Source organism: Candidatus Falkowbacteria bacterium (assembly GCA_016699775.1).
Taxonomy (GTDB): Bacteria; Patescibacteriota; Patescibacteriia; order Patescibacteriales; family Patescibacteriaceae; genus Patescibacterium; species Patescibacterium danicum.
The window spans coordinates 115,344-173,014 of sequence record CP065010.1; the positions used below are offsets into that span (position 1 = coordinate 115,344).

Here is a 57,671-nt window from a genome sequence, read left to right on the forward strand (position 1 = left end):
AGGAAAGATTTAAAACCAGACCATGTAAAATTATGTGGGTTTAGTTTTGAGTAATTAATCTTATGTTTGAATATTTCAAAATGTAGAATTTTTTTCAAAATGTCGGACATAAAAGTATATTATATTTTATTTCTCAAAGCTTTTTCTAGCGTTCCAGTATGCACACCAGTCACACTGTTTTCCTGTTTTTGGTATCACAGAACTCTCTAAGCATTTCTTTATTTCAAACAATGTTTTTTCTACCCAAGAGTCATCACCTGTATGTTCTATCAAGTTAACATCGAAGTCAATTCTCTTGTCAAAAGCTTGTCGGTCCATTCTCCCAGTACAATATACAAAATACCCAATATCAGAAACTTTTAAACCATTCTGTCTTAATAACCATTGATAAACCTCCATCTGTCGTTTATAGCCGTCTTGCCACTCTTTATCTAAGGCTGTAACAGCCTCATCCTTGGCGGTAGCTTTATAATCAACAACAATATATTCATCTTTACCATTAATCCATAAATCATCAATTGCCCCAGTTACTAACAATCCCGTTGGTTGATGTAAATGTTTAATACCACCAAAATTTCTTCGCCATTCATCAAGTTCGTCATGAGACATTGGCCTTGCATCTATACCATATTCTTCCTGTATTGGATGTTGTTTATTTTGGACACGAAAAGAATCAAACTCTTGTTTAAGAAGATGGTCTACAGCACTATTGATAGAGAAGGGGAATCCTGGAACTCGTTTTACTCCAAGTTTATTATCTATATAGAAACATCGGGGACATTCCTTAAATAAATCAATCTTAGAGCGACTAAGCTTCCAGTCCTTTCCTCCATAATTCCATGAGTCTTTTCTATTTGGATTGTAATATTCAGACATGGCTTTTATTTCAAAATTAGGTTTTTTTAAACCAATTTTCCGATAAAATTATTAATACTTTCAGCTATTTTTTCTCTTCGCCAGACTAGAAAATCCTTATAGTTATCAATTTCCCATAAACTTTTATCTAGTGGAATAAGTTGGGAAGTTAATGTATCCTCACCTTGTTTTTCTAATACTTCTTTTTCTAAATATTCAATCGGTTGTTTATTCGTGATGTAACGATTTGTTTTTCCACCAATAAAAGCCATATTTGCCATTTCGTTAATTTCCTTTTTATCATAATTGGCATCGCGTAAAAGTGATTTAGGAAAAATATGATGATACTGTATAGAGTGAGCCGAGCCTGTATGTTTGTCTGAAAGACTCAATCCAGTAGTCCAATCTTTAGCACCTTCTTGCTTAAGAACAAAATATAGCATTGAAAAAAATGGGCTTCTAATTCCACGATTTATTAAATCATCGCTACTAACAACTATTCTTTTAACATGTTGTTCAAGTACAGCTAAAAGTTCATTTAAACTACTTGAGCGATACATTACTGATACATCGGCATCTAAGATTGATTCTGATGAACCCATACTATAGTGTCCTCTCATGTGTGCTAGATAAAACCACCTAAGTAATGCGTTGGTTTCCGAGGGAGAAATTTGACCATTCTTAAGATTAAAATATACAGCTATAGGGATTAATAGAAAAGGTGATGAAAGAAATTCGAGATTATCTATACCTGCATTGCTACGTAAAAAATTAATAGCAAAACGTAATGCTTCTTTTGCTTTATCCCAGTTATTTTTTAGTTCTTCTAAGCTAATTTTACCAACAGTTTTAAATTTACTTTGTTTAGTTGCAAATACAACAAGCGCTCTAACTGGAATATTTGATTCAATAATATATTGTGCATCGTCATTAAATTCATCTGAAAAATCCTCAATAAGCTTCATAAAACCTGGCCAACGCGAAGTTATTTGAGCTAAGGCAAGATCTGAGCCACGTAATTTAACGCCTAAGGAATTTACCCTAACAAATATCTCAGTGACTTCTTCATAAGACATAGACTTTTCCAGCACCTGCATTACATAAGGGTAGTTCGCGATCTGACGAACTTTTTGCAAACGCTCAGAATACTTATCCCATCTTTCATCATCGGAATTAATACCAATAGGTTTTAGGATATCTCTATCTGTTTTTACAAAAATATCTGAAACAGGTACCCAAAGAGGGTTATTTTGTAACATTCTGCTTGTCACTACAAAAGTTTTCTTTTTAAACTCTTCTTGTATGTCACGTTCAACCGCCTCCTCGTCCTCATCTTCAATATCATGATTAATATCATTTTCATCTACTTCAATAACCTCAGTAAGAACTCCTTCTGGATGATCTAAATTAAATAATATATCTATTGGTTTTGATTTATTTCTAATATGGACCTTTTCCCCACTTAAGATGGCAGACAAGGATGTTATGCGTTGTTGGCCATCGAGCAGTAAAAGTTTTTGAGTAGTGGTCGGTGCAGCGGTTGCTCTCACTGCCATTTCATGCGTTTCAATGTTTTCGTCTGTTTCCCAGGTTAAAATAACTCCGGAAGGATATCCACGATACAGTGAATCTAGTAAATCGCGAACGCGAGTAGCGGGCCATACATAACGACGTTGCATTTCCGGCAAAGTTAATTCTCCTCTGCGTACTTTATCTACGAGTTCTCGAACGGTTATATCGGTTTTTTGCATATTATTTATTAGATTTATTAATTTTGGAGAATTCATTAAACTTAGCTAACATGATTGGATTCCCGCATGTTAATTTTTTGTAAATATATCTACAAATCTCACAGCTTTATTATTACTCCAATCCATAATTTTGACATATTTGCCATTGTGTTTATGGGGCAGATCGTACCTACAACCTTCACACTCGTATATCTTGACTATGTCCGGCGTCTTTTCGAAAAGTGTCCATTCGCCACGAATCACTTTATTTTCATGATGACAACTCATAGGTATAGTATACTTGAGTCCATCCATTTGAAAGATATTCCAACTTATAATTTCGGCAACTTCTTCTTGTGTTTTAAGGGTCGGTGGTCGCTTAAATTTAGCCTTATAATAATCTATAAATGTATACAGTAAATTCTCGCGCGCCAGCAACACATTGTCCCCCTGCCACTCATACCCGTAGCTTGCCTTGAATGCTTCTTTTGCCCAAAATATCCATTCATTTTTATTTTGGCAATACTTCGATACTATTTTTAATTTTTTATCCAAAAAACCAACACGCTTATTTAAACTAATAAGTTTGCGAGTATGTGCAGTTGGATTATAACGACTCACAATAAAAGGGGCTTCACCACAGGTAATCTCTAGCTTTATCTCACTAATATATTCTTGCCAATTGTTTTTATTGGGTGGTTGATTTTCAACTGCTTTATTAATATGATCAACAATCTTCAGCGGGGTGAAAACTTCAGCCTTGTCTTTGGTCCGTTTTCTCTGTTCTTCTAAGCTCTTGGCTGCGCGGGGCTGTATAAGCAGACCAAATTTACCAGACACTAATACTGGTGCAATACACAATTTAGGCGAAAACTCCTTACCGTATTTTTCATATGAATCAGTTGCCCAGATAATATTTTTTTTTGATGTGCGATCTAACAAAAGAACGTCTAGTAAATTACCAGTACGACGAAGTGTATTTTCAAGTATATCAATATTACGCGTCAACACATTGATAATTTATGCCATGGGCTTAACACGAGTTTCAATGAAGGTTACTTCTTTTTTATCCAACCCATATTTCGCATACAGCTGTTTATCTATTTCAGGGATAGATTTCGACCAATCAATATCGGATGTGTTTTTGAAATTTTGTATAGGTATATTTGCCCAGACCTTACTTGGATTGTGCTGAGTTGTCTTTAATGTACCCAACAATGCCCGGAAAAATTTAGTTTTAATATAATTTAAACAGTTTTGTGCCTCTTTTTTACTATCAAAGGGCCCAATTTGTAAGAAAGTATACGTACAGCCAACTTGGGGTCCAACTAACATAGGATTACTTAGGATTTCACCGAATAAACCACTACCGTTTGATTCGGGTATAAGTATTTTCCAGTTATCAAGTTTAGAATCAAAAATAATGTCATTTTTTACAAAACGAGACGTTCGCTTATTTCCCTTTTCGAGACCTATAATTTCAACATCATTTTGTCTAACCCTTTTACTTAAAAAAACATCGGGGAATCTTTCGAAATAGTTAGATGCAATACGCTGCTCATCAGGATATTTGGGATCAAGGCTGATTCTTAATTTTGTATCTCCCTTAATACCCACAAGTTTATTAAAACTACCGCTACCTACCCTATCTATTATCATTCCTAGTTCATCGTGTGCTACAAATGAACCCCCAAGTCCACCACCCGAATTGTTTTTGTTCCAAAGCGTAACACATATGCCTCCTTTTATATCAACACCAGAGAATATCTTTTGTGAATTTGGTTCATATAGCGGTACGCTGAGGTGCGAATCATTGAGCATTTGCTTATTCCATTCTTTGGGTGTGGCACCGGCATTAAACAAAAACCGTGCAGGCTGAATCAGACTTATGTAGTCTGGATTTAAATTCTTAGCTGCCTCAAAGAACAGGTGATATACGGGTGTAGCAAAATTGGTATCAGTTGTTACTTGATAAGGCGGGTTTCCTACGACTGCTGTAAATTTCATATTTTTGTTTGTTAAATTAAATTTTTCTAATAACTCGACTTTTAAATTGTAATCTTTATAATTTTCTTTCTGTTGGAGTTTCTTAATTAAATCTTCAATATAAATAATATTTGTCTTTACCCCTTTGTTATATCCAGCTAACGTTCTAAATGTAATACTCTTAGCCATTGGACTTTTGCAAAGCACATAAATATTGTTCGCTAACACCTTATTCCATATTTGTCGAGATAATTTTTCTTCCGAATTCTTTCCTTTTTCTTTTTTGAGTTTTCTTGAATATATATTATAAGTTGCGAGTAATGGATATAATCCAGATTTTGAGTTTATCTCAAGTATCTTTGTATCGTCTTGTGTCCATATACTTGTATCGACATCATAACTTTTCCATTCAGGTTTCTCTCTAGTCTTGTCAGTTCCGCCACTGGTAAAATCATGGCCTCCAAAAGCTTTGGTTATATGTATATTTACAACATTCCATGGCGTAAGCACTGTTTCTTTGTCGGGATTCTTGAAGGTTTTAAATATTTCAGCAATCGCTTGTATTCGCTCTGTTGGCAAAAGATCATCACAATCAAAGGCTTTGGCACGTATGCTGTGAGCGACTCCTTTAAATACATCTTCATCATAATATTTTGTAAACTCCTTAAATTTCTCTTTTGATAATCCAGCTGGCATAAATTCTTGCCAAGAATCTTCGTCCACCAGGTTAATGAACTTTTGTAAGGTTATATCTTCTCGTACCGACACATCGGCACCATACACTAGCATAGGCATACGTACACTTACTGCACGTAATATATTAATAGCATTTTTCTTTTGCTCACGGGCTTCTTTCAGTTTTTTTAAGGCTTCCTTTTCTTCTTGTGATAACTCTATCTTTTGCTTTTTCTTAAGCTCAGCTTCTGCCGCTTTCTGTGTTTTTAGATCATCCATACCAAGTTCATTAATCTTAATCTCATTCACCCGATCACTTGATGATGTCCCAATAATAGCTTTGAGTTCATTGAATTTAGACACATCCATTTCATTAAGTTTTAACAATTCATCATTATAAAGCTTAGGGTCATCGAAACCGTTTCGACTAACACGTTCGATAATTGCCTTTTTAAGCTGACCTAACATGGCTTCCACATCGTATGGTTTCATTGCTCCACCCTTTGCAGCGAGAATTGGGCAGAAGTTTAAAAACTCTCTCATTGCATCTTTTTGTTCAGGCGAGTTTGTTTTTCCTGATTTGTGATTGAGTTCTATTGCTTCAGCAACGAGTTTAAGTGTACGATCAGGGGCAAAATCAAATACGTATCCCTGCGTTTTAAATTTTCCATCAATTCTAGCTGGCGTCTGACATCGAAAGGCAGTCTGTAAATAAGTTGTTGCGGAGTTTGTATCTGACATCATAAAGACTGCTGTCCATTCGGGGATAGAAGCTCCAGTTGTGAGGCGTTGACCTGTTAATGTAATTGTATAGTCGTGATTTTTAATAGCTTTAGTAACACGTTCCTTGGCATCTTTATCCTCTTCATCATCGCGACTATCCCCAGAAATGTTTACAATACCGAAATTTCCAGATCCAAATACCGAATGTATTTTAAGTAACTTCTCCATGGCTTCTATAACTTTGACACGATTAGGTAATAGCCAAAGAGAGTGTTTGTTGTAGTTACGATATTCTTCCGTAACGTATGGAAACTTCGTATCTAAGGTATTGTCAACTAGTAAATCTAGAAATTTTTTAACCATCACCACATGTACAAATTCAGCTGTATCGTTACCTTCATCATCTTTGTGCACTCGGAAAAACTCATGGAATTTAAAAGCTCCATCTAATTCATCTTTAAAATTTTTATCAAAACTACCTATATTATTTTCAAACGTATCTATATCATAAGTAAATATACTGAGCGCTGGTAGCTCTGCATAAGGATTTGGTACTCCAGGATTTTGTTCATCCCAATTAAGCTTTGCTTCTTGCTCCATTACGTAATCCCACGTGTATATATCTTCTTCTTCACGCTTATCTAAAATATTAAAGGGTGTACCGGAAAGTAAAAGTGTAAAATTAGCCGGTATTTTTGAAAAAGTGGCATCACCAAGGATACTTTGTGTTCCCTCATGAGCCTCGTCAACGATCAGCATATCCCACATAGTGTCAAAAACTTCATCATTTTTAGTGAAACCACCAGCATGAGAACCGGAAGACTCATCATCTACCACTCTTTTTGATAGCCGTAAATCTTGTAGTGATGCAAAGTAAACGAACGCCTTGTCCCCATTAATGAGTGTATTGATATTCTCTCCTTTTGTTTTCGAAGAATATTCATAATTTGCGCTTGCTAATACCTTGTTGAAGTCATCATACCAATCAATACTAACGCTGGGGCGATGGGTAACAATGAGAACCTTCTTCATTTTATTTTCTTTGGCCACTTGCATAGCGGCAGATGTTTTACCAAAACGCATTTTTGCGTTCCAAAGAAAATGTTTACGATTTCTCTTTATGGCTTTGGTAGTTTTGTCAATTGCCTCAAGCTGGTTTGGACGAAACGGAAATTCAGAAATTTTGATAGACACCCTCTCTTTAGTTGATAATGCTGTTCTGCCTTCTTTCGTAGCTTGAATTGCATTTTTGGCTACTTCTAAACTAAGCTCAAACCATTCCGAATGTGGATTTTTAACACTTTCAGCTTTACGTTCGTAGCCAGAGCGTTTGAGGACTTCATGGACATCATAGTCAGAAAAATATTTGCCATCATTGGTTACTGCAAGCTCTGCATGCTCAAGAAGATAAGGAATATCAGCTGTTTTTGTTTGCTGTTTTATACGATCGTGAGCAGCTGAATCGATATTTTCTTGTGTTGGATTGGAGGAAATTATCGTTGCACTACCAATTTTTAAGCGACCAGTATGTTTTTTGTCTGGAATAGAATAAATATAGATTATTCCGTATGAAAAAGTTTCATTTATATTACTTCCTTTTTCGCTTTTTTTGAGGTTTTTGGACATAATTTTATCTTATCAAATCATCAACCTCAACATTCAAAGCTTTTGCAATCTTCTGCAAGGTTTCAATTGTTGGGTTTGGCCTATCATTTAACTCTATTTTAGCCACAGTATTTGAAGAAATATCGGCTAATTTAGAGAGTCTATCTTGGGATATGCCCTCTTTTTCTCTAAGTTTTTTTATGTTTCTACCTATATTGACCATAATTTTATACTTGATTGTAATATATTGATTATATTATATCCATTCGTGATGACTTATGTAAATATACCTATTAATTAGTTGACAGATGCGACTAAAAAGGCCAGGATTTAATTATCTATTATTAATATGAAAATGTATAAATATGAAGGATGAGTCTACGGGTTATTATAGGTATTTGGGTTATTTTCTTTATTTTAGTTGGCTTTTTTCAAGAATTCTTCAACGTGAGATGGAGTCCAAAAAATATTGGAAAAGGATATTAAAAGGTAATGAGGTAGGTGAATTAGAAATAAAAGAATATAAAGAAAAAGAAGATCGGCATGTAGGGTTTGATTTTGAATTTTCTTTTCTTCCCGATCACATGATTGATTCTGAAAAGGAATATAATACAAGAGTTTTGAAGCCCAGTGAAATTGTTCAAATGTTTTCTAAAATAGAAGAGCCGAAATTTGACGATGAATGGTTTGAAGAGAAAATACATTTTCTTTATGACTTTGGAGATTGGTACACCGTAGAAGATGAAGAAGTAGCACAAGATATATACGATAGTACAGACTTTGAAAAAATTAAAGAAACGGAACTTAAAAAGACTCCTAGGGATTTCTTTTTTTATACTGAGTTAAAGAAAAATAACTTTGACGACAACTTAATTCAGGAAATTTCAGACTACTGTTTGATGGGAAAAAGCAAATATGGGGAAATATTACTTTCCTGTATTAGTTTTAAGTTAGACTCAGAAAGACGATATGAGTATAGAAAAAAGGATATAAAAGAAAGCTTGAAAGCTTTTAAATCCGATCGTCTTGAAAGCCGTCACCCAAAAAATCTTTATACTTATAAAATTCAAAAAGAAAATACTTTAAAGATACTCACAGCAAAATATAATTTTTTTGGAAAACGCTTCATACTTTCATTCTCAGAAATTCCATCATTAGAATATTACAATATATACGAAATATTATTTTGCCTTGAGAGTGATCAAGTCATCAAAATAAACTTCTTTAAAAGAACAGATGGTGACTCAATAGATGTTTATCTTGAATTTGATCCCCAAAAAATTGGAAGGGAAGAACTAAATATTTTAGGAATAAGTAAAGAAGAAAATAATATTAAAAAAATTTACCTCTATAAACAATCCCTACTGAAATATAAGTTAATAGTAGTAGGGAGTATTAGTAGTAAACTGATTAATCCAAAAAGTTCTACAAATCCCAATAGTTGGGTTGAGGGACTGTATGAGATTTCAGAAAAAGGTAAATGTATCTTTTCTGATAGTATCCAAGGAATAAATAACAATACAAGCTTACAGTTATACGGTAAGGGTACTTTTTCTAAAACTAAAATAGTAAAAATAGTTGGTAACACTGTAAGAAAAGAAAGAGAGATAGAAATTGTAAAAGTAAAAGATGAAGAAGAATTTAGAGAATTACAAAGAAAGTACAAAGTTTAGACTCTAACTTTGTTAATAACTTTTTTCCTTCAGAAACACCAATAAAAATGGTGTTTTTTTGTATTACTTTAGACACTAAAGTCAGTGTCTTATTCAATAATATAAGAGATAATAATAAAAATAATACATAATAATATGAAAAATATCTATCAAAATTTCTATACGACCAAAGATTTTGAACTAGCTAGTATTTTATATGCTAGTAAGCAGGTATTAGACTCCTCATATTGGGAGAATAATACATGCTTTTTCGTTTTTGAGAATATTGAAGCCTGTGAGGCCATTATTGCTGATTACTTTAAGGATAGCCTTATTATGAGCGCTAAATCGCTTATGGAGGCCATCAAAACTATTAAAAGCATATTATTTGCTAGATAGGTCCAACAAAGATGTATATGGAATCTATAGGAGACGTTTTAAATGAAAAGGTCCAAGAAAATAAAGCTATTAAAGGCAAAGTATTAGGTTTCGTTCAGATTCCACGGTGGTTAGTATTTAGTACAGAATTTTCCTGTTATGAAAAATGTGTCTTCAGTATTCTGGTCGCTTTCCAGATGAAAAAGGATAAATGTTGGCCGAGCCAAGAAACAATTGCTCATAAAGTTCCTTGTAGTATCTCAACTGTAAAGAAAACACTTGGTTCTCTTATCGCTAAAGGCTGGGTGGCAAAGACTCATGAAAAAGGGAAGAAAAGTAATGTTTATTATGTAAAGAAATTAGTGGTTGCTAAAAAGCCAGCATACTAGGTATCAGATGCCTCTCATGTGGGTGTGAGAAAGCTACTAAGTATATAAAGGAATAATAATAAATGAATAATATAGATTTAAATTTAAATGCTTCTATCTCTAATTATTTCGGTTAGAGGAAGAATTCAATTATATGACTAAAATTCTTGCTGAAGACTGCAAAAAACTAAGCATCTACAAACTTTGTAGTTGGAAGTATTTGAAACAGGGTAATTGCGCCGTTGGAAATTTCTATTGGACATCGAGTTGGAAAGAAAATCAAGACAAGATGGGATTCCTCCTAGATCTACGTGATCCCAATAATATGTATATGGACTTGGATTACACGATTCGTAATGGAGGAGATGATGAATGGCGTCCTATTAAGAATCGTTATCCAATTGTATCAACAACTTGTAACTACGGGGGAAAGAGATACTGGTTTAAATGCTCAATCTACACTAATGGCTGGTATTGTGGTCGACGAGTAGCTACCCTCTATCTAGGCGGAGGGAGTGATTATATGGCTTGTAGACACTGTTATAACCTCACTTATAGCTCTAGAAACCAGGGATATTCCTTTGTTAATCCAGATGTTGAAGAGTATGCAAGAAAGATTAAAAAATGGTACTACCAGGGCAAACTAACGAGAAAACATAGGCGATATTTAAAAATGGAATCTGCCGTTAATAACACAATGATGAGGTTTTTAGCATATTTAGATAAGAGGAAATAAAAGGGTATAATATAAGGGACCACATAGCCTCGGCTATGCCCTATATTGCCCCTTAACAATCAAATGGATACCGGTTTCAGTACAGAGAACATAATACACAAACCCTTTCTTACGCCTGACGATATGGCAACTCTTTTTAGCATTTCTAGAAAGACAGTCTATAGGTTGGTAGATAGAAGACTAGTGCCTTTCCATAAGATCGGTGGTGTATTGAGGTTTAGAAAAAAGGATATAGAAGAATACTTAAACAGTACTCGTATTGATCCAGTGTCCTAAATAAATGTAGATGTATATGACAATATATAAAAAGAATAATTCCTACTGGGTTAATATTCGTTTTAATAGGAAACGTTATCGTAAACCTAGCCCTCAAAATACTTTAGCTGGAGCAAAAGCTTATGAGTCTCTGCTTCGTCAAAAATTAGCTCGTGGTGAACCCATAGTTGATGAACCTGAAGAAGTAATAGCAGAGAAAACATTATTCAGTGCGTTTGCCTTTGATTGGTTTAATACCTATGTCAAGAATAACAATAAACTATCAGAGGTTAATAATAAAAGAAGTCACTTAGACTCATCTATTATTCCTTACTTCGGTAAGAAGTATATAGATGAAATAACGAGCTATGATATTGAGAAATATAAAACGTATTTGTCGGTAGTAAAAGAGATGTCTCCTAAAACGATAAATAATCGTTTATGCATTATTAGTAAATGCCTAAAGACTGCTGTTGAATGGGGAACTCTAGAATACATACCAAGAATTAAGTTACTAAAAGTCCCTCCTCAGCGATTTGATTATTTAACAGTTCAAGAAAGTGAATTGTTACTTCGAACTGCTAAGGGTCAATGGAGAGATATGATTCTCTTGGGATTACGAACAGGATTACGATTCGGAGAGATAGTTGGATTGAAATGGGAGAATATTGATTTTACGAAAAACGTTTTACAAGTTATGCAAACAGTCGTGAGGAATGTAGAGTCTAGTCCAAAGAGTAATAAGATAAGAACCGTTCCTCTTACGAAAGAGGTTACTGAAATGTTAAAAGATAGAAGCAAAGATGGAAAGTATATATTTCAAAATCCTAACGGCTCTTCATTACAAGGATATTTTTGTTTAAGAAGGTTACATGAGATATGTAGAGAAGCTAGCTTACGAAATGTTGGTTGGCATACATTACGTCACACCTTCGCTTCTCGTTTAGCAGAAAATAACATCTCAATTTTAGCGGTGAAAGAATTACTTGGACATTCTGACATTAAAACTACAATGAGATATTCTCATATTAATTTGTCAGTCTTACAAGATTCAATCAAATCATTAGAGGTAGAAATATAAAAATGGTCACCATATGGTCACCCGAAGTTATAATCAGATAAATTATTAACAGAAATAATCTGTTTAAACTGAAAAAATACCCCAACATTAGGGATATTTTTAGATGGGTGGCTAGAGGGAATCGAACCCTCGCCAACGGGACCACAACCCGCTGTTCTACCATTAAACTATAGTCACCATATAAGAAGTTGAAAGTGGAAAGTTTATAAAGTTATAACGTCATGTAGAAATAACTTTATAACTTTATAAACTTTATAACTTTTAACTTTCTTTGTGTCCTCGGTAGGAATCGAACCTACATTAAGAGATTAGAAGTCTCTCGTTCTATCCATTGAACTACAAGGACAATAAAATGAAGTCTCTCGTTCCCTACCTGTCGGCAGGCTAGTATTCATTGAACTGCAAAGACGTAGTTATTTTCCGTGAACACTTGTTTACCCCGTCATAGCTCTAAAAGAGCGTCGACGGGAAGAACGTAGACTGGACTAAAAATAGCACCAAAGCCTCTATTTGTCAATCATTGTAACTCTATCTTTTTCGTCTTTGTCGTCCATGAAATGCCTGATATACATCTCGTAACTGATTGTCTGTAATATGAGTATAAACTTGAGTTGTGGTAATTGAGGAATGACCAAGCATGGCTTGTACTGAACGTATATCAGCTCCGTTTAAGAGCAGATCAGTAGCATAACTATGTCGTAAAGTATGTGGAGTTACTTTTTTCATAATACCTGCTAAACGGGCGTAGCGTCCAACCAGTCGTTCAATAGATCGTGAAGTAAGTGGTTTGTCACTTCCCTCATTTATTTTACTTTGCCCCACAAAAAGATGTGGGTTCGTATCATGACGAGAATCAAGATATTTTTTTATCCAATGCCTGGCCGTTTCTGACAAAAATACTAAACGTACTTTGCTACCTTTCCCCCGAACCGTGAATTCTGGTTTTCCTAGATTAATATCATCAATTTTTAATTTAGCGAGTTCACTAACACGAAGTCCTGTTGAAAAAAGAGTTTCCAGTAATGCTTTATCACGTAAGCCTTGTTTTGAATCAATTGTTTCTTGAAGTGGTGCTTCTAATATTTTTTCAAGATCATTGCCTTCTAAAAATTCAACTTGGCGTGGCATTTGTTTTGCTAACTCAATTTTATCAGGTTCCAAGGTTTTGACATCATTCTTAATTAAATATTTTAGAAAAGTCCGCAGGGCAATTAAATGATAATTTTGAGTATTTTTTTTTATATTATCAGTACCACGGGACGGCAAACGATTTAGATGTAATCGATATTGATGAACCAGTAGTTTTGAAATTGCTTCTGGTTTATTAACTCCACGTTCTCGAGCAAAATTGGCAAATCTTCGTAAAAAGAAGCCATAATTACGAAGAGTCATTTTTGATAGACCACGATCAACCTCAAGATATTCAAGAAAATCTATAACTGCCCGTTCCAAGGGAGACATTTTTGAGGTGTTTATTTGAGGCATTCTAATATTATACGACGTCTTGATTTTTATTTCAATTTATAGTACTATAGGGGAGTTAAAGGTCATAAAGTTAAATGTTATAAGGTAATTTACTTTATAACTTTATAACTTTTTAACCTTACAACTTATTAACTATCTCCTTACCTCTTTCTTGGAATAAGCGTTTGTCGCACTTTTTCTCAGATAGTGGTGGACAATTACTATGTTAGACAAAAAAGCTAAGCAGCGGCTTATTAACCGCTTTAAGGTTCATGAAACTGATACCGGTTCGCCTCAGGTTCAGATTGCAATTCTATCTGAAGAAATCACCCAGTTAACTGATCACTTAAAAATGCATAAACAGGATCACTCTTCTCGTCGTGGACTATTACGAAAAGTTGGTGAACGTCGTCGTTTACTGCGATACCTCCAACGTGAAGATGAAAAGGCCTTCATGGATATTGCCGTTAAGCTCAAATTACGTATTGCAAAAAAAATGATTGCTGAAGAAGAAGAACGCAAACGGATTGAAGCTGAAATCATGGGCGATCAATTGCCTGAGGAAGACGCAGAAGTAGTAGTAGAAGAAAAATAATAACCGGAAAGCGGACTTCTTGTCCGCTTTTCTTATCTATATGATGAAACACAAAGATCAACGAGTAGGCGTTTTAATCGACGTCTCAAATATGTACCACTCGGCAAAAAATTTATATAAACGTCGAGTGAATTTCAAGGAAGTATTGAAAGAAGCTGTAGCAGGTAGAAAATTAATTCGTGCTACTGCCTATGTTATTCGTGCGGAAAATGATGAAGAGAATAATTTTTTTGAAGCCTTAAGTCAACAAGGTTTTCAAGTTATTATTAAAGATTTACAGGTCTTTACGGGTGGTGCCAAAAAAGGTGATTGGGATGTTGGAATTGCCGTTGATTCAATTAAGCTAGCTGAGAAACTTGATGTCTTGGTCTTGGTTACTGGTGATGGTGATTATTTGCCCCTCGTTACCTATCTACAAAACACTCAAGGCTGCTTAGTTGAAATTATGGCTTTTCGACAAACAACTTCCAGTCGTTTAATTGAAGAAGCTGATGATTTTATCAACTTGAGTGATAGTAGAAAGTTTTTGATTGGAAAGTGATCTTTAGATCATCTGGTCCCGGATCAAGTCCGGGATTCCGGGATCTCGTCTAATTATTAATAATTAATTAACAAGCTGGCCGTTAAACAGATAGCACTGTGGAATAACCATAGTCCTGTAGTTTAATGGACAGCTTATCTATAAGTATGTCTAACAAAGAATATGTCTATACCTGCGATTGGCAAGGCCGACCGCTAACTTTTAAAACTGGTCGTTTGGCCAAACAGGCTGATGCAGCTGTCACTGTGCAATATGGTGATACGGTTGTTTTAGCTACAGTCGTGGAATCTCCATACGAGCGTGAGGGAATTGATTTCTTTCCTTTGATGGTGGAATTTGAAGAACGTTTATACGCTGCCGGAATTATTAAAGGTTCTCGTTGGATTAAGCGTGAAGGACGTCCTTCTGATGATGCAATTCTAACAGGACGTATGATTGATCGTTCAATTCGTCCATTGTTTAATCAATCACTACGTCGAGATGTTCAAGTAGTGATTACAGTTTTGTCAGTTGATCGTGAAAATGATTATGATGTTGTTTCTTTGGTGGCAGCTTCTGCCGCCTTGGCAATTTCTGGTGTTGAATGGAATGGACCAATTGCTGGTGTTAGAGTGGGACGAGTTAATGGTCAGCTAATGGTTAACCCAACCTATAAAGATCGTGAAGGCAGTGATCTTGATTTAATTGTTGCCGGAACAACTGAGCGTGTTGTTATGATTGAAGCTGGTTGTAATGAAGTTAGTGAAGCAGATATGTTATCTGCTCTATTAGCAGGGCAAGCTGCTTTGGCACCAGCTATTGATTTGATAAAGAAAATGAAAGCTGAGGTTGGAATTACAAGTAGCAAAGCGAAGGCAAAGGTTGAAAAAGTTGATGAAACAAAAGATGCAGTTTTGGCTGATGCCACACAGTGGTTAAAAGAAAATTGTAAGAATATTTTATTCGATACTGTCTATTACACAAAAGGTGAACGTAAGGCTGCTGTGACTGCAATTAAAGAACAGCTTGATGCCTATTTAGCTTCAAAAGATGTTGAACCAAGCCTCCGTGATGTAGCTATAAAAAAATTAGTTGAAGCCGCTGTTGAAGCTGAAGTAACTCGGGGTATTCTTGAAGAAAAACGACGTGTTGATGGTCGTGCTTTAAATGAAATTCGTCAGTTATTATCAGATGTAGAAATGCTGCCACGAAATCATGGTTCAAGTTTGTTCTCTCGTGGTGAAACTCAGGTAATGTCTATTGTAACTCTTGGTGCACCTGGTGATGAACAATCATTAGAAGGCCTTGAAGGTGAAAGTAAAAAGCGCTACATGCATCATTATAATTTTCCTTCATATTCTGTTGGTGAAGCCAAACCAAGTCGTGGACCAGGACGTCGTGAAATTGGACATGGGGCCTTAGCTGAAAAAGCGATTGTGCCATTACTACCTTCCAAAGAAGAGTTTCCCTATACAATTCGAGTAGTGAGTGAAACATTGGGTTCAAATGGCTCTTCATCAATGGCTTCAACTTGTGCATCAAGTTTAGCCTTATTTGATGCTGGTGTGCCTTTGAAAAAAGCAGTAGCTGGTATTGCTATGGGCTTAGCTTCAAATGAAGATATGAGTCGCTGGGAAGTTTTGACTGACTTACAAGATTTAGAGGATGGAAATGGTGGAATGGATTTTAAAATAACTGGAACTAAAGATGGTATTACTGCCATTCAACTTGATACAAAAACAATTGGTTTGGATAAAGCGATTATGGAAAAAACATTAGTCCAAGCCAGTGAAGCGCGTATGCAAATTCTCGATGTTATGAATACTGCGATTGCTACTCCTCGTCAAGAATTATCTCAATATGCTCCTCGTATTACTACTCTAACAATCGATCCAGAAAAAATTCGTGAAGTTATTGGTTCTGGTGGAAAAGTGATTAATGAAATTATTGATGCCTGTGGTGTTTCCATTGATATTGAAGATTCAGGTTTGGTCATGGTTTGTGGAGTAGATTCTGAAGGAGTAAAAAAAGCCATTGAATGGATTAATAATATTGTTCGTAAGTTTGAAGCCGGTGAAATCTTTACAGGGAAAGTTGTTCGCTTAATGGACTTTGGTGCGTTTATTGAATTAGTTGCCGGACGTGATGGAATGGCTCATGTTTCTGAGTTAGCACCGTATCGAATTAGCAAACCCAGTGACTTTTTGCAGATTGGTGATATAGTTACAGTAAGGATTAAGGAAATTGATGAAATGGGACGTGTTAATTTAACCTTAAGAGGCATAGCTGAAAATGAACATTTGTGGAAAGACGAAAAAGGTAAAGACACTGGTGAAGGAAATTCTGATCGTCCACCTCGTCGCGAATTTAACTCGCCTGCCGACAGGCATGGTGGTCCACGTCGCCCTCGTTTTGGTGGGCGCTAATATATAATTATATGCCAGAGCAATCAATGCGTTTTACCTTAACGACTTCAAGTCTAATTAGAATCATTGTTGTTTTGTTATTACTATATTTTGCTTATTTAATAAGTGATATTTTAGTGCTGTTGTTTACGAGTATTATTTTAACGAGTGCGATTGATCCTTGGGTTGATTGGATGCAGAAAAAAGGCATACCACGGGCTTTAGGTATTTTTATCATTTACGCTATTTTACTAGGAGCTGTTGGTGTCTCAGTTTATTTAATTATTCCACCAATTATTACTCAGTTTGGACAGTTGGTGCAAGATATTCCGGCGCGACTTGATCAGTTGAATACTTACATTGCAAGCTTCAATAGTTATACATCTGGTAGCAGTTGGTTTGATAATTTGAAATCTTCTTTTTCAAACTCAGCTACGGCAATACCTCAAGCTACCAGTAGTATTTTCTCAACGGTCTTTAATTTTTTTGGCGGATTATTTTCTTCAATTATTATTTTAGTGATTAGCTTTTATCTATTAGCAGAGGAAAATTCTATCAGAAAATTAGTTTGGTCAGTGACGCCTGAGAAAAAACAGAAGTATGTGATGGATGTGTTGACCAGAATGCAAAAGAGAATTGGCCTTTGGATGCGTGGTCAGTTAATTCTCTGTGTCTCTATTTTTGCCTTAACCTATTTGGGTCTTTCAATTCTTGGGGTCAAGTATGCCTTGATTTTGGCAATCATTGCTGGCTTTACCGAATTTATTCCCTATCTTGGACCAATCCTTGGTGCAATCCCTGCAGTATTTTTGGCTTCAGGACAATCAATGACTATTGCTTTGTTTACCATTATTCTCTATGTTATTATTCAGCAAATTGAAAATAACTTCTTGGTGCCAAAGATAATGCAAAAAACTGCAGGCCTAAATCCAATTATTAGTATCGTTGTGTTAATGATTGGTTTTTCAATTGGAGGTATTCTTGGTGCCTTGTTGTCAATACCGGTAGCGACTGCTGGTATGGTGATTGTGGAAGATATGCTTAACAAGAAATATACATTAAGTGGGAAGTCATCTGAGGAATAATATTGATGGATGGAAAAAGACACGTCACTACGACGTGTCTTTTTTTGTAAAGGTTAGTATTTCTTGTTTAGATAATAGTCTAAAGTATGTGCAGTGATTTATTAAGGCTATTGATGGGGCATGCTTGAATCCTATATATAGTAACTTTTTACCTAGACTTTTTATTTTTTGAATAGCAGGAATTAGATCTGTGTCTGAGGATAATAATAGTGCCGTATCATAATAATCTTCATAGGCACCAACTAATAAATCAACGGCAATATTCACATCAACACCTTTTTCGTGATAAACGCCATTATTTTTCATGAGATATCCTTTGTGAAGTTTGATATTTTGATCTAAAAGGGTATTGAAAAGAGTTAGTTGTCCTTGATGTATTTTTTTGGTTTTCTTGTCATGTTGATTCAATTGTACAGCGCCTACATAATAATTAATATCAGTTAAAATTCTGTTTTTTGTAAGGTACTTAGCGAGACCTCTATAGTTAAACTGACTTGTATGAGAAATATAAAGATTCTTTAGTTTAAAATATAGATTACTACCATCAATATAAACAATAATTCTTTCTTCTTTTTTCATATAATGAAAAACCCTCACGATGGTCATTAAGACCAAGGTGAGGGTTTTTGAACCCCTGTGGTGCCCTTGCGGTCAGTCTAGGGGGGATTAGTAAATGTATGTATTACTACTTAAATCTGTATTTATCTGGATAAATAAAGTATAGCAAAATTAAAAATGCTGTCAAGAGAAAATTATAATTTAATCTTAGATAAAATTTCTGGCAGTAGTTTTTCTATCTGTTTTATTTCGTCATCATTAAAACGTTGCAAGACAAATTTATCACCGGGAATATTTTTTCGGCTTTCATTGTTAATGCCAATACGAATACGTTGAAAGTTTTTGGTTTTCAGGTGATCAATAATTGATTGCACTCCGTTGTGACCAGCGCTTGAGGAATTACTTGCCACTTTATACTTCCCAAAAGGCACATCAAGTTCATCGTGGATAATTGTTAGCACAGCTGTTAAGTCACTGTCTTTTTTTGTTCCAAAAATAGTGCGAGGTAGTAGGTGGTAGTATCGTAGGAGCTTTGCGGTAGTTTCTCCTGAGAGATTCATAAAGGTTTGTGGCTTAACTAACACATAGTCAGTTCCTTTGGCAATCAAGGCTTTGTTTTTTGTATCTTCTTGCCAGGAAAGATTATGTTGACGTGCTAATTCATCAAGGACCATAAAGCCGATGTTGTGACGGGTAGATTCATATTTTTTGCCTGGATTACCAAGGCCGATGATGAGGTTCATAGTGTGAATATATTCTCATTTTAGTATAAAGCAAAATATATATAATAGAAAGGTAATAAAAAACCGCTAACCTTGTTATTTGGTTAGCGGTAATGAATTGATTATATTTCTTTTTTAAATCAATCTATGTAAATATATGCAATATTTTATAAATCTATGCAAATCTATGCATAAAATAACTGGTCTTACCTAAATGTATCCGCTGACAAATGTGATCGTGTGGGCCAAAGAGTCCATACTCTAGAGGAGAGAGATTTTATACTCTCCCGTATATTGTACAGGTCAGGGAGAGTGTAGAGTACAGCTCCCTGGCCTGATCTTTCTTGTCAGCGGGTATATTGAGGTAAGTTCTGTTTCGTCCTGTGCTTGTTTGCCCGAGAGGGTAGAGGCGTGGACTCATCAGTCAAGATTATATCTTGAGACAGAAGGAGCTTAACTAAGCATGCTAAGCTCCTAAAATACGATTATTTTGATCTTGTAATTTTCGAGACGTAGGTCCCTAAATTAGCAAGATCTTTTAGATCTTCTATTTCTTTGGGGTTTACAACCCTAAAGTTTTTTAAAGATCTTTCCTTTCCTGGTTCCCCAGTATAAGGTGAGTCGCAAACATGATAATCATACCCACTCATAAAGGGTAATATCACATTTTTTAACCACCGCTCTTGCCATTTGTTGGTTTCTTTTGAAAACTTTTGCCACCCCTTCTCATAAGCAGATAAGACATCTAGGGCTGTGTATCCTATCTGTCTTATATTTTCAGCTATAAACTCATTCGAGATCTGAATCTCGAATGGCTTAATAATCAGGCTACCATAGCCTGAAAAATCGCTAGACCACCACCCCATTTTTTCAGGGGGAGTTGATGACGAAAGACCATATATGACCGGCCTGCTATATTGTCTTAAACCGAGTTCATTTATGTTGAAGGAGTTTAGATACTTCTTATCAATTAAAGGGAATTTAATTCCGATTTTAATTAATATTTCCTTATCCGCTTCTAGGAGATGAACAGGTTCTGGCAAGAATCTGCATGTTATTTTTTTTGAATATTTTTCTGGAATAGTAATTAGACTATCCCATAAAACTTCACAGCCCCACATGTTGTGGTGGAACTTCCATATATGGGCTGTGCCGATTGCAAATACCCCTGTTCGTGTGTTGGGGAGTTTTACATATATATCAAAGATATTTCTTATATCTTGATATGATGATGGTTCAATCGGAAAAAGCTTTTGTATTTTTATTCCCATTTTTGTGTCCTTCCTTGATACACATTTTTATTTTAGAAAAAAGCCCCGATAGAATATTAACGATATAGTCTACCGTTCGCTTTTTTCTAAAATAATAAAGAGAATATCTTATTATTTTACATATTAAGTTATTAATGAATTAACTGTTTCGTCCTTTAGGACTCATCAGCACAGATACACATCTGCGAACAGAGAGAAGTTATCAACTAACGATAACTTCTCAATTATTTTAGAAAATATCACTGATTTCCCGGTCCTCCCAGGTAATTCCACCAGTTAATTTTTCGCCATCCCAGAAATAATAATGGGATACTGGCGAACCATATAGGCGTCCTGAGTAACCAGTACGGAAAATAGAATTTTCTGGAATCACAGCAATAATTTGTGATCCTGATCCCATTCTTCCAGCATCGCCTTGGGCAATCATACCTTGGCAGATAATTTCGCCCGGGAAGGGGAGAAATTTTATTTCATCACTCCTTTCCAAAGGTTGAGGATCGCGATCTCCTGTGTGAGAGTTTCCTCCCCTAAAACCGATGTCTGTGTAGAAAACTCCAATCATAGAGTTATCATTTACATTTTCGGTTTCAGAAACCACAAGTTTTGGTTTCCCAGACTTTGTTTTGGAAGTTGTGGCTGAGTTAATATTTATTTTGCCATTAATCTTCCATTCCTGGTACTGCAAATTAGTGAGCTGGACGGGTAAACTCCGCGTTCCCTACCCCGACCTTCTTCGCCGACAATAATTGCCGGAATTTCCAGGTTGGCTCCTTTAAGAAGAAGTTTTTTAATAACTGCCCCTTCGGAAACGGAACCAGAATTAATCGTGAAAATTTTCATTATTTCTCTCCTTTCTTTAATGCTCTTGCTTTATGTATAAGCGTGAGCGTTTATTATTCAATATGAACAACATATCGAATATAAATTTTAAATTATATTCAAAATGTTGTTCAGATTGAAATAGGAGATTCTGTTTCGCCGTTTTCGGCTCATCAGTCAAGATATACATCTTGATACAGAAAAGGAGCTTCTACATAACCAATATAGAAGCTCCTAAAAAACCCGTAGTTGGACACTTTGTGCGTAGCGACAGCACGGGCGGTCCGGTGAGAACGCCTGTTAATTTTTATGAATCGGAATTAGCTAAACCGATTGAAATCGATAATTTTAAGCAGCTTTTTTTGCCACTTTTTGATTATTAATTTCTGAAAGAATTACTGAGCAGTCGAAGACCGCCTCAATAATTTTTTTTACCCCACCATTGGCCTCAATGACCTTTGATGAGATTAAAAGTTTAACCTGATCGGCAGGTCTTCTGGACCTGTTGATCATTGACACTATTTCCGGTGTCAATAGGTTAAATATTTTGGAGGCGCGGTTCAAGGAACCCACGCCAATTTTTTTTGCCACCTTTATTGCTTGGTGGCTCGGGATATCAAAGGCTTCAATAGCCAATGACAAGGTTAAAACAAAAAAGCTTTTTGTATCACTCATATTTAGGCCCTCCTAAGACCTGTTTTTGATTATTTTTTGTTTTAGTGAGTCGGTGAGGGATCGAACCTCTTACTGCCGAAAATCATTCCGACTCATTGAAGCACATATTTACGTCTGACGACGAAGGAATCTGCTTTCCTTAGGCACACGTGTGTTGACCTTTTAAGCGCCATACCCGTGATACTTTCTTTTGCCCGTACTTTAACGTTGATGGCTGGGGTATAAAAACTACCCCTCTTCAACAACCGGAAATAGTCAGTTTCCGGAACTATACTGATGATCGATGACTAGTCGAGCTTTTCTTTCATTTCTTCCGATTCATCAACCATCATTTCGTTAATATTTAACTTCATGTATATGACTTTTTGGAAGTTGAAGTTTTTAATCATTTTCGATATGTTCACATTTTCTAATAAAGATTGAATCTTTATACCAGTCTCATTGACTTTGATATTCATTTCATTCATAAAGCTCTCGGTGCCGGGCAAACAGTTACCGGTATCGAGTGAATCCTGGATACATATGTATGTTTCAGGATGTTCCTTCATTATTCTAAGTAAATCTAAACCCGCTCTTTTTCGAGCATAAAGGTAGTCTTGCTGAGCTTTTTTTCTGAGGCCCTCGTGTAATATTTCTGATATTTTTTCTTCAGTTTTGCTGAAGAATTCAATAACTGAAAAATTCTGCTCAAAGTCAATCCATTCCGACAACTCGTTCTCGATCCACCACTTTCCATTCGCATACTCAGATCGTTTGGTTTCAATGAAGCATTCTATTTGGGAATTCTTTCTCTTAAAGAATATACCATTTCCAAGGCTTTCCCATCCGGAAAAAATTCCCTTTGTTTTTCTTGGATCATTTTCGTATTTTTCGTCAAATACCCCGTCTCTGTTACTATGTAGCCATACTTCTTTTTCTGGAACTTTGAATATACTTAGTTTCTTCATAAGGATATTATCATTTCCATCTGGTATTTGGTGCCGATACTGTCTCAAATCAATGAATCGCGTTGCTCTGAGTCCGTAAAATCCGAAATTAATTAACGCCCATTTTATTTCTTTTTTCTTTCCGTTTAGGTCATAGAGCGTATCTTCTATGACGGACACTTTAGGAATGTTATATCCACGGTCTTCATAAAGATTATTTTTCCAGCACCCCCAATTTACGAGGGTCTTTATTACTAATTCTGGATCGTGAGGTAAGAAAACTACCATTGTTCCATCTGTTAAAACTATAGGTTCTTCTCTGTCCATCCCCCCATGGCTAATAATTGGCATATAGCCGAATATTTCTTTGCCATTTTCAAGGACATGAACTACTTTTTTGTACTGCTGATCTCTTGCATCGGTTCGGTAAATACCGAACTGTATGTGGTCATTTGGTTCGTTAATCCACCCAGATCCCGAGTCTCCGGATCTTGATGTATAATAATCTTTTCCGCCAAAAAGCTCGTGAACTTCTTCACGATTCTTCTCGTATGAAAAAAATCTTTTTTGTTTCAATGAAAGAAGGATATCATCTACCCCTCCCCCGAATCCAAGCTGAAGTTTTTTCATTTCATTCCCGCTCCTCTGCGGGCTTTTTTAGTTTTAACAACACCCCGAACCACTACTCAGCATAGGGATAAATGAGTAGCAATCCGTTCGTGTTGCTAAAACTAAAGGAGTTTTGAGTAAGGCAATGAAATACCAACATAATGTATTGATGTAAGTATAATAAAAAGACTCTGACGCTCCGGTTTATAATCCCCGAACGTATAACTCGCCTTTTGCCTTTTCAAACTATTAAATTGTTAAAGAATTGTGATAAAGGATTGCTTTGTATTTACTATCAGCAAAAGCGATACCACAGTGTTTGTTTCCTCTCTCCTCATCTCTTACATTAACCTCAGTGGTTAATTAGAGAATGGTTGTAATAAGGAAATTTGTGATAGTGAAGGGGGTTAGTCTTCAACTATCAGCCGATCTCATTATTACTAAGAACGGTTGATAGGAATGAGGTTCCGGAGGCTTGCCCGATACTACTTGGTGAGTATCAGATGGGTCATGCCGTACTAATCATTGCCCGCGGTATGAACGGTTCGTTTTCCATTCTCGCGCTTGTCGGCCTCACCGGTGACTCTCTCCTCGAGAAACAGCCGGCTAAAATCCTATCTAACGAAATATTTATATAAAGAACTAAACTTTTTTCTCTCCTCTTTAAGAATCTCTCTCTTATTGAGGGAAGTATGGAGGGGAGGGAGGAACCATTGTTATATATAAGTCTATTGTTCCTCTCCTCTCCAAGCTTCCATCTATAAGTTGTTTATTTGACTGATTGTTAATTTCCTGTCCTAATCTTATCTTGATAAAATCATTATACACCATATCTCTAGTTTTGTCAAGAGGGTGTGACTAATATTTTATAATATTGTCTTTATATAATAAAAAAAAGCATAAAATGCTTAATATATTTATATAAAAATGTCATAGTATCTTGACAAAATATATATCAAGGTGTATAATGAAAGTATATTTAAGTAACCTACTATTTATTCTATGACTACTTTGACGAGCGCTCCAAGCTATCAACAATCCTTGATCCAAGCTGGATTATCAGATGAACAGGCCTTAATATATGAGTATTTAGTGAAAAATGGGCCTCAAACAGCTGGTAAAGTTAGTATTTCAACCCCTCTAAAGCGGGGCTTGGTCTATAAAATACTGGATAGCTTGGTTGAAAACGGTTTGGCCATAAAGCACGATGCTCCAGGTAAAGTAGCTATGTTTGAACCAGCGCACCCTTTGAAGCTAAGAGAGCTAGCTGAAAAAAAGGAAGCAGATGCCAAAAATGCTCAAGAAGCTTTAAAAGGCGTGCTTGAGAAAATGACGATTGATTATAATTTAATCTCTGGTCGACCGGGGGTGAAGTTTTATGAGGGGAGAGAGAGGATTAAAGAATTGATTTTTGATAGTTTAAATGCCAAAACCGAGATTCTTACCTTGGCTGATGTAACAGCGGTAGAAAAATATATAAAAGATATTGATGAGGAATACGTAAAGCTGAGAAATAAAAAAGGTCTTGCTAAGCGGTTACTAGTACTTGATACCCCTGAAGCTCATGGGATGGAAGGGCGTCCTGAACATTTTACTGCCACTACAAAATATTGTAAGTTAGAAATTTCTCCATTTAGTACAGCGATGATGTTATATGATGAGAAGGTTGTCTTTTTAACCTTAACAGAGAAATATATTATTGGTTTTTTAATCGAAGATAAATTTATTTATTCTACTCAAAAAGCATTATTTGATTTTATTTGGAATAAAGCTTAGGCTGCTTTTGATTTTAGATAGTCCTGAGATTCAAGATAGTTGATTTCCTGTTCGAATATTAGATTGATGTAATTTTTTTTATTATTGATTTGATGATCAAGATGGGTGATAACATAAGAAGGTTCATCTGTTTTATCAAGGAGATGTTGTATCGCTTCCATATCATTCTCAGAGGGTTGGAATAAATTGTCAGTTGGGATCGTTAGGTTAAAAGTGTGGTATTGTTTTAGTTTATCAAAATTATGAGATTTAAATAATGAATTAATTAAATCATCAGGTAATTTTTCCGTCTCAGTTTTACGTCGAAGGTACTGTTGGTTTAATTGATCGTCTCTTTTAATATTAAAAAGATGGATACCGGAAGCCTTATCAGGAGTTATCCCAGTAATGACGAAATTTTTTTTATTGATGTAGTGTTGACTTACATCTCTTCTCATCTCTACTACACCAGTAAGTTCATTATGTTGGGCAATAGTGTCCATTGTCGCCGTTTCAAAAGCGGTACCAATTGAAGAACCAGACGCCAATGGATCAACCATAAATGAACCGGCATAAACTGATTTAAAATCTTTTTGATCAAATCTAATACAAGCAATTAGTTTGTCTTTTTTACTTAATACAAACCAGCGTGATTTATCGCCTGAAGCTATGGCATTAGAGATATCTGATTTGACCTCATTTTGAATTACTGGATTTTCTTTGTAGAGTCGTTTCGCTAGATCAAATATTTGGGCTTTGGTCGTTGGTTCTAATTGTGTTGCAGTTTGTGAACGTATATTAAGATCGTGAAGGTCATTTAAATCTGCATCAGGATTATTTTCACGAGCGTTTTTGAAAAGAGCACTTAAAATGATTGTATCTATCTCAACTGTTTTAAGTTCTTTTGTAATCTTTTCGTTAAGTTCATCACGGGAAGAAGCTGCGAGATCGGGCTGCTGTAATTTAGTCGCGTAAGAAACTAGTATTTGTTTGGCGCGTCGAATGATCTCCATTGTTGGGTGTATCGTTAGGTCAGTTTTAAAATAAGTGTTTTTCAACTCAGCTTCTGTTTTCCGAATAGTATTAGTAATTTGATTAACAGTAGAAAAAATTTTTGAGGCGATTTCAGGGGTTGTTTTTTGGGAAATAGTAAAAATATGTTCGGCATTTTTTTCATCATCTTCCATACTTAAAAATGTTTTAATGCCGTTTTCTCCAAATTTTTCTATAAACTTATGTAATCGCGTTTTATCTGCAGGGGAAGCTTGAGTATAAAAAATTAAAAACCACCCTTGCTCTTTAAAGGTTAAATTATTAAATTGGACACCAGAAGTTTTGAACATTGGAGATTGAGCAAAATCATAGTACTTGTCTTTAAAGGATTGTAGATATTCTAGTCGTTTGTGATATTGAGGCGAATTTGGATCCGGTGTTTGTGAGAAAATGGTATCATATTCAATTGTTCGTATTGTTGGTGAAATATGATCATCTGTGGTTAGGTCGCCAACATGAAAATATGCGTCAAGCTTGCGTTGACTTGTGTTAAAAATTCCAACTTCCCCATCATTGGTTACGCGTTCACCGTAGAAGTCATTATTATTATATTGTGATCCAAGATCGAAAGTTTTTTCAAGGTAGGGTAAGCCATCAGCTCCGATCGGTATTGCTCGATCTTCTAATCGATAGAGTATAATTAAAGCAATTTCTTGTTCATCCGGTGTTCCGTTTTTTGCGATGTTAAGTAGCTGAGAGGCTGATTTCGGAATGCTGATCTTTTTTAAAGCCTCCGCAGTATTAATGATATTTGCATACTTTGATACTCCATCATCGTTTGGGAACTTTGAAGATATGGCAGATTGAATTAATGGCTCAATAAAATCTTGATCTTTTGATTCTCCCATTATTTCAATAATTTTTTTTCTTGCGTAAGTAAAAGTAGAATCAGCCGGATTGGTTATAATGTCATGTAAGGTTACTTTGTCAAAATTATTACCTGTTTGTGGAATTTTTATTGCTCGGGTATTGATAATTTTGCCGATGATTTGATTTGATGATTGATCGGGAGGAATATCTTTTATAATAATTTCGTCAGCCACTTTTAGATATTCACTTTCTATATCGCTGAGTTCGTGTTCAATTAAATTTTTTAAATAGATTTTTTCTGTGGGATTAATTTCTAACGGGTTGATGAGATTTAGTTGGTTGATATTTGTTTCTGTTTGGTGGTTTTTAGTATTATAATCAGAAAAAATATTATGATAAAATTCAAAATTTGTTGAAGCAAAGATTAGTTGTTTTTTTAATCGATCCTTTTCAAAATGATCTGGCTCAGGGCCAAATAGCGCTTTATAATTTTCTAGATCTTCAGAAAATTTTTTGTATCTTTTTTTATTAGATTCATCGTTTATTTTTTTTCTTTTGTCCTTAATTTCTTTGATTCTATCTAGATCTGTTTGAAGAAAGGGTTTTTTGGAATAAATAGCTAATAATTCGTCATCTAACTGTTGTTCTAATAAAAGATTTTCAAATTGATCTTTAATAGGAGTTAAGCCAGAAGATTCAGTTTCATTTATCAAGTTGGTTTCATTAGTTTTTTTTTGTTCTTGTTCAGACAGATCATTGAAAGTAAATCGGTATTTTTCCATATAATTTAGAAAATATAATTCTACGAATCATGCGCCCCATGAACATCCCGTCCTTTTTGCACCCACATGGAGATAGGGGTGCCGGTAAAGCCAAACTTTTCTCGTAATTGATTTTCTAAAAAGCGAAGATAAGAATCAGCTAAACTTTCACGAGTTCCAACTCGAACCATAAAGGTTGGGGGATTAGTGCCGGTTTGCGTAAAGGCATATAGACGAGGATATTTTGTGCCTCGACCTTTGGTTGGACGATGTTTTTTTACGGCTGTTTTCATTAACCAATCAAGATTATTTTGTGACAATGTTACGTGACGCTGACTATCAACTTTTAAGACCAAATCTAGTAAGTGATCAACTTTAGAATTATTTTTTGCAGAGATAAATTGAATTGGCGCATGAGTTGCAAAGGGTAGTTCGCCGTAAATGTAATTGGTAAATTTTTTGGTATCACGTTCGTCAGCAAGGTCCCATTTATTAGCGACTAAAATCAAACTTTTTTTTCTGTCAAAAATTTCTTCAACCAAACGTGAATCTTGTTTGGTCAAGGGATCATTAATATCCAAGATCAATAAAGCAATGTCAGATTTTTTAAGCGAAGCAAGGCTCTTGTCCATGCTAAACTTTTCTAGAGTATGAGATTTATGTCCATGCTTTGTAATTCCAGCTGTATCGACCAAAACCAATGGTTTATTTTTGTAAGTAAAATTGGTTGATTGTGGTTCACGAGTGGTGTGTGGGACTTCACTCACAATCACACGATTATACCCAAGAATGGCATTTAATAAACTTGATTTTCCGACATTGGGTTTGCCTAAAATACAAACCTTGATTGGTTGGGCTGCCAATTCTTTTTGATGCTTTTCTTCTTGTGCACTCTCAGTCATTTCTTCTTCATCTACTTCTTCCTCATCTTCATCAAGGCGTTTAGTTTTAGTTGGATCAATGTGAAGAATTTCTAAAACAGCATCAAGCATGTCACCAGTACCAGCACCAGTAGCAGCTGAGACAGGATAGACTTGGCCCAAACCTAAGCTATAGAAATCACTGACTTCTGGAATTCGTTTAAAGGCATCAACTTTGTTGGCGATAATAATTACTTTAGACAAGTCAGGAATGATGCGTTTAAGAATTGATGCCATTTGTTTGTCTTGTGGTAGTAGACCTTCTTTGGCATCAACAGCAAAAATAATAACATCGGCTTTTTTTAAATAATCACGAGCTTGTTTTTGAACGAGTTCATCAATGGAAACAGCTTTAATTTTACGTTGACTTAAAAAATCAAGGTTCATAAATCCGCCTGTATCAATTAATTCAAATTGATGACCGCGCCATTCAACAGAGGCGATATTACTATCACGGGTTGTGCCTGGGACATCAGAAATCAAAGCCTGACGTTTTTCAACGAGACAGTTAAAGAGAGTTGATTTGCCAACATTGGTTCGACCAAAGATAACGATTAAAGGTAATTTTGAAGTGGAGGGCATATGATGCTTTAATTTATATTCTGAGTCTAGTACAAAATCGCTATTTTAGCAAGTAAAAAAGCCCTAAAATTGGGCTTTTTTCTAAAACAAGAGGCTTTTGGATGGTTCAGAGTATTTAATTACTATTTTCTGTCCCAGAGTTACTTTTATCAGCATCAGTACCAAGGATAATAATAAAGTCAGGTTGCTCTTTATTACTCTCTTGAGCTGTGGCAGTCAAGTCTTCTTTTAACCAGTCAGGAAGAGTTGGGGCAATATTCGCACCTGTTTTTTCCTTAAGAAATTCTAAACTTGAGCGTTTTGTTCCATACCCAAGATCATAGATAACAGTTTTTTCAAAATTATGACGACTGGAATTACCAATTTCAACTACATCAATTCCATCTTGTTCAAAGTCCACGGCTAATCTGCTACCCAAACCATTAATCCAGGTGCCATTGAGAATTGTAACTTTAATTTTTTCTTTTGGCTTTTTTGTTTCAGTATCATTTTCGTTTTGTGGTGTTCCAAATAGGTTAGCAAATAAATAAGTTATTTCTGAAAAGTCACCAGAACGTGGGGAAAGAATATAGGCTCCATTATCACCAACACTATCAACTAATAATCCACTTGGACTATTATCAAGCACTTGGTTAATGATGTTATTCCCCTTAACATTTTTTACTAAGCCAAATAATTTAATAATTTCCCATATTTTTAAATTGGTTGAAATGTTGGTATTTAGTTCTCCAATAATACTTGTTACTTTTTTAGGATTTAAAAGAGTATCAACACTTAGTACTTTTTCACGAACAGCCTCAAGAATTTTTTGTTGTCTACGAGCACGAGCAAAGTCTGTACCTTCACCACCAACACCATGACGAGAGCGAGCAAACTTTAAGGCTGTTTCTCCGTCCATGTGTTGCCAGCCGGCATCAACATGTAGATGTTCAAACCGACTGTAGTAATTTGGGTCATCTTCTCGGCCACGAATTGGATAGCTATAGTCATCTAACGTATTTTCAACCATAACATCAATTCCACCAACTTGATCAATAATTTTTTCAAAACCATCAAAGTCAACTCGAACATAATAATCAATTGGCTCTTCAAGCAAGTGACCAATACTTTGGCTACTGGCTAAACCACCTGAGCCCGGTTCTCGTCCTTCGGCAAAGGCATTGATGGTGTTAATTTTTCGCCAGCCCATATTTTCTATAGGGACGGCTAAGTCTCGTGGAATTGAAAACAGAGCAACTTGTTTGGTTGATGGTTTATAACTTGCAATCATGATCGTATCGGATAGTTGTCCGCCATCATGATTTTTTCCACCAACACCGAGTAATAAAATATTAATGCGATCTCGATCTTCGCCTTTTAATTCTCGATCAGCGCTTTCGGCCAAATGCTTTACTTGTCCCAAGATTGGGATACTATCAATCCAGGATGGATTGTCATTGGGAGCTATTTTATGTTTAAAATAAAAAAAAGCAAAAAAGGTTCCGAGAAGAATTACTAGCCAAATAAGCACTTTAGGCCAGCGTTTTTTCCGATGAACAATTTTTTGCTCAAGAGGAGGGAAATTGTTAAGTATTTCTTGATGTTGATCCATAGTATGATTAGAGGCAACTTGATAACTTACCCATTATAGCCTATTTCGCTAATTTAACAAATTATCGCCTAAACAAGCTAAAATATCGCCCTTATTCGTTGACACTACCTTTTAAAAAAGCTATACTTATCCTATATATTATGTGCGTATTTAGGCAATGAACTAATAAAGAAATTAAGCCCTTTTTAATCTCTTGTTAGTTCATTCGTTATTACATCCTATGATTATCACTTGGTTAGGACATTCAGCTTTTAAGCTTCAAGGTAAAGGTCATTCAGATACAGTAACAGTAGTGACTGATCCTTTTTATTCTGAAAAAACTGGATTAAAATTGCCACGCCTAGAAGCTGATATTGTGACGATCAGTCATGATCATGATGATCATAATAATAGTGAAGCTGTTAAAGGTAATCCTCATATTATAACCGGCGCTGGTGAGTATGAAATCAAAGGAGTGTTTATTGAAGGTGTGCCTTCATATCACGATGAAGAAAAAGGCGCTAAGCGTGGAGGTAATATTATCTATCGTTTTGAAATTGAAGATTTGTCGATCACACACTTGGGAGACTTGGGAACTGAATTAGATAACAAACAACTTGAAAGTTTAGAGGGTACTGATATTTTATTAGTTCCAGTAGGTGGTATTTATACTATCAATGCAGCCAAGGCAGTGACGGTTATTAATCAAATTGAACCGCGAATTGTTATTCCAATGCATTATCAGATTCCTGGATTAAAGTTAAGTAATGAGTTGGCAACACTTGAAACTTTTCTCAAAGCAATTGCCATTAAACCGCGTCAAGAAGAAAAATTAAAAATTTCTAAAAAAGATCTACCACAAGAAATAATGGAAGTGGTAGTATTAAGTTTTTAATATGCCTCGCAAAGTCGCAGTCAAAAAATCAGCCACTGTTAAAGAAAAAAAAATAGTAAAAAAAACAGCTAAGAAGAAAACTGTTAAACGTCAGGTGAAAAAAATTCCTGTCACAATCCCTGTTCCAGAATCCCCAGTTTTAGCTCCTTTGACCCATGGTCATACATTACATTATTCAGACATGCAGTTTAAAACTAATCAGGAATCTGGTTATCGAAAAAAACAAAAATTAATTATCGGTCTTGGTGTTTCAATTATCATGACAGCAATCGTCATTGCTTGGATCTTAAACTTAAAAAAAATAATTGGCCCAGAGGTTGATGCCTCAACGCAGGCACAAACCCCAGCCTATTCTGATTTAACAGACTTAAAAAAAGAATTAACAGATACATTATCAGAAGTTAAAGGCCAATTAAATGAATTAAATAGTATTAATGAAGCCCCGGCTACCTCAACGATTGCACCTGAGACTGAAGATGAACTACGAAATGCTTTTAAAGCCACAGTTGAAAAAACAATAACCGAACCACCAACCCAAACTACTCCGCCCCCAGTTCTCCCTTAATGATATTCAAGAAGTTATAGTGTTATTCATTACTTTATAACCTTATAACTTTTTAACCTTATAACTTTACAGTATGGCAAAAGCTACATCTAAAAAAGACTTAGAACCAAAAAAGAATAAAGATAAAGAAACAGCCAAGGCTGATAGCCAAGAGGTTGTAACTACAACTAACAATATTGGTGCGCTTGAAGCCCAGCCAATTGTTGAGGAAATGCGTCGTTCATATCTTGATTATGCCATGAGCGTTATTGTGGCACGTGCTTTGCCTGATGTTCGTGATGGTTTAAAACCAGTTCACCGACGTATTTTATACGCTATGTGGAATTTGGGACTGCGACCAAGCGCCAAGTTTAGAAAATCAGCCACTGTAGTCGGAGAAGTACTTGGTAAATATCACCCGCACGGAGATAGTTCTGTCTATGATGCTATGGTTCGTATGGTTCAGGATTTTGCTATGCGTTATCCGCTGGTTCGTGGACAAGGAAACTTTGGTTCAATGGATGGTGATAATGCGGCTGCTATGCGCTATACAGAAGCAAAATTAGCTCCTATCACTGAAGAACTTCTGGCTGATATTGATAAAAAAACCGTTGATTTTATTCCAAACTATGATGGCTCACAACAAGAGCCAACAGTTCTACCAACTCGTTTACCAGTCTTACTAATGAATGGCAGTATGGGTATTGCTGTTGGTATGGCCACTAATATCCCTCCGCATAACTTGCGTGAATTAGCCGGAGCTATCACTCACTTAATTGATAATCCAGAAGCAACGGTTGAAGATTTAATGCAATTTGTAAAAGGACCGGACTTTCCAACCGGTGGTATTATTTATGATCAATCAGAAATTGCTCGAGCTTATACAACAGGAAAAGGTGGAATTGTCATGCGTGGTGTAGCAGAAGTTGAAGAAACAAAGCAGGGTGGCTTTCAAATTATTATTACTGAAATTCCATATCAAGTTAATAAAGCATCCTTGGTAGAAAAAATTGCTGACTTAGTGAAAGAAAAAAAATTAGAAGGTATTAAAGACCTGCGAGATGAATCCGATAAAGACGGTGTTCGGGTTGTTGTTGAATTAAAGAAAGACGCTTTTCCAAAAAAGATTTTAAATAGTTTATACAAACAGACTCAGTTACAAGAAACCTTTCACGTAAATTTACTGGCTTTGATTGATGGTATTCAACCTCGTGTTCTGAATTTAAAAGTTGTACTTGAAGAATATATAAAGCATCGAGAAATTGTGATTCGACGCCGCACAGAATTTGAATTAGAAAAAGCGCGTGACCGGGCTCATATTCTTGAAGGTTTAATGATTGCTTTGGAAAATATTGATGCCGTTATTAAAATTATCAAAGCTTCAGCCGACCGTGAAAGTGCCAAACTTAACTTAATGAAGAAGTTTAAGTTATCTGAAAGACAAGCTTTTGCCATTGTAGAAATGAAGCTTGGATCTTTGGCTAATTTGGAACGACTACATATTGAAAATGAATTAAAAGAAAAACTGGCTTTGATTAAGGAATTAGAAAGTATTTTGAAATCTAGAACTAAGATTCTAGGTATTGTAAAAAAAGATATTATAGAAGTATCGGAAAAATTCGGAGATGATCGACGCACACAATTGGTCACTCATGGAATTAAAGATTTTAATACCGAAGACTTGGTGCCAAATGAAGAAGCCATGGTTTTAATGACTCGTGACGGATACATTAAGCGCTTAGCTCCTGATACCTTTAAAGTGCAGGCTCGAGGTGGCAAGGGTGTTATTGGCTTAACCACCAAAGAAGAAGATATGGTTGAGTTTATGATGACCACCATGACTCATAATGATATTTTGTTCTTTACGACTCGTGGTCGCGCCTTTCAACTAAAAGCCTATGAAATTCCAGTAACCCAGAGAACTGCCAAGGGTCAAGCGATTGTTAACTTTTTGCAATTACCTGGTGATGAAAAAGTCACTTCAGTTTTGCCGTTAGATAAAATTACTAAAAGTTCCTATCTTTTCTTTGCTACGGAAAAAGGTGTAGTGAAAAAAGTTGCTCTTGAAGAGTTTTCAAAAGTTAGACGTTCAGGATTAATTGCTTTGAAAATGAGAGATGATGATGCTTTGATTTGGGCAAAGCCAACTTCTGGAAAAGATGAAATTCAATTAATCACCGCCAATGGTCAAGCTATTCGTTTTAAAGAAACTGATGTTCGGGCTATGGGACGTAATGCTTCTGGTGTGATGGGAATTAGATTAAAGAAAGGCGATACTGTTGTTGGTATGGGAGTAATGTCAACTGAGAAAGAACAACTCAAAAAATACCAAGTTGTTTCTGTGATGGCTAATGGTTATGGAAAGCGTACACCTTTGTCGTTATATAAGGTACAGGCTCGCGGAGGTAGTGGAATTAAGACTGCCAAAGTAACTTCAAAAACTGGTGCTTTGACAAATGCGTATGTTATGAATTCGGAAACAATGTCTGATCGAGATATCTTAATTATTTCTGCCAAAGGTCAGGTAATTCGCTTGCCATTTAAGTCAGTTAATGAACTTGGACGCGATACTCAAGGCGTGAGATTAATGCGATTCAAAGAAGAAAATGATAACGTTGCTTGCGTCAGTTGGGTATAAAAGGTATAGTTTGACTTGCTATGAGTCTTTAGCTTATAATGTAAGGACTTTATTTTTAATTATATAAAATTATGGAAAACATGGAACATAATCATTCTCCAATGCCTTCTGAAGGACATGGGAATCAGGCCCCACAGAAAGTGGAAAGTAAAAAGAATTTAATGATGGCTCTTGGTGCTGTGGCCATTATCTTAATTGTTTTAGCTGCTGGAAATTTTTCTGGTGGTTTATTCAATACTAAGGGTGGAAACAAAGCCCTTTCAGCTGATGAAGCAAAAGCAAAGGCTGAGGATTTTATAAATAAGAATTTAGTACAAGGTACAACCGCTTCAATTACCGCTGTTGAAGATTATAGTGATAGTCTCTATAAATTAAAAGTAAAAGTTGGTGACACTGATATTGATTCATATATTACTAAAGATGGAAAGCAATTTTTCCCACAAGCTATGGACACCGAAGCAGCAGTCGCTTCTGGCGATGGAGAGGCTCAAACACCAGTTGCTCCAGCAGATTTAGTAAAGTCAGATAAGCCAGAAGTAGAATTATTTGTTATGAGTCATTGTCCATATGGAACTCAAGCTGAAAAAGGTATTGTTCCAGTTATGGAAACATTAAAGGATAAAGCAAATATTAAAATTAAGTTTGTAAACTATATCATGCACCAAAAGATTGAAATGGATGACAACTTGGTTCAATATTGTATTGATAAAGAAGATAATGGGAAATATACTGCCTTCTTAAAGTGTTTCTTGAAAGATGGTAATTCTGGTGCTTGTATGACTTCAACCGGAGTTAATACAAAAAAAGTTCAAAGCTGTATCTCAGCTACTGATAAACAATTCAAAATTACCGAAGCTTTTAATGATAAGTCAAAATGGTCAAACGGAAGCTTCCCTCCATTTGCAGTTCATGAAGCTGAAAATGTTGAGTATGGTGTTCAGGGTTCCCCAACTTTGGTTATTAACGGAAAGCAAGTTGATTCTGAACGCTCACCAGCAGCTTTCTTAACAACAATTTGTGCAGCTTTCAACAATCCTCCAGCAGAGTGTGGTACAAAACTTGATACTGCTACTCCAGGTGCGGGTTTTGGTGAAAGTACGGCTGCTAACACAGGTACTGGTAATGCCGCATGTGCTCCTAGTTAATCTTAATTTTGTTGTTTAGTTCATCTAGCAAAAAAACGACTCTTATCTAAGGGTCGTTTTTTTTATGTCATCCTCGACCTTCCTCTGTCATCCCCGCGAAGGCGGGGACCTAGTCTTGATTCTATAAGCGATTATTAGAAATATTTATTCAACTAATCCTCTCTCTAATATACCAATGCCACCTTTTAAAAAAGGTGGCACCAAAATAACAAGCCTAGAGAAAATGTACTACAGGTATCGTTCATTCAAGAAGCCTCGCTTAAACTCCTCGTCCTCACTATAATGAGGACTCGTCAAACAGTAAGCTCGGCCACATTCTTGAATTCACTCACCTGTTACGTACATTTTCTAAGGCTTGTTACATACAATACAAGTACCCTCTGAAATTCCCGCCTCTCCACTGTCATCCCCGACTTGATCGGGGATCTTGTGAATGATATAAGATAATAATTTTACCCAGATCCCCGCATACGCCTGCCTGCCGGCAGGTAGGCGGGGATGACAATAGGTAATAGTGGAGCTATATATAGTAATGGTAGATGTATAAAAATAGTTTGTAATAAAAAAGCTACCTGGCTGTTAAGGCCAGATAGCGGTTAGTTAAAAACTTATTTCATGATCTCTGACTCCACTTTTTTCTGATAAGTGGAGTAAAGAATTGTTTCTCCGGTGGTTGAGACTACGGAGTAAAATTGGGTGTATGTGGGACTTTGATAACCTCCAACCTGTGAATCTATAACGATCAATCCTTTCTCCTCAAAAACTTTATCAACATATCCCGGAATAAACAACTTTGTATAGCTATTGTTGTCTATAAGATATAATTCGTTTTCTCCGGAGATGAAACCTGGCTCATATGTTCTTATAAGCAAGATATACTGATCTTTATTTAGTTCTCCGCCAAGAATTGTTGGTGATGTGGTTTTTATTCCTTGAACGCCAACCACATTTTCTTTTGCTGAGCTAAAATAAAATCCGAAAGCTTCCACCTTAATCCATCCTCCCATTGATCCTTCATCTTCGTATATTTTTAGAGGACCATAGGTTCCAGACTTCAGTTCTTGTAAGATAGATACATTTTGTTTCGAAAGAATATTTAATTCTTCGAAACTTTGTGCTGAAGTTTTTGAACTTTGTAAGAAGAATAAGAACAAGAGTGCAAAAATGCTTAATAGAGTTGCTTTCATTTGATCTCCTTTCTGATTTTGGTTAATTCTGAATATTGACTTAAAAATTTTTTCGCCTCCAATTATCAAGATAATTACAGTGATGATATATAACCCTGTAACTATCCAGACTTCGTTCTTTGAGAGCTTCTCAAAGTATGCTAACGTGATTCCTATTATATTACTAAGAAATAGTAACGCAAGCAATATTTTTTTCATTTTCTCTCTCCTTGTTGTTTTGATGAAATTTCAGTTAGTTAGAATATTTTGTAAATAATCAGGAACTCGGTATTTCTCAGTAGCCACATCGACCAGAAGTAAACTGAGTGACTTCATGCTTGATTTAGAAGGAATTAGTAGCCTCAATTTTTCATGTAAAATTTTTAAGGCCTCATCCTCACTCTTATTACCCTGCAGTTTATGTAAATAGTCAGAAAAAAATTTTTTTAGTATTTTCTCAAATTCTTTTTCTAATCCCAGATCACTGCATGCTATGAACACTGGGGAATATCCTTTCTCGGAAATAAGCTGAAGAATCCCCTCGGCATCTTTTTTTGAGATTAAAGATTCTACGACCAACTTTCTATTTTTGGCTCCTCTTATAATACTTCTGAATCCTATGATTCCAACAATAGCTCCGAAGCTAATACTGATTGGTAGAACCATTTCTTTGTTTAATTCTACGAGTGTGTTTATTTCATTAAGGTTATTCATTAAAACAATGAGAAACCCAACAACACATACAAATGAACTTGTAAGGATGCAGAACCAATACATTATTGATCTTTCCATTTTTCCCTCCTGGGTTTGTTTAGTTTATTGAACAATTTTCAAAGCCTCTGAGAACTGAAGATTTTCCTCAGAAAATCAGTAAATTATTCAATAATTCAACAAATTGTTAAAAAGCAAATATATCAAGATATAGCATATTTTTATGAAAATGTCAATATTTTGCTAATATTAAATAATATTGCCTTTTTTAAGACCATATGGTAACGTAATAAGGCACTTAACAATTGGGCATAGCCCATGAATACCACCCTTTATTAAACTCTTGGGAAAAATCTTATTATAAGCAAATATCGCCTTATATATGAGACAGTTCGCTTACTCGCCGTAGCAAGCTCGCTTAAACAACGTAGCAAGCTCAGCAAATAGCGAGGCAAAGGTGGCCAAGAGACTTTCGTCCAGCTTCTAAGCTGGCAAAGTTAAGAGCAATTTTTTTATTATGAAAAACACAAAAGTAAGTGATTCAACAAGCGACTTCGCCTCTTTAATGAAAGAGGAAGGTTTTAAGATCCCACAAGTTGGGGACACTGTTTTTGGAAAAATTCTTTCAGCCTCCAAGGCTGAAGTTCGTCTTGATATTGGTGGCGTAATGACCGGAGTAGTTCGTGGTCGTGAATTATATTTTGAAGCCAGTGAATTTTCAAAACTAAAACCAGGTGAAGAAATTGAGGCAACCGTGATTGATGCAGAAAATGAAAATGGTGAATTAGAATTATCTTTCCGTTTTGCTGGTCAAGAAAAAACATGGCAAGCAATTATGGAAGCCTATGAAAAGAAACAACCAATTAAGGTTAAAATCAGTGCAGCTAATCGCGGAGGTTTGCTTGTAATGTACACACAGATTCCTGCTTTCTTACCAGTTTCGCAATTGTCACCTGAAAACTATCCACGTGTGGCTGGTGGTGATAAAACAAAAATTCTTGAAAAATTAAAATCATTAGTTGGTCAAGAAATTGAAGTTAAAATTATTACCCTTGATCGTAAAGAAGAAAAATTAGTAGTTAGTGAAAAAGATGCCTGGCAAGAAAAACAAAAGGACTTTATTTCTCAGTATAAAGTTGGTGATACAGTTGAAGGCAGAATTATTGCTGTTACTGGCTTCGGAGTCTTTGTTAACTTTGGTGGAAACTTGGAAGGTTTGATTCACATTAGTGAACTAGCCTGGCAGAGAATTGAAGATCCATCAGAAACATATAAAGTTGGTGATCATATTTCCGCACAGATTATTAATATTGAAGGAGCAAAGATTTTCTTGTCAGCTAAAAAATTAATAGCTGATCCATGGTCAGAAGTAGCCAAGCGTTATGAAGTTGGTCAAACAGTTAATGGCTCAATTCTTAAAGTTAATCCTTTTGGATTGTTTGTAGAGCTTGATTCTGACATTCATGGTCTAGCTCACGTTTCTCAACTTGGTCTAGTCACCGGACAGAAAATTGAAGATATGTTTAAAACAGGTGATAAGATGGAATTTGAGATAATTTCATTGGACATTAATGAACACCGTCTTGGCTTGGCTATGCCTGGAAAGTCAAAGGAACGAAAGGGTAAACCAAAGACCAGTGAAAAAGAAAAGCCTGCTTCCAAAAATGATAAAACTGAAAAAAAGACCAAAAAAGCTGATGAAGAAGTTGAAACGGAAACTGAAGTAGTAGCAGATTCAGAAGACTCGGCTGAAAAAACTGAACCAAAGAAGGCTAAAAAGCCAAAAAAAGAAACAATTTCCTCAGAGACAAAAGATGAAGATCAGGCTGAATAAATAGTGAAGATAGTTTTTTTCTTTCATGAATTTAGTTTGCTCATAAAAAATACGATATAGTACAAATAAGTGTTTTGGATAAAGTCCTATTTTATGCTATATTTACTGTATATTTATTTATAAAATTTATTATATGACAAATATTATACAGGTTATCAAAACAAAATTAAATCATGTAATGTGGATGTTTATTATTACCGGTGTTATTTTGTTGATGTTATCAGTGCTGGCTGTTTGGACTGATTTACTTCTTAGACTTTTAGTAGGCTTATTTATCCTTCTTCTTGCCTTAAATCTGTTCTCAGTGGCGCTAAAAATTCATTCAATCAAAAAGCATCTTGGATAATAGTATTTGTTCCCGATTGAACTTATGAAAAATATTTTTAAGAATGTAGGTATTTTATTACTCGCCTTTATTTTTTTGGGTGCCTTATTTTCGTTGTGGAGTGAGCAGGGAAGTAATGTTGAAGTGATTGGCTTTGATCGTTTAACACAAGAAATTAATAATGACTTTGTTAAAAGTCTAGAAATTAATGGTGAGGTAGTGAATATAACCTTAAAAGATGATAGTAAGAAGTCTGTTACCAAAGAGCCAGGTCAACCAGTTTCTGAACTACTATCTAATCTAGGTGTAGCCCCTGAAAAAATTGCCTCTCTTAATATTACAGTTGCTTCAACTACTGGTGCTCGAGCCTGGGCTGGAGCGTTATTGCCATACTTAATCCCATTTATTCTTTTGGGTTTGTTTTTTGTATTTTATGATGCGTTCGGTGCAGGGCGCCAATAATCGAGCAATGAGTTTTGGTCAATCACAAGCCAGAGAATCAATCCAATCAACTAAAGATAAAGTTACTTTTAAAGATGTTGCTGGTGTTAAGGAAGCCAAAGAAGAATTAGAAGAAATTGTTGAGTTCTTGCGAGAGCCTGATAAATTCACAGCCTTAGGGGCAAAAATTCCACGTGGTGTATTGCTACTTGGCAGCCCAGGAACTGGAAAAACCTTGTTAGCCCGAGCGGTAGCCGGAGAAGCCAATGTGCCATTTTTTAGTATTTCTGGGTCTGAGTTTGTGGAAATGTTTGTTGGTGTTGGTGCTTCTCGTGTTCGTGATTTATTTCGTAAAGCCAAGCGTGGTGCGCCATGTATAATTTTTATTGATGAAATTGATGCCGTTGGTCGAAAGCGTGGTTCGGGTATGGGTGGATCTCATGATGAACGTGAACAAACGTTAAATCAAATTTTGGTTGAAATGGATGGGTTTGAAGTAAATGCTGGCGTCATTGTCATGGCTGCCACTAACCGACCTGATGTGTTGGATGCAGCTTTAATGCGTCCTGGCCGTTTTGATCGACAGGTTGTGCTTGATGATCCAGATATTGCTGATCGTGAAGCAATTTTGGGAATCCATGCTCGTCAAAAGCCATTAGCCAAAGAAGTTTCTTTACGTCGTGTTGCTGAACGAACACCTGGATTTAGCGGCGCTGATTTAGCTAATGTTTTAAATGAAGGAGCATTACTGGCTGCTCGTCATAATAAAAAAATTATTAGTCAGCAAGAACTCTTTGAAGCTATTGAAAAAGTAATGCTTGGCCCAGAACGAAAATCACGCATATTATCTGATAAGGAAAAAGAAATTACTGCCTATCATGAAGCTGGTCATGCTATCGTTTCGCACTTCTTATTGCATACAGATCCTGTTCATAAAATTTCCATAATTTCTCGAGGTCGAGCTGGTGGCTATACGTTAAAATTACCAACTGAAGATCGTCACTTACATACTAAGACAGAATTTATTGAAGAGATTGCTGTTTTATTAGGAGGATATTTGACTGAAAAAGAATGGTTTAAGGATGTAACAACTGGTGCTACCTCTGACTTACGCAGAGCAACTGCTTTGGCTCGTCGTTTAGTAACTGACTATGGTATGTCTGATAATCTTGGTCCACGAACTTTTGGTGAAAAAGAAGAAATGATTTACTTAGGTCGTGAAATTCATGAGCAACGTGATTATAGTGAAAAAATTGCTGAAGCCATTGATGGTGAAATCTCTGGATTTATGAGTCAGGGTACAGCTATGGCGGAAAAAGTGATTAAGGAACATCGAGATAAATTGGAAGCTGTTGCCAAGCGATTACTAGAAAAAGAAACTATTGAGAAAGAAGAGTTTGAGGAGTTAATGAGTTAGCATTATAGATTGGTTGAAGTAAAATAAAAATCCAAGTGTGAAACCTTGGATTTTTTGCATTTATACAAAAAAATTGAAAACTATTATATATAGACTGGTTAGTACGGCTGCTAATATTCCAGCAACTGTATCGTCTATCATAATTCCAAATGATCCCTTATAACCTCTTCTCCCTTGATATTTGTTTTCTATTTTTTTTATTAACCAAGGTTTTGAGATGTAAAAATCTTGGAATGCAAACCAAGAGATTATAAAGAACATAATACTTTTAAGCCAATGATCAGCAACGATAAAAAAGACAGGGAGTCCAGCTATGAGCTGACCATGGACTTTATCTATGATCGTATGATCATAATTTATCTTGCCGATATATTTTTTCCTATGGCCAAAGATGAGAAAGAAAATTCTCTCAGCAGGGCCTATAAGAAATATCCCAAGTAAAAATGTTATTATTATCAGGGTAACTACTAGCTCTACCGACTGGTTGTTAGTGAAAATATAGATCAACAATCCGAGTCCGATTAAGCTACCCATTAATCTTCCACCCGAGCCTGCTTTTTTTGAAATAAAGCTTGGAATAAAACCGAGAAAAAAGAAACTGGTGATGTAAAGAGCAATCAGGGCAAAAAATCCCTTTAGAATATGTAACATTCAACCTCCTTTTTTTAAGTATTTAAGCTTAAAAATAGTATGATGTCAACTCAAGTTAGTAATATTATTTTAGTCTGTTGGTTTTATTAATAATTTGCTATAATAAATATATTAATATTTAAAGGCTATTGCCTTAATATAATATGACTTTTTATCGATCCATTATTAGACAAGCCATTCTTATCAGTTGGCATAATAAGTATCTATGGTTTTTTGGTTTGTTTGCAACTCTATTATCCAGCAATTTTGAGATTGAATTGGTTAATCGTTTTACTAATGGAGGAGCTACGCCATACGATTTTCAGCGTTGGTGGGAGACAGGTATTTTTAATGGACAAACCTGGATCAATTTCTTTCAATTAGCAACCACTGATACAGCTACTTTTATTTCTATTATTCTTTTAGTAGCAGTTTTGATTACTCTAGCAGTGGCTATTATTTGGTTAGCAATCGTTTCTCAAGTTGCTTTGGTAAATAGCGCAAGTAAAATTATTTCAAATGCTAAAAAAAGTATTAATGCAAAAAATCATGATACTTCATTAGGATTACAGGAAGGTCGGAAGCATTTTTGGCCAGTGCTTGGTCTACAGGTACTTGTTAGAGTACTTGTTTATGGTTTAGCAGCCACAACAGTTATTCCAGTTTTGCTGTGGGTAAGTAAACCAACCCTTACATTTAGTCTTGCATATTTAGTTATCTTTTTAATCTTCTTTGCCATAGCTTTAGCGATTTCTTTAGTTGCTAAATATGCAATCGCTGCTATTACAATTAAAGGTCAACGTTTTAGTCAGGCTATTAGCTCTTCTTGGGATCTTTTTTGGAAGAACTGGTTAGTAAGTTTGGAAATGGCCTTTATCCTTTTTGCCATCAGTATCATCGCCACTTTTGCTATTATTTTGGCCATATTGATTGTTGGCATTCCAGTTGTATTTTTATTACTTCTTACTCTCTATTTAAATTCTTTTATTTTGTGGGTTTCAGTTATAGCAATAGGGGCTATTATTTCTTTCGGAATTTTAATTATTGGTGGTTCAATTGTAACAGTTATTCAGACAGTAGCTTGGGTTACATTATATAATCAGCTAAATGGTAAGGGTGTTGAAAGTAAATTAGAGCGAGTCTTTGGAGAATAAAAATTAAGTTATGATTAGGTAATTATATATACAAACGACCGTAACTGGTCGTTTTGTGTTTATCTATATGAATGAAAAAATTGAACAAATACCTAATAATGAGCCACTTGATAATCTTTCTGATTCTATTGATAGTAAATTGGCATCAAGCGAACAGAATGATAAAAAAAAGTATAAAGAAGATAAGAAAACTTTTTTGGAACATTTAGAAGTTATGGGCTATATAGATGAGAGTATTATAAGGATTAATGAAGCATATGCTTTAAGTTATGGTATTTTTAGCTCGATAAAACGTGATACAGGCGAACCTTATTTTGATCACTTGATGGGGGTTTCTTTAATATTAATAGATGAGTGTAAGGTAGAAGATCCTGAGATGGTTATTGCTGCTTTATTTCATGATGCTATTGAAGATTCAGTAGTGTATGGCGATACATCTATGCCAATGTCGGTGTGGAGAAAAATTGCTTATACCCGTTTGTCAAAAACTTTTGATTCAAATGTTGCGAAAATGGTAATTACGCTCACAAGGCCACAGGTTGATGGAGTTGAGATTAAAGATGATAAAGAGGCTCATGATGTCTATATTTCTAAGTTACAAGAAACTGAAGATTTACGAATTATTTTAATAAAGATGGCTGATCGTTTACATAATCTTCGGACATTAAAAGGTACTACTTTGGATAAAAAGCGTCGAGTGGTTAAAGACACTGAGGAAGTTTACTTTAAATTGTTTAAGAGAGCGAAGGATTTCTATCCAGAACAATACAAATATCTTTTAAAAGAAATGGAGTTAGCTATCAATAATGTGAATCTCAATACTGAAGACTAATTAGTATAATCGAAAAATTAAAAACACCTAGTTTTATAACCAGGTGTTTTTAAGTTTTGTCGTTTTAATGTTTTAAAATTTTATATTTGGAATTATACTCGTATCACTACTGGCATTAAGAGTGGTCGACGTTTGGTTTCTTGGAAAAGAAATTGACCAATATCTGATCTAATTTTGTTTTTCAAAAAATCATCATCAGTCATGCCTGGCTGTGGTTTTGGACGGTTTTTAACAATTAAACGAATTTTTTGACGGGTTTTCTGGATTAATTCTTGATTTTCTTTCATATGTACAAAACCTCGGGAAATAATATCAGGACTACTTAATAGTTCACCAGTTTTTGAATCAATAGTAGTGATAACAACAACCATTCCATCCTCGGACATCATTTTACGATCACGTAAGACGACATTATTGCTGGAATCAGTAACACCCATACCGTCAACAAATACATAGTTAGCAGGAATCTTTTCTTTATTTGATTTATAGCCAGTTCTATCAAATTCAATAACCATCCCGTTGTTTGGCACAATAATATGTTTTGGATTAAAGCCGATACCTTTGGCTAATTTTTCGGCTTCTTTAAGCATAAAATAGTTTGCATATACCGGAATAAAGTAATCTGGTTTAACTATTTTTAACATATAAGCGATATCTTCTTTGGTGCCATGACCAGAAATGTGAACATCCATTAAGTTTCTATGAATAACGTTATCGCATTGACGATACAAGTTATCAATTAAACGTTGAATCACTCGTTCATTTCCGGGAATGATTGAAGATGATAAAACAATAGTGTCATTTCTTTTAATTTTTAAGAAAGCGGTGACTACCTTCAATAACCCGAGAGAGGACGGCATTTTCTTCACCTTGAGCGCCGGTGCAAATCACTACAATTTTTTCATCAGGGAATTGTGAAATCTGATCGATTTTTATAAAGGTTTCTTTGCGACTTTTTATATAGCCAAGTTCTCTGGCAATCTCTATATTAAATTTCATGCTATAGCCATCAAGAGCAATTTTTTTACCAAGACGCTCAGCAATTTCTATAATCCAGCCAACACGTTCAACTTGTGAAGAAAAAGTTCCAATCACAATGCGTCCAGGAGATTTTGAAATAAGTTCTTCAAGATTTTGCTTTAAAACGGCAGCCGTTGGACTAGCTTGATGACTAACCATGCCCAAGCTTTCTAACATTAAAATTGTTGGTCGTTGCAACTTTGAAAGATGAGAATAATCAAGAACTGGATCGCCAGTTTTTGGGTCTCGCTCCATTGTCCAATCTCCGGGGTGGATAACTGTGCCAGAAGGCGTGCTGATAATGACACCAACAGCATCCATGATTGAGTGTTCAACTTGGAAAAAGCTAATTTTAAAAATACCGAGACTTAATGTATCACTAAGCTCTTTGATTAAAATAGTTTTAAGTGTTTTTGAGCTATTTGGTTTATAATCTTCAACGCGGTGTTTAACCATCGCCAACGTCATATTGCGACCAATAATTGTTGGGTTGCCCAATTTTTCCAAGAGAATAGGTGCAGCTCCAATGTGATCAAGGTGACCATGAGAAAAAATAACCCCACGGATATTTTTTTCTTTACCTTTTAGATACTCAATATTAGGAATTACGTAATCGATCCCTAACATATCATCTTCAGGAAATTGAATTCCCATATCTAAAATGATAATGTCATTATCATATTCAAAAATGGTCATATTACGACCAACTTCTTCGCAACCACCAACTGGAATAACTCGGAGTCTATTAGCTATTCTACCTGGGGTAGTAGGAATTTTTGAGGTTGGAATTACCCGTGATCCCTCCGGACGAGCATTAAAGCGAGGCATTGGTCTACTACCAGAGCGTCGCTGTGATTGATTGCCAGTACGCATATCAGTTCCCCGACGTAGTGGAGTATTTTGTGGACGCTGACGATTGTTTGTCATTGGCCCTGTTTGACGATCAGACAGTGGTCGATCACCAGGTTTCGGACGCGGGTACGGCGACCGAGGATTTTTATATTTTATTATCATATATAAGTTAAATTTTTTCTATCTCTAGAAGAGAATTAATAGTAAAAGTTTTTGTTATAAAGTTATAAGGTTATAAAGTGAATTTTCAGTTTACTTTATAACATTATTACATTATAAACCTTAAAACTAATGTAGTGCCGAAGGAGGGATTTGAACCCTCACAAAGTTGCCCTTACAGCGACCTGAACGCTGCGCGTCTACCAGTTTCGCCACTTCGGCTGGCACAGTTTATTTAATTTGTCGCTTTACTTTAAGATACCAAGATTCAATATCAATAAAACGATCACTTGAATCACTTAAAAAAGTTGAAGAAAAACCTTTTAATTTTTTTGTTTGGGGATAGATATAGGCTTTCCAGAATAAGGGGATTGCCGGAACATCAGTTATCAGGGCAGTTTGAAATTTATTATATCGATCACTTACAACATTTGCATCACTACTGAGCCGAGCTTCTTTAAGCCAGGTATCAACATCGCTGCGACTATATCCAGAAATATTTCCTGGTCCATCAGTTGCCCAGAATGGATAGGGATCGCCTGTTTCCAAAGCTTCAGTATAAATAATGGCATCAAAATCCTTATTAGCTAGTGCTTGATTTTGAATTTGGGTATCTTCTTGAATTTTTAGATTTACTTTGACGCCTAGTTTTTTCCAATCTTCAGCTACCTTTTCCGCAACTCCCTTAAGTGAGGTTGGAGCCGCTAAGGTAATGATTATACCATCGTTGCCCTTCATTCTCCATTCACCAACTCCAAGTTCGGTAATTGAACCAGGAGTTTTTGAAGTTTTGATTGCTTCAAGGTCAGCCGTTGTTAATGTTCTTAGTTTCCAATCATTTTTTTCTAAAAGCTGCTGTGCTTCATTTAATTGCAGAGCAGGCATTGCTTCTGTTTTGGTGTAAGAGGCAGGGATAAGACTGTCGGCAATCTTACGATCACTTTGCCCAGCAATAGAAAGTACATTTTGTTTTTCAATGGCTGTTAAGGCCTGACGAATTGGTGCTAAAGAGACAGCCCCTTTAGCTTTTGCATTAAAGAAAACTGCTGTTAAATAAGGCTGAGGAATAGTGTGAAAGTTCAGAGAATTTTTTGCAATAATTGTCTCAATTAAATTTGCCGGTAACTCAGCTAAACCATTAACATGACCATTATTAATAGCGGCCACCATTTCTTCTGAGCTTGGGAAAAACTTAAATATAATTTTATCTAAGTATGGAGCTTGTCCATAATAGTGTTCATTTCGTTCCAGGGTATATGAGCGAATTGTTCCAGTATTATTTTTTACTAATGATTTAAGTTTATATGGTCCTGAACCAATTGGTTTAAGATTAAGTTCGGCTAAGGGAATCATTTCCGGACTAACGCCCTCCCAGAGATTTTTTGGAAGAATTCCAAAGTCCAAGAGACTAGTAAAACGTCCGTAGGGTTCACTTAAGCTAAAGGAAATTGTTTTGTCATCAACTTTTTCGGCAGTTACTTGGGAGAAACGTGCGTTCAATGGTGATTTATAATCAGGATTTTGAATTAAATTAAAAGTAAACAAAACATCGTCAGCCGTAATCAATTCGCCAGTTGGCCAGTGAGCTTCCCGTAAAGTAATTTTGTAGGTTTTATTTTCAGCGGAAATTGTTTGTTCGTCTGCAAGGTCAGGAACGGTATTACCTTCGGCATCAGATGTATAGAGACGAGAAAAAAGTAATTCTTCAAGATCAGCATCAATTGGATTTAAAGAAGCATAGAGGGGGTTAATATATTGTGGGTTTCCAAGCATGGCTTCTATATATGTACCACCAGCCTTTGGAATTAGTTCAATATATTTTTGGTATAATAGTGATCCAAGAATTGCTAATCCACTAACCATAATAACAAAAAAACCATACAAAAAAAGTCTCTCTCGTCCTTTTATAAAATGACTTAAGTATTTTAATTGACGGGGGGAGGGGATACGCGATTTAGAAAGTTGAAAAACTAATTGTTGATCAAGATTTTTTGTTGTTTGCGGACGACGTTTAAAAGAAAACATAGTAAAATCAAAAGACAAAACTATAAAAGACAAAGGTTAGGTATCTACTAAAAGATAAAATGAATTTGTCTTTCGGAGGTTTTATTATTATTGGATAGAGATAAATCTTTGAATAGGTAAGATTGATTGGCAGCGACTGGTAGCCGGATCAATAGAAATTACAACCGCACTAAGAATAGCTTTTCCAGATTCAGGAAGGCGTTGAGGTTGTTTAATTTGTGTTAGAAATGAATATAAAACAGGTTCTTTTTCAACTCCAATTACTCCATCTGCATATCCGGTCATACCTACATCAGTTAAATAACCTGTACCAGCAGAGGTAATACAATTATCAGCAGTTTGAACGTGCGTATGGGTGCCGATGAGGGCACTAGCACTACCATCAACAAAATGACGAAAAGCTATCTTTTCCGAAGATGCTTCTGCATGTATATCTATTATTATAGCAGAAAATTTTTTATCTGTAAAGAGCGCCATGATTTCAGTGTATTTTTCAAAGGGAGAATCATAGTCGCGTGACATAAAACTACGCCCAATAAGGTTTATTAGAAGAATGTCGCCTAATTCTGTTGGGATAACAGCATAACCTCTTCCCGGAGCTTGTGAGCTGTAATTTGCTGGTCGTAGAATTGGCTGTTCATCATTAAAGCAACTTTGAATATTTGTGCTTTGATCAAAGCAATGATCGCCAGTTGTAATCCAATTAACTCCTGAGTTTAGTAGCTCTTCGGCAATGGAAGCCGTTATCCCTTTGCCATGAGCGGAATTTTCTCCATTGGCAATCACAAAATCTATAGCCATCTCTTTTTTTATATCTGGCAACAGAGCAGCAACCGCTTTACGACCAATAGATCCAACAATATCGCCTATAAATAGAATGTTTATCATGTAGTATTCTAATTTCGAAGTTTTACAGTTTGGCTATTTGAAATTTTAGAATTTTTATCTGGCGTATTCAATAACGCGAGTTTCGCGAAGTAGGTTAACTTTAATTTCACCTGGATATTTAAGTTCTTCTTCAATTTTTTTAGCAATATCTTTGGCCATTTCATGGGCTTTTAGATCACTGACTTCTTCAGCTTTTACAAAGACACGAACTTCACGTCCGGCTTGAATAGCATAGACTTTTTCAACACCTTCAAATGACTGAGTTAGTTTTTCAAGTTCTTCAAGTCGTTGAACATATTGTTCAAAACTATCATGCCGAGCTCCTGGACGAGATGAAGAAATGGCATCAGCTACCTTAACTATGATCGTAACAATATCAGAAGGGTGATCTTCATGGTGTTTTTCAATTGGGGCAATAACAGCTTCACTTAAACCAAACTTACGAGCAATTTGCCCACCGATTTCTGGGTGACTACCTTTTACTTCATGGTCAACTGCTTTTCCAATATCATGAAGCAGTCCACCCTTTTTAGCTGTACTGACATCAGCGCCAAGACTTTCTGCCAAAAGACCACAAAGATGAGAAACTTCTACAGCGTGTTTCAAAGCGTTTTGACCATAGCTGGTTCGATATTTTAAGCGACCAATAATTTGTACTAGTTTTGGATCAAAACCAGTAATTCCAAGTTCATACAAAGCTTCTTCTCCGGCTTTTTTAATATCAAGGGCTAATTCTCGTTTTGCTTGATCAATGGCTTCTTCAATTTTTGTTGGGTGAATACGTCCATCTTTAATTAAAATTTCCAAAGCTTGTTTGGCAATATGGCGACGAATGGCTGAGAAACCAGAAATAGTAATAGCGTTTGGTGTATCATCAACAATAATTTCAACACCAGTAAGTTGCTCAATAGATTTTATATTTCTACCCTCACGACCAATAATACGTCCTTTCAAATCGTCATTAGGTAATTCAACAGTAGTTGTAGTTAACTCAGTGATAAAATTTGAGGACAAACGTTGCATGGCGGCTGAAACAAGTTCCCGAGCCTTTTCATCAATCGTTTCTGAAGTCTCGTTTTCTAATTTTTTTAGGCGAGAGGTTAAGGCCTCACGACTATCTTTTTCCAAACGTTCAAATAATTTTTCTTGAGCTTCATCGCGCGTTAAGTGAGCCACTTTTTCCAAGACAGCGGTTTGCTCTTCACGAATTTTATGGATCTGTTCTTTAGCTTCTTCAACTTTTGAAACTTTGTCATATAAAGCCTGCTGCTTATCTTGAAGTTCAAGCAGTTTTTGGGAAAATAAATTTTCTCGTTGTTCTAGTCGTTCTTGAAGCTGAGAGACTTCTTTATGACGATCAGAAGCTTCAATTTTAGCTTGTTCAATAATTTTTAAAGCCTTATCTTGGGCTTCAAGAATGAGCTTTTTTTCTTTATTTTTTGTTTCCGCTAAAATTGTTTCAGCACGTAATTCAGCACTGTTAATTTGCGTTAAGGCTCGTTGTTTACGTAGCCAGTAGCCAAGTAAAATTGAGACGAAAGCAATAACTATATATATAAGATAGGGCATAGAAGTGATTTCCATGCCGACGGACGTTTATGTTAAGAGCTAATGTAAACTCTGTTTTAAAGAAAACAGTAAGTAATTCAGAATAATAATGATTTCAGGTAAGTATCAACAGAGAAATTAGATAAGAATTTTACTAACATTAGATATAAACTACAAACAGGTTGTTCAGAAACCGTAGTCGGCTGGAATAATTAATTTATAAGAAATCTTTCTTTACCCTACCATTCTTTAAATATATTTGCAAGACATAGGATTATGGCTTTTTTTAGAGTGGTAAGCTATAATTTTAATGTTTATAGCCTTAGAGAAAAGAAAAAACTCTGTTGATTACCTTTTTTATGCCCTCTACTATTATCACCAAATTAGGTTTGGATCGGCCATTAGTTTTTTTTGATACCGAGACCACCGGATTAAATATCTTAAATGATCGGATTATTCAATTGGGATATATAAAGTATATTCCAGGAGTAAAAGAAGCAGAAAAGGCAACTCTTTTTTTTAACCCAGAAATGTCAATCCCAGCCTCTTCAACAGCTGTTCATGGTATTACTGATACTGACGTTGCGAACGCACCACTTTTTAAAGATGAGGCTAAAAAATTATTAGAGATTTTTTCAAATTGCTATTTTAGTGGTTTTAATATTTCTAGCTATGATTTGCCTCTCTTACGTCAAGAATTTCTTCGGGCTGGAGAAACTTTTTCTTTTCAAAGCAGTGATATTATTGATTCAAAAACAATTTTTCATGCCTTTGAACAACGAAATCTAACGGCTGCTTATCAATTTTATTGTGGTAAAGAATTAGTTGAAGCTCATGATGCTATGGCTGATACTTTGGCGGCAGCTGAAGTTCTTATGGCTCAGATTGATCGTTATGGTGCCAAAGAAATTATGGAAGTGCAAGTAAAATATTCTCAAGATTTTTTTGATGCTGATGGTAAGTTCTATTGGAAGGATGGACAGGTATGTTTTGCTTTTTCAAAGCATAAACATCGTAGCTTAGCTGAAGTTATGGAGAAAGAACCGACGTTTTTGGATTGGATGTTGGCTCAAGATTTCTCTGAAGAAGTTAGAAAGCTAGTTAAGGATGCTTTAAAAGGAAAGTTTCCAGCACGCGATTAAGATATTTTTTTAGTCTATGGATATTATTTCTCATGCTCTGCTTACAAATTTAGTTTTTAAAGATGCTCCCACAACTCAACGGTTAGTAGCCACAGCTTTTGGTGTCTTACCGGATTTAATTAGTTTTGGGCCGATGTTTAATACTCTATTTTTACGCAAAGTATTATTTTTTAAAAAACCACCGCAGTCATTGTTTCCCAAGTATGTCATGCAGATGTATAATGTGTTCCATAGTTTGATTGTTTGGTTAGCAGTGTTTCTTTTATTAATGTTGTTTGGTTTTGATTGGCTGGCAATTGCTGTTTGTGGTTGGGGATTTCATATTCTGATTGATGTATTCACTCATTCCAGTCGAGCTTTCCCAACACCAATTTTATGGCCGGTTTCAAAGTTTCATTTTTCCGGAATTAGTTGGTCAAATAAGTGGTTTATTCTGTTTAATTATTTAATGATCTTATTTTTATATATTTTCTTTTATTTCTAAACCAATGTCCGATACTATTGCTTCAACTCTTTCCCCAAAAATGCGTGAAGAAGACTCCGCAGAGGTTGGCTTGCGTCCAAAAATTTTGGATGAGTATATTGGTCAAGAACGAGTTAAAGAAAATTTGCTAATCTTAATTGAAGCCGCAAAGCAACGAGCTGAACCAATTGATCATGTCCTGTTATACGGTGCGCCTGGTCTTGGTAAAACAACGTTGGCTCATATTATTGCTAAAGAATTAGGAGCTCAGATTAGAGTCACCTCTGGTCCAGCTTTGGAAAAACCTGGTGACTTAGCAGCGATTTTAACAAATTTAAGTCCAGGTGATATTTTATTTATTGATGAAATTCATCGTTTACCTCGAACCGTTGAGGAAGTACTTTACCCGGCTATGGAAGATTTTGGTTTAGATATTGTTATTGGGAAAGGGCCTTCGGCAAAAATTCTGCGCTTAGATTTACCTCGTTTTTCAATTATTGGTGCCACAACACGAGTTAGTTTGTTGTCATCGCCATTACGTGATCGATTTGGGATGACCTATCACTTGGATTTTTATCAGCTAAAAGACTTAGAGCAAATTATCGCTCGAAGTGCAAAGTTATTAGGTCTGGATTTGGATGATACTTCTGCAACAGCCATTGCAGCGCGTGCTCGTCGCACTCCACGTCTAGCTAATCGTTTACTTCGTCGCGTTCGTGATTATTGTGAGGTTAAGGCAGAAGGCAAGATTGATGCTGAATTATCTCGTCAGGCTCTTGAACTTTTGGATATTGATCATTTGGGTCTTGATAGAATTGATAGAAAAATTTTAGAAACGATTATTGAAAAGTTTGCCGGTGGCCCGGTTGGTATTAGCACAATTGCCGCAGCGACAGGTGAAGATTTGGCAACGATTGAAGAGGTCTATGAACCATATTTGCTACAACTTGGCTTTTTAAATCGCACCTCAAGAGGACGAGAGGCGACTGATATTGCCTACAAGCACTTAGGTAAGCATAGATAATATTTCTTGATAGAGAATTTGTTTTTAACTATACTTAGAATATGACTTTCCCTTTGATCTATTTATTAATTCCCTACGCCATTTTTTTATGTATTTGGTTGTTTTTAAGTTTGGTTGGATATTATCATTTAATGCGATATAGTGGACAACGAATGGTTAACTTTAGTATTGGCTTAGTATATTTCCTTGGCAGTATGGTTTTACTACTTTTATCTTTCGCAGTCCTTGCTCCTATAGATTGGTATCAACAAATCACTATTTTCCAAAGTAGCGTTGAACCCTCGTCTTTTATGGACATAGAATACTAATATGATGCACTTATATAAACTTCCTCATCCAATGCCCGACGAGAAGGTAATTCGAATTATTCATCGAGATATTTTTATTGCTTTAAAGCGGGTTGGTTTATTTATGTTGCTGTTAACATTGCCATCTGTTGTTTTCTTAATGATTGATGATATTGTCCCCTCGGCTAATGATTTTGGTGTAGCCACAATAATTATTTTGCTTTCATTAAGTGTTTATTTGTTATTTATCTGGTTATTATTTTTCTTTTCTATTATTGATTATTTTCTAGATATTTGGGTAATCACTGATAAACGTATTATTGATATTCAACAGAATGGTTTTTTTTCTAGAGCTATTTCTGAGCAGATGGTGGCAAAAATTCAGGACATTACCAGTGATACTCATGGATTTTGGCCAACAGTTTGGAAATATGGAAATTTAACAGTGCAAACAGCTGCTCAAACTAATAAATTTTATTTTGAAGAAATATCTAACCCTGAGGAAGTTCGAGATTTATTAATTAGATTAGCTGCAGCGTCCGCTACTCAGCCTACTAGTGATTCTGAATCTAAAATAGTCTAATGAAGTTGAGTGATTTTAATTATCAATTACCTGAGAATTTAATTGCCCAAGCTCCAGCTTCACCTCGTGACCAGTCTCGATTATTAATTCTCCATCGCACCTCCGGTCGTCTTGAGCATCGGCGGTTTTTTAATATTGTTGATTATTTAGATACAGGTGATGTTTTGGTTATTAATGATTCAAAAGTAATTCCAGCTCGTTTGATTGGTAATAAATTAACGGGTGGAAAAGTAGAAATATTTTTGTCCCATTTAGTTTCTCTAGAAAAAGAAGAGGAAATTTGGGAGTGCTTAATTAAGGGTAAACATATTAAAGTTAACAGTGAGATTATTTTTAGTAAGAAATTTAAGGCAGTGGTTCAAGAGAAAATTAATGATGTTTGGTTAGTAAAATTTAATTGTAGCGGTCAAAAATTTCAAAAATTTCTGGAAGAGTATGGTCAAGTCCCTTTACCACCCTATATCAAGACTTTAAAAAATACATATAAAAAACAGTATCAAACTGTTTATGCCGATACAAAGCACAAAGGCTCTGTGGCAGCCCCAACAGCTGGTCTACACTTCACACCTCGTTTAATAAAAGAATTAGAAAAAAAAGGTGTGATAATAAAAAAAGTGACATTGCATGTTGGTCTTGGAACCTTTTTACCCGTTCGAGTTGATACTATAAAAAAACATCAAATGCATAGTGAGTGGGTTGAAGTAAAAAAAGAAGTTTTTAAAGAAATTACCTCGGCACGAAAACGAGGTAATAAAGCTATTGCCGTTGGTACTACCACGGTTCGGTCTCTGGAAGCAGCCTTTAGAGTTTCCCCAACAAAAGATTTTCAAGGTTGGGTAAATATTTTTATTTATCCGCCATACCAATTTAAAACCATTGATGGTCTTATTACTAATTTTCATTTACCTGAATCAACATTACTTATGTTAGTTTCAGCATTAGCCGGTAGGCAGAAAATATTAAAGGCTTATAAAGAAGCTGTGAAAGAAAAGTATAGGTTTTTTAGTTTTGGAGATGCGATGTTGATTGTTGCTTAAGTTTTTTTTGTGATTTAGTCTATGTTTTATAAATTTATTAATACTATTTTTCAATAAAATTTTCAAAACATTTCTAGGATATTATAATGAGATAAAGAGAAAAAATAAAATCAGCCCTGCAGAATCACAAGGCTGATTGGAAGTTCAAGATGTTACTTTATCAGCAACATTTTTTTTGTTTCTATAAAACTCTCGGCTTCTAGGCGGTAGAAGTAAGCACCGCTTGGGAGGTTTGAAGCATTGAAGGTTACGGTGTAGTAACCGGCAGTCTTTACTTCATTGACAAGAGTTGCTACTTCCTTTCCGGAAACATTGAACAACTTAATGCTTACTATCCCATCAGAAGGAAGTTCATAATTGATCTTCGTTGAGGGGTTGAATGGATTGGGATAGTTTTGTGTTAGTTTGAAATCTTTTGGAAGGACTGTTTGTGAATTTCCCACTGAGGTTGTGGTGTTGAAAATGAAGTGTGTTTCTGGGGTTGTAATATTCACGTGTAAATTTTGATACACTGCAAAAATTTTCGTGAATGGATTAACTTCATTTCGCCAGGTTATTAATTGCTGAGGGTTCCCTGATCCACGACGTTGACCTTTAATAATTATTCTTGCTATCTCTGTGCCATCTCCCGTATCAGAGATGACGATTACTCCGTTGTTTGGTGCTGTTGCCGACATAACAACGATTCCAGAAGGTGAAATTTGATTATTATAGATGAAGTCACCTATAGTTCTCATGCTTGTCGGGTAGAATTGAGCCGTGTCAATTTGGGCAATATACTGTGATCCATTATACTCAAATCGCGTACCTGTTGATTTTAAGTATACGTCAAGTACTATACTGTCAGTGGTCGACTGAACAATTCCACCTTTTAGGGTATAAGTTGGGAGCTCGAGTGGACTATCAATTTGTCGTCTAGTGCGTCCAATCATTCTATCTTTCATATCAAACTTTCCATCTGCATTATAATCCAGTGCAAATGGGAAAACGAAAGGATTCTTTTTTGCAAATTTTTGGTACTGCTTGTCGTACGAGTCGATCCGTCCATTCATGTTGTAGTCAATCACTCTGTTGATGAGTATAGAATCTTGCCATGGCTCTCCGTTGGCCACACAGAAAGGAATTCCTGATCCCCAACAATAGAAATATTCCGCAAGACGGGCATCTTCTATGTCAACTTCGGAATTAAGATTACAATCTGTATCATCGTAAACCTCTATTTTACCGGTATCGTTTAAGCAGGCTCGTCTGTCACCATCATCAACAAAATGGTCACCTTTGCCGAAATAAAAGCCTGTGTATGGTCCAGCAACGTCACCGGGAATCATGCACCATGTTCCGTCTATCATCTGAACAGCAGCGAAATAACCGCCCCAGATTTTGTTAACATCTGACGTAAAGTCATACGTTGAAATCGCGGTGTCAGTCTGAATTGGAGTTGACGACATAACTCCGTTGTGATTTCGATGAACAACGCAAATATAGTAATCCTTTTCTGGGTTTACAGAAAACTTAAGGAATTTTTCTTTGTTATTAAAATCCCTTATATTTCCGGAGCTATCCAAACGGGCTAGCCTCCAGTGCATTTCTGTTGGATTGTATGGATTGTCCACTAAAATAACTTGGATGAAATCCACCATTTGTGACGTGACGATGTCTTGTTCAAAACAGTTATCGGCGAAATCAATCCATTTTAATTGCCAAGGATATTTTGTATCGAAAAAATTAGTATCTGTAAGCCGCTGTGGGATTCTGTTTGATTCAAAA

53 protein-coding genes and 3 tRNA genes (2 of these 56 cut by a window edge) are annotated in these 57,671 nt (G+C 35.6%); 27 read left to right on the forward strand and 29 right to left on the reverse strand.

Annotation, left to right across the window (positions count from 1 at the left end; all coding sequences use genetic code 11):
* The 6 genes from IPN41_00645 to IPN41_00670 all read right to left on the reverse strand — a co-directional run.
* On the reverse strand, nt 1-110 hold the 5' portion of the coding sequence (locus IPN41_00645; GenBank protein QQS60476.1) for a S49 family peptidase. 844 nt of this gene lie to the left of the window's left edge; the window shows 110 of its 954 coding nt (coding positions 1-110); it begins with the start codon at nt 108-110; its stop codon lies off the left edge, out of view.
* Between the two features lie 16 nt (nt 111-126).
* Nucleotides 127-876, reverse strand: a complete 750-nt coding sequence (locus IPN41_00650; protein QQS60477.1) for a PD-(D/E)XK nuclease family protein — start codon at nt 874-876, stop codon at nt 127-129.
* Nucleotides 877-902: 26 nt separating this feature from the next.
* Nucleotides 903-2,606 (reverse strand): DUF262 domain-containing protein, encoded by a 1,704-nt coding sequence (locus IPN41_00655; GenBank protein QQS60478.1) that lies wholly within the window; start codon nt 2,604-2,606, stop codon nt 903-905.
* Nucleotides 2,607-2,675: 69 nt separating this feature from the next.
* Nucleotides 2,676-3,596 carry a restriction endonuclease gene (locus IPN41_00660; protein ID QQS60479.1) on the reverse strand — a complete coding sequence of 307 codons (921 nt, stop codon included), beginning with the start codon at nt 3,594-3,596 and terminating at the stop codon, nt 2,676-2,678.
* Between the two features lie 9 nt (nt 3,597-3,605).
* On the reverse strand, nt 3,606-7,595 hold the full coding sequence (locus IPN41_00665) for an Eco57I restriction-modification methylase domain-containing protein (protein QQS60480.1): 3,990 nt from the start codon (nt 7,593-7,595) through the stop codon (nt 3,606-3,608).
* Between the two features lie 4 nt (nt 7,596-7,599).
* Complete coding sequence (locus IPN41_00670; protein ID QQS60481.1) at nt 7,600-7,797, reverse strand: helix-turn-helix transcriptional regulator; 198 nt, start codon at nt 7,795-7,797, stop codon at nt 7,600-7,602.
* Nucleotides 7,798-7,939: 142 nt separating this feature from the next.
* Here IPN41_00670 and IPN41_00675 point away from each other — a divergent pair, with 142 nt between their 5' ends.
* From IPN41_00675 to IPN41_00700, 6 genes are all read left to right on the forward strand, one after another.
* Entirely contained in the window at nt 7,940-9,247 is a 1,308-nt protein-coding gene (locus tag IPN41_00675; GenBank protein ID QQS60482.1) for a hypothetical protein, read from the forward strand.
* A 135-nt stretch (nt 9,248-9,382) separates the two neighbouring features.
* Nucleotides 9,383-9,625, forward strand: a complete 243-nt coding sequence (locus IPN41_00680) for a hypothetical protein (protein ID QQS60483.1) — start codon at nt 9,383-9,385, stop codon at nt 9,623-9,625.
* Nucleotides 9,626-9,642: 17 nt separating this feature from the next.
* A complete protein-coding gene (locus tag IPN41_00685; protein ID QQS60484.1) occupies nt 9,643-9,993 on the forward strand; it encodes a helix-turn-helix domain-containing protein in 351 nt (116 codons plus the stop codon).
* Between the two features lie 133 nt (nt 9,994-10,126).
* Nucleotides 10,127-10,708: a hypothetical protein gene (locus IPN41_00690; GenBank protein QQS60485.1), complete on the forward strand. Its 582-nt coding sequence runs from the start codon at nt 10,127-10,129 to the stop codon at nt 10,706-10,708.
* A 123-nt stretch (nt 10,709-10,831) separates the two neighbouring features.
* Nucleotides 10,832-10,984 (forward strand): helix-turn-helix domain-containing protein, encoded by a 153-nt coding sequence (locus IPN41_00695; GenBank protein ID QQS60486.1) that lies wholly within the window; start codon nt 10,832-10,834, stop codon nt 10,982-10,984.
* A gap of 16 nt (nt 10,985-11,000) precedes the next feature.
* On the forward strand, nt 11,001-12,044 hold the full coding sequence (locus IPN41_00700) for a site-specific integrase (protein QQS60487.1): 1,044 nt from the start codon (nt 11,001-11,003) through the stop codon (nt 12,042-12,044).
* 105 nt (nt 12,045-12,149) lie between these two features.
* Here the strand turns inward: IPN41_00700 and IPN41_00705 are convergent.
* The 3 genes from IPN41_00705 to IPN41_00715 form a co-directional block, all read right to left on the reverse strand.
* Nucleotides 12,150-12,222 (reverse strand) — tRNA-His (locus IPN41_00705).
* Between the two features lie 96 nt (nt 12,223-12,318).
* Nucleotides 12,319-12,390: transfer RNA gene (locus IPN41_00710), tRNA-Arg, on the reverse strand.
* Nucleotides 12,391-12,572: 182 nt separating this feature from the next.
* Nucleotides 12,573-13,529, reverse strand: coding sequence for a tyrosine-type recombinase/integrase (locus IPN41_00715; GenBank protein ID QQS60488.1), 957 nt, complete (start codon nt 13,527-13,529; stop codon nt 12,573-12,575).
* A gap of 202 nt (nt 13,530-13,731) precedes the next feature.
* Here IPN41_00715 and rpsO point away from each other — a divergent pair, with 202 nt between their 5' ends.
* From rpsO to IPN41_00735, 4 genes are all read left to right on the forward strand, one after another.
* Nucleotides 13,732-14,103, forward strand: a complete 372-nt coding sequence (rpsO, locus tag IPN41_00720; GenBank protein QQS60489.1) for a 30S ribosomal protein S15 — start codon at nt 13,732-13,734, stop codon at nt 14,101-14,103.
* Between the two features lie 40 nt (nt 14,104-14,143).
* On the forward strand, nt 14,144-14,644 hold the full coding sequence (locus IPN41_00725) for an NYN domain-containing protein (GenBank protein ID QQS60490.1): 501 nt from the start codon (nt 14,144-14,146) through the stop codon (nt 14,642-14,644).
* A 146-nt stretch (nt 14,645-14,790) separates the two neighbouring features.
* Nucleotides 14,791-17,049, forward strand: coding sequence for a polyribonucleotide nucleotidyltransferase (locus IPN41_00730; GenBank protein ID QQS60491.1), 2,259 nt, complete (start codon nt 14,791-14,793; stop codon nt 17,047-17,049).
* Nucleotides 17,050-17,060: 11 nt separating this feature from the next.
* Entirely contained in the window at nt 17,061-18,113 is a 1,053-nt protein-coding gene (locus IPN41_00735; GenBank protein QQS60492.1) for an AI-2E family transporter, read from the forward strand.
* 27 nt (nt 18,114-18,140) lie between these two features.
* Here the strand turns inward: IPN41_00735 and IPN41_00740 are convergent, their stop codons facing one another.
* From IPN41_00740 to IPN41_00770, 7 genes are all read right to left on the reverse strand, one after another.
* Nucleotides 18,141-18,692 (reverse strand): NYN domain-containing protein, encoded by a 552-nt coding sequence (locus IPN41_00740; GenBank protein QQS60493.1) that lies wholly within the window; start codon nt 18,690-18,692, stop codon nt 18,141-18,143.
* Between the two features lie 173 nt (nt 18,693-18,865).
* On the reverse strand, nt 18,866-19,414 hold the full coding sequence (locus IPN41_00745; protein ID QQS60494.1) for an aminoacyl-tRNA hydrolase: 549 nt from the start codon (nt 19,412-19,414) through the stop codon (nt 18,866-18,868).
* 464 nt (nt 19,415-19,878) lie between these two features.
* Nucleotides 19,879-20,664, reverse strand: a complete 786-nt coding sequence (locus tag IPN41_00750; GenBank protein ID QQS60495.1) for a hypothetical protein — start codon at nt 20,662-20,664, stop codon at nt 19,879-19,881.
* Between the two features lie 229 nt (nt 20,665-20,893).
* A complete protein-coding gene (locus tag IPN41_00755; GenBank protein QQS60496.1) occupies nt 20,894-21,349 on the reverse strand; it encodes a hypothetical protein in 456 nt (151 codons plus the stop codon).
* Entirely contained in the window at nt 21,313-21,504 is a 192-nt protein-coding gene (locus tag IPN41_00760; protein QQS60497.1) for a hypothetical protein, read from the reverse strand. Before IPN41_00760 ends, IPN41_00755 begins: the two co-directional genes overlap by 37 nt.
* 327 nt (nt 21,505-21,831) lie before the next feature.
* Nucleotides 21,832-22,158 carry a hypothetical protein gene (locus IPN41_00765; GenBank protein ID QQS60498.1) on the reverse strand — a complete coding sequence of 109 codons (327 nt, stop codon included), beginning with the start codon at nt 22,156-22,158 and terminating at the stop codon, nt 21,832-21,834.
* Nucleotides 22,159-22,445: 287 nt separating this feature from the next.
* The gene (locus IPN41_00770; protein QQS60499.1) at nt 22,446-23,714 is read right to left on the reverse strand and encodes a hypothetical protein; all 1,269 of its coding nucleotides are present in this window, start codon (nt 23,712-23,714) and stop codon (nt 22,446-22,448) included.
* A gap of 981 nt (nt 23,715-24,695) precedes the next feature.
* Between IPN41_00770 and IPN41_00775 the strand changes: the two genes are divergently transcribed.
* Entirely contained in the window at nt 24,696-25,469 is a 774-nt protein-coding gene (locus IPN41_00775) for a hypothetical protein (protein QQS60500.1), read from the forward strand.
* Here the strand turns inward: IPN41_00775 and IPN41_00780 are convergent.
* The 3 genes from IPN41_00780 to IPN41_00790 all read right to left on the reverse strand — a co-directional run bounded on the left by IPN41_00780 (nt 25,466) and on the right by IPN41_00790 (nt 31,165).
* Nucleotides 25,466-28,093, reverse strand: a complete 2,628-nt coding sequence (locus IPN41_00780) for a hypothetical protein (GenBank protein ID QQS60501.1) — start codon at nt 28,091-28,093, stop codon at nt 25,466-25,468. The two genes, IPN41_00775 and IPN41_00780, sit on opposite strands and share 4 nt — an antisense overlap.
* A gap of 20 nt (nt 28,094-28,113) precedes the next feature.
* Complete coding sequence (gene der / locus IPN41_00785) at nt 28,114-29,574, reverse strand: ribosome biogenesis GTPase Der (GenBank protein ID QQS60502.1); 1,461 nt, start codon at nt 29,572-29,574, stop codon at nt 28,114-28,116.
* A 115-nt stretch (nt 29,575-29,689) separates the two neighbouring features.
* A complete protein-coding gene (locus IPN41_00790) occupies nt 29,690-31,165 on the reverse strand; it encodes an LCP family protein (GenBank protein QQS60503.1) in 1,476 nt (491 codons plus the stop codon).
* Nucleotides 31,166-31,385: 220 nt separating this feature from the next.
* Here IPN41_00790 and IPN41_00795 point away from each other — a divergent pair, with 220 nt between their 5' ends.
* The 4 genes from IPN41_00795 to IPN41_00810 all read left to right on the forward strand — a co-directional run bounded on the left by IPN41_00795 (nt 31,386) and on the right by IPN41_00810 (nt 36,366).
* Nucleotides 31,386-32,039, forward strand: coding sequence for an MBL fold metallo-hydrolase (locus tag IPN41_00795; GenBank protein QQS60504.1), 654 nt, complete (start codon nt 31,386-31,388; stop codon nt 32,037-32,039).
* 1 nt (nt 32,040) lies between these two features.
* Nucleotides 32,041-32,604, forward strand: a complete 564-nt coding sequence (locus tag IPN41_00800; GenBank protein QQS60505.1) for a hypothetical protein — start codon at nt 32,041-32,043, stop codon at nt 32,602-32,604.
* 73 nt (nt 32,605-32,677) lie between these two features.
* A complete protein-coding gene (gyrA, locus tag IPN41_00805) occupies nt 32,678-35,221 on the forward strand; it encodes a DNA gyrase subunit A (GenBank protein QQS60506.1) in 2,544 nt (847 codons plus the stop codon).
* A gap of 71 nt (nt 35,222-35,292) precedes the next feature.
* Entirely contained in the window at nt 35,293-36,366 is a 1,074-nt protein-coding gene (locus IPN41_00810) for a hypothetical protein (protein ID QQS60507.1), read from the forward strand.
* A gap of 608 nt (nt 36,367-36,974) precedes the next feature.
* Here the strand turns inward: IPN41_00810 and IPN41_00815 are convergent.
* Both IPN41_00815 and IPN41_00820 read right to left on the reverse strand, forming a co-directional pair.
* Nucleotides 36,975-37,751, reverse strand: a complete 777-nt coding sequence (locus tag IPN41_00815) for a hypothetical protein (protein QQS60508.1) — start codon at nt 37,749-37,751, stop codon at nt 36,975-36,977.
* Nucleotides 37,752-37,781: 30 nt separating this feature from the next.
* Entirely contained in the window at nt 37,782-38,246 is a 465-nt protein-coding gene (locus IPN41_00820; protein ID QQS60509.1) for a hypothetical protein, read from the reverse strand.
* Nucleotides 38,247-38,760: 514 nt separating this feature from the next.
* Between IPN41_00820 and IPN41_00825 the strand changes: the two genes are divergently transcribed.
* The 4 genes from IPN41_00825 (at nt 38,761) to ftsH (ending at nt 42,260) form a co-directional block, all read left to right on the forward strand.
* Nucleotides 38,761-40,077 carry a S1 RNA-binding domain-containing protein gene (locus IPN41_00825; protein QQS60510.1) on the forward strand — a complete coding sequence of 439 codons (1,317 nt, stop codon included), beginning with the start codon at nt 38,761-38,763 and terminating at the stop codon, nt 40,075-40,077.
* A 133-nt stretch (nt 40,078-40,210) separates the two neighbouring features.
* Entirely contained in the window at nt 40,211-40,423 is a 213-nt protein-coding gene (locus IPN41_00830; GenBank protein QQS60511.1) for a hypothetical protein, read from the forward strand.
* 24 nt (nt 40,424-40,447) lie between these two features.
* A complete protein-coding gene (locus IPN41_00835) occupies nt 40,448-40,864 on the forward strand; it encodes a hypothetical protein (protein ID QQS60512.1) in 417 nt (138 codons plus the stop codon).
* Complete coding sequence (gene ftsH / locus IPN41_00840; GenBank protein ID QQS60513.1) at nt 40,836-42,260, forward strand: ATP-dependent zinc metalloprotease FtsH; 1,425 nt, start codon at nt 40,836-40,838, stop codon at nt 42,258-42,260. Before IPN41_00835 ends, ftsH begins: the two co-directional genes overlap by 29 nt.
* A 60-nt stretch (nt 42,261-42,320) precedes the next feature.
* On the opposite strand, the gene IPN41_00845 is transcribed toward ftsH, so the two are convergent.
* Entirely contained in the window at nt 42,321-42,911 is a 591-nt protein-coding gene (locus IPN41_00845) for a phosphatidylglycerophosphatase A (protein QQS60514.1), read from the reverse strand.
* 143 nt (nt 42,912-43,054) lie between these two features.
* Here IPN41_00845 and IPN41_00850 point away from each other — a divergent pair, with 143 nt between their 5' ends.
* Together IPN41_00850 and IPN41_00855 are read left to right on the forward strand one after the other, a co-directional pair.
* Nucleotides 43,055-44,044, forward strand: a complete 990-nt coding sequence (locus IPN41_00850; protein QQS60515.1) for a hypothetical protein — start codon at nt 43,055-43,057, stop codon at nt 44,042-44,044.
* Nucleotides 44,045-44,111: 67 nt separating this feature from the next.
* Nucleotides 44,112-44,876, forward strand: a complete 765-nt coding sequence (locus tag IPN41_00855; protein QQS60516.1) for an HD domain-containing protein — start codon at nt 44,112-44,114, stop codon at nt 44,874-44,876.
* Nucleotides 44,877-44,968: 92 nt separating this feature from the next.
* On the opposite strand, the gene IPN41_00860 is transcribed toward IPN41_00855, so the two are convergent.
* From IPN41_00860 to rny, 6 genes are all read right to left on the reverse strand, one after another.
* A complete protein-coding gene (locus tag IPN41_00860) occupies nt 44,969-45,736 on the reverse strand; it encodes a ribonuclease J (protein QQS60517.1) in 768 nt (255 codons plus the stop codon).
* Nucleotides 45,684-46,910 (reverse strand): MBL fold metallo-hydrolase, encoded by a 1,227-nt coding sequence (locus IPN41_00865; GenBank protein ID QQS60518.1) that lies wholly within the window; start codon nt 46,908-46,910, stop codon nt 45,684-45,686. The genes IPN41_00860 and IPN41_00865 overlap by 53 nt, the downstream gene beginning before the upstream one ends.
* A gap of 135 nt (nt 46,911-47,045) precedes the next feature.
* Nucleotides 47,046-47,129, reverse strand: a tRNA-Leu gene (locus IPN41_00870).
* A 9-nt stretch (nt 47,130-47,138) separates the two neighbouring features.
* Nucleotides 47,139-48,932: an ABC transporter substrate-binding protein gene (locus tag IPN41_00875; GenBank protein ID QQS60519.1), complete on the reverse strand. Its 1,794-nt coding sequence runs from the start codon at nt 48,930-48,932 to the stop codon at nt 47,139-47,141.
* A gap of 87 nt (nt 48,933-49,019) precedes the next feature.
* Nucleotides 49,020-49,817 carry a YmdB family metallophosphoesterase gene (locus IPN41_00880; GenBank protein ID QQS60791.1) on the reverse strand — a complete coding sequence of 266 codons (798 nt, stop codon included), beginning with the start codon at nt 49,815-49,817 and terminating at the stop codon, nt 49,020-49,022.
* A 57-nt stretch (nt 49,818-49,874) separates the two neighbouring features.
* The gene (gene rny / locus IPN41_00885) at nt 49,875-51,389 is read right to left on the reverse strand and encodes a ribonuclease Y (GenBank protein QQS60520.1); all 1,515 of its coding nucleotides are present in this window, start codon (nt 51,387-51,389) and stop codon (nt 49,875-49,877) included.
* Nucleotides 51,390-51,727: 338 nt separating this feature from the next.
* Between rny and IPN41_00890 the strand changes: the two genes are divergently transcribed.
* Genes IPN41_00890 through queA form a run of 6 tightly spaced genes read left to right on the forward strand, consistent with a single transcriptional unit; the run spans nt 51,728 to nt 55,904 of the window.
* Nucleotides 51,728-52,510, forward strand: coding sequence for a 3'-5' exonuclease (locus tag IPN41_00890; protein QQS60521.1), 783 nt, complete (start codon nt 51,728-51,730; stop codon nt 52,508-52,510).
* Nucleotides 52,511-52,526: 16 nt separating this feature from the next.
* Complete coding sequence (locus IPN41_00895) at nt 52,527-52,994, forward strand: hypothetical protein (GenBank protein ID QQS60522.1); 468 nt, start codon at nt 52,527-52,529, stop codon at nt 52,992-52,994.
* Nucleotides 52,995-52,998: 4 nt separating this feature from the next.
* Entirely contained in the window at nt 52,999-53,997 is a 999-nt protein-coding gene (ruvB, locus tag IPN41_00900) for a Holliday junction branch migration DNA helicase RuvB (GenBank protein ID QQS60523.1), read from the forward strand.
* A 41-nt stretch (nt 53,998-54,038) separates the two neighbouring features.
* Nucleotides 54,039-54,305, forward strand: coding sequence for a hypothetical protein (locus tag IPN41_00905; protein ID QQS60524.1), 267 nt, complete (start codon nt 54,039-54,041; stop codon nt 54,303-54,305).
* A gap of 1 nt (nt 54,306) precedes the next feature.
* Nucleotides 54,307-54,867, forward strand: a complete 561-nt coding sequence (locus IPN41_00910; GenBank protein QQS60525.1) for a PH domain-containing protein — start codon at nt 54,307-54,309, stop codon at nt 54,865-54,867.
* Nucleotides 54,867-55,904 (forward strand): tRNA preQ1(34) S-adenosylmethionine ribosyltransferase-isomerase QueA, encoded by a 1,038-nt coding sequence (gene queA, locus IPN41_00915; protein QQS60526.1) that lies wholly within the window; start codon nt 54,867-54,869, stop codon nt 55,902-55,904. Before IPN41_00910 ends, queA begins: the two co-directional genes overlap by 1 nt.
* A gap of 152 nt (nt 55,905-56,056) precedes the next feature.
* Here the strand turns inward: queA and IPN41_00920 are convergent, their stop codons facing one another.
* Nucleotides 56,057-57,671, reverse strand: partial view of a T9SS type A sorting domain-containing protein gene (locus tag IPN41_00920; protein QQS60527.1) — the 3' portion only. Its footprint extends 221 nt past the window's final position; 1,615 of the gene's 1,836 nt are visible here — the last part of the coding sequence; the start codon falls outside the window, past its right edge — the gene reads right to left on this strand; it ends in the stop codon at nt 56,057-56,059.

Coding starts and splice junctions, on each gene's coding strand:
- IPN41_00810 (QQS60507.1), top strand. CDS start 35,293: ATGGAAAACATGGAACATAATCATTCTCCAATGCCTTCTGAAGGACAT.
- IPN41_00825 (QQS60510.1), top strand. CDS start 38,761: ATGAAAAACACAAAAGTAAGTGATTCAACAAGCGACTTCGCCTCTTTA.
- IPN41_00850 (QQS60515.1), top strand. CDS start 43,055: ATGACTTTTTATCGATCCATTATTAGACAAGCCATTCTTATCAGTTGG.
- IPN41_00855 (QQS60516.1), top strand. CDS start 44,112: ATGAATGAAAAAATTGAACAAATACCTAATAATGAGCCACTTGATAAT.
- IPN41_00905 (QQS60524.1), top strand. CDS start 54,039: ATGACTTTCCCTTTGATCTATTTATTAATTCCCTACGCCATTTTTTTA.
- IPN41_00845 (QQS60514.1), bottom strand. CDS start 42,911: ATGTTACATATTCTAAAGGGATTTTTTGCCCTGATTGCTCTTTACATC.
- IPN41_00740 (QQS60493.1), bottom strand. CDS start 18,692: ATGAAAAAAGAAGAAAGAATTATTGTTTATATTGATGGTAGTAATCTA.
- IPN41_00680 (QQS60483.1), top strand. CDS start 9,383: ATGAAAAATATCTATCAAAATTTCTATACGACCAAAGATTTTGAACTA.
- IPN41_00725 (QQS60490.1), top strand. CDS start 14,144: ATGATGAAACACAAAGATCAACGAGTAGGCGTTTTAATCGACGTCTCA.
- IPN41_00700 (QQS60487.1), top strand. CDS start 11,001: ATGACAATATATAAAAAGAATAATTCCTACTGGGTTAATATTCGTTTT.
- gyrA (QQS60506.1), top strand. CDS start 32,678: ATGGCAAAAGCTACATCTAAAAAAGACTTAGAACCAAAAAAGAATAAA.
- rpsO (QQS60489.1), top strand. CDS start 13,732: ATGTTAGACAAAAAAGCTAAGCAGCGGCTTATTAACCGCTTTAAGGTT.
- ftsH (QQS60513.1), top strand. CDS start 40,836: ATGATGCGTTCGGTGCAGGGCGCCAATAATCGAGCAATGAGTTTTGGT.
- IPN41_00910 (QQS60525.1), top strand. CDS start 54,307: ATGATGCACTTATATAAACTTCCTCATCCAATGCCCGACGAGAAGGTA.
- IPN41_00765 (QQS60498.1), bottom strand. CDS start 22,158: ATGAGTGATACAAAAAGCTTTTTTGTTTTAACCTTGTCATTGGCTATT.
- IPN41_00795 (QQS60504.1), top strand. CDS start 31,386: ATGATTATCACTTGGTTAGGACATTCAGCTTTTAAGCTTCAAGGTAAA.
- IPN41_00715 (QQS60488.1), bottom strand. CDS start 13,529: ATGCCTCAAATAAACACCTCAAAAATGTCTCCCTTGGAACGGGCAGTT.
- ruvB (QQS60523.1), top strand. CDS start 52,999: ATGTCCGATACTATTGCTTCAACTCTTTCCCCAAAAATGCGTGAAGAA.
- der (QQS60502.1), bottom strand. CDS start 29,574: ATGCCCTCCACTTCAAAATTACCTTTAATCGTTATCTTTGGTCGAACC.
- IPN41_00890 (QQS60521.1), top strand. CDS start 51,728: ATGCCCTCTACTATTATCACCAAATTAGGTTTGGATCGGCCATTAGTT.
- IPN41_00820 (QQS60509.1), bottom strand. CDS start 38,246: ATGAATAACCTTAATGAAATAAACACACTCGTAGAATTAAACAAAGAA.
- IPN41_00790 (QQS60503.1), bottom strand. CDS start 31,165: ATGGATCAACATCAAGAAATACTTAACAATTTCCCTCCTCTTGAGCAA.
- IPN41_00860 (QQS60517.1), bottom strand. CDS start 45,736: ATGCCGTCCTCTCTCGGGTTATTGAAGGTAGTCACCGCTTTCTTAAAA.
- IPN41_00865 (QQS60518.1), bottom strand. CDS start 46,910: ATGATAATAAAATATAAAAATCCTCGGTCGCCGTACCCGCGTCCGAAA.
- IPN41_00655 (QQS60478.1), bottom strand. CDS start 2,606: ATGCAAAAAACCGATATAACCGTTCGAGAACTCGTAGATAAAGTACGC.
- IPN41_00760 (QQS60497.1), bottom strand. CDS start 21,504: ATGAAAATTTTCACGATTAATTCTGGTTCCGTTTCCGAAGGGGCAGTT.
- IPN41_00670 (QQS60481.1), bottom strand. CDS start 7,797: ATGGTCAATATAGGTAGAAACATAAAAAAACTTAGAGAAAAAGAGGGC.
- rny (QQS60520.1), bottom strand. CDS start 51,389: ATGCCCTATCTTATATATATAGTTATTGCTTTCGTCTCAATTTTACTT.
- IPN41_00875 (QQS60519.1), bottom strand. CDS start 48,932: ATGTTTTCTTTTAAACGTCGTCCGCAAACAACAAAAAATCTTGATCAA.
- IPN41_00835 (QQS60512.1), top strand. CDS start 40,448: ATGAAAAATATTTTTAAGAATGTAGGTATTTTATTACTCGCCTTTATT.
- IPN41_00800 (QQS60505.1), top strand. CDS start 32,041: ATGCCTCGCAAAGTCGCAGTCAAAAAATCAGCCACTGTTAAAGAAAAA.
- IPN41_00730 (QQS60491.1), top strand. CDS start 14,791: ATGTCTAACAAAGAATATGTCTATACCTGCGATTGGCAAGGCCGACCG.
- IPN41_00685 (QQS60484.1), top strand. CDS start 9,643: ATGGAATCTATAGGAGACGTTTTAAATGAAAAGGTCCAAGAAAATAAA.
- IPN41_00770 (QQS60499.1), bottom strand. CDS start 23,714: ATGAAAAAACTTCAGCTTGGATTCGGGGGAGGGGTAGATGATATCCTT.
- IPN41_00780 (QQS60501.1), bottom strand. CDS start 28,093: ATGGAAAAATACCGATTTACTTTCAATGATCTGTCTGAACAAGAACAA.
- IPN41_00690 (QQS60485.1), top strand. CDS start 10,127: ATGACTAAAATTCTTGCTGAAGACTGCAAAAAACTAAGCATCTACAAA.
- IPN41_00745 (QQS60494.1), bottom strand. CDS start 19,414: ATGAACCTCATCATCGGCCTTGGTAATCCAGGCAAAAAATATGAATCT.
- IPN41_00750 (QQS60495.1), bottom strand. CDS start 20,664: ATGGGAATAAAAATACAAAAGCTTTTTCCGATTGAACCATCATCATAT.
- IPN41_00775 (QQS60500.1), top strand. CDS start 24,696: ATGACTACTTTGACGAGCGCTCCAAGCTATCAACAATCCTTGATCCAA.
- IPN41_00695 (QQS60486.1), top strand. CDS start 10,832: ATGGCAACTCTTTTTAGCATTTCTAGAAAGACAGTCTATAGGTTGGTA.
- queA (QQS60526.1), top strand. CDS start 54,867: ATGAAGTTGAGTGATTTTAATTATCAATTACCTGAGAATTTAATTGCC.
- IPN41_00895 (QQS60522.1), top strand. CDS start 52,527: ATGGATATTATTTCTCATGCTCTGCTTACAAATTTAGTTTTTAAAGAT.
- IPN41_00650 (QQS60477.1), bottom strand. CDS start 876: ATGTCTGAATATTACAATCCAAATAGAAAAGACTCATGGAATTATGGA.
- IPN41_00815 (QQS60508.1), bottom strand. CDS start 37,751: ATGAAAAAAATATTGCTTGCGTTACTATTTCTTAGTAATATAATAGGA.
- IPN41_00675 (QQS60482.1), top strand. CDS start 7,940: ATGAAGGATGAGTCTACGGGTTATTATAGGTATTTGGGTTATTTTCTT.
- IPN41_00735 (QQS60492.1), top strand. CDS start 17,061: ATGCCAGAGCAATCAATGCGTTTTACCTTAACGACTTCAAGTCTAATT.
- IPN41_00665 (QQS60480.1), bottom strand. CDS start 7,595: ATGTCCAAAAACCTCAAAAAAAGCGAAAAAGGAAGTAATATAAATGAA.
- IPN41_00830 (QQS60511.1), top strand. CDS start 40,211: ATGACAAATATTATACAGGTTATCAAAACAAAATTAAATCATGTAATG.